Annotated in this window: 52 protein-coding genes and 1 tRNA gene (1 of these 53 running past the window's edge); 29 read left to right on the forward strand and 24 right to left on the reverse strand. The window is 59.2% G+C overall.

Features of this window, described 5'->3' with window-relative positions:
• Nucleotides 1-164: 164 nt before the first annotated feature.
• Entirely contained in the window at nucleotides 165-1364 is a 1200-nt protein-coding gene (tyrS, locus tag IE038_RS17385) for a tyrosine--tRNA ligase (protein ID WP_189396003.1), read from the reverse strand.
• Nucleotides 1365-1573: 209 nt separating this feature from the next.
• On the opposite strand from tyrS, the gene IE038_RS17390 reads away from it, so the two are divergent.
• Both IE038_RS17390 and IE038_RS17395 read left to right on the forward strand, forming a co-directional pair.
• Nucleotides 1574-2983 carry a peptidoglycan DD-metalloendopeptidase family protein gene (locus IE038_RS17390; RefSeq protein WP_189396004.1) on the forward strand — a complete coding sequence of 470 codons (1410 nt, stop codon included), beginning with the start codon at nucleotides 1574-1576 and terminating at the stop codon, nucleotides 2981-2983.
• A 3-nt stretch (nucleotides 2984-2986) separates the two neighbouring features.
• Entirely contained in the window at nucleotides 2987-4078 is a 1092-nt protein-coding gene (locus IE038_RS17395) for an anhydro-N-acetylmuramic acid kinase (protein WP_163937890.1), read from the forward strand.
• A gap of 54 nt (nucleotides 4079-4132) precedes the next feature.
• On the opposite strand, the gene erpA is transcribed toward IE038_RS17395, so the two are convergent.
• Nucleotides 4133-4483, reverse strand: coding sequence for an iron-sulfur cluster insertion protein ErpA (gene erpA, locus IE038_RS17400; RefSeq protein ID WP_065759005.1), 351 nt, complete (start codon nucleotides 4481-4483; stop codon nucleotides 4133-4135).
• A gap of 156 nt (nucleotides 4484-4639) precedes the next feature.
• On the reverse strand, nucleotides 4640-5674 hold the full coding sequence (gene argC, locus IE038_RS17405; protein WP_163937887.1) for an N-acetyl-gamma-glutamyl-phosphate reductase: 1035 nt from the start codon (nucleotides 5672-5674) through the stop codon (nucleotides 4640-4642).
• A 149-nt stretch (nucleotides 5675-5823) separates the two neighbouring features.
• Here argC and hemJ point away from each other — a divergent pair, with 149 nt between their 5' ends.
• From hemJ to IE038_RS17430, 5 genes are all read left to right on the forward strand, one after another.
• Nucleotides 5824-6249 carry a protoporphyrinogen oxidase HemJ gene (gene hemJ / locus IE038_RS17410; protein WP_163937883.1) on the forward strand — a complete coding sequence of 142 codons (426 nt, stop codon included), beginning with the start codon at nucleotides 5824-5826 and terminating at the stop codon, nucleotides 6247-6249.
• Nucleotides 6250-6387: 138 nt separating this feature from the next.
• Entirely contained in the window at nucleotides 6388-7170 is a 783-nt protein-coding gene (locus tag IE038_RS17415) for an SDR family NAD(P)-dependent oxidoreductase (protein ID WP_163937879.1), read from the forward strand.
• 64 nt (nucleotides 7171-7234) lie between these two features.
• A complete protein-coding gene (locus IE038_RS17420) occupies nucleotides 7235-7573 on the forward strand; it encodes a histidine triad nucleotide-binding protein (protein ID WP_163937876.1) in 339 nt (112 codons plus the stop codon).
• A gap of 65 nt (nucleotides 7574-7638) precedes the next feature.
• Nucleotides 7639-8286 carry a 2-polyprenyl-3-methyl-6-methoxy-1,4-benzoquinone monooxygenase gene (gene coq7, locus IE038_RS17425; protein WP_163937874.1) on the forward strand — a complete coding sequence of 216 codons (648 nt, stop codon included), beginning with the start codon at nucleotides 7639-7641 and terminating at the stop codon, nucleotides 8284-8286.
• 5 nt (nucleotides 8287-8291) lie between these two features.
• Nucleotides 8292-9332 carry a DUF2157 domain-containing protein gene (locus tag IE038_RS17430; RefSeq protein WP_163937870.1) on the forward strand — a complete coding sequence of 347 codons (1041 nt, stop codon included), beginning with the start codon at nucleotides 8292-8294 and terminating at the stop codon, nucleotides 9330-9332.
• 80 nt (nucleotides 9333-9412) lie between these two features.
• Here the strand turns inward: IE038_RS17430 and speD are convergent, their stop codons facing one another.
• Nucleotides 9413-10207 (reverse strand): adenosylmethionine decarboxylase, encoded by a 795-nt coding sequence (gene speD, locus IE038_RS17435; protein ID WP_163937867.1) that lies wholly within the window; start codon nucleotides 10205-10207, stop codon nucleotides 9413-9415.
• 232 nt (nucleotides 10208-10439) lie between these two features.
• Nucleotides 10440-10862 (reverse strand): OsmC family protein, encoded by a 423-nt coding sequence (locus IE038_RS17440; protein WP_065759011.1) that lies wholly within the window; start codon nucleotides 10860-10862, stop codon nucleotides 10440-10442.
• Nucleotides 10863-11049: 187 nt separating this feature from the next.
• Here IE038_RS17440 and crp point away from each other — a divergent pair, with 187 nt between their 5' ends.
• Nucleotides 11050-11694, forward strand: coding sequence for a cAMP-activated global transcriptional regulator CRP (gene crp, locus IE038_RS17445; RefSeq protein WP_163937864.1), 645 nt, complete (start codon nucleotides 11050-11052; stop codon nucleotides 11692-11694).
• Here crp and IE038_RS17450 read toward each other — a convergent pair.
• The 13 genes from IE038_RS17450 to IE038_RS17510 form a co-directional block, all read right to left on the reverse strand.
• Nucleotides 11691-12395 carry a lipoate--protein ligase family protein gene (locus tag IE038_RS17450; RefSeq protein WP_189396005.1) on the reverse strand — a complete coding sequence of 235 codons (705 nt, stop codon included), beginning with the start codon at nucleotides 12393-12395 and terminating at the stop codon, nucleotides 11691-11693. The two genes, crp and IE038_RS17450, sit on opposite strands and share 4 nt — an antisense overlap.
• A 52-nt stretch (nucleotides 12396-12447) precedes the next feature.
• Nucleotides 12448-13284, reverse strand: a complete 837-nt coding sequence (gene trpC / locus IE038_RS17455) for an indole-3-glycerol phosphate synthase TrpC (protein WP_189396006.1) — start codon at nucleotides 13282-13284, stop codon at nucleotides 12448-12450.
• Nucleotides 13281-14330: an anthranilate phosphoribosyltransferase gene (gene trpD / locus IE038_RS17460; protein WP_189396007.1), complete on the reverse strand. Its 1050-nt coding sequence runs from the start codon at nucleotides 14328-14330 to the stop codon at nucleotides 13281-13283. Before trpD ends, trpC begins: the two co-directional genes overlap by 4 nt.
• 9 nt (nucleotides 14331-14339) lie before the next feature.
• Nucleotides 14340-14933 carry an aminodeoxychorismate/anthranilate synthase component II gene (locus tag IE038_RS17465; RefSeq protein ID WP_163937861.1) on the reverse strand — a complete coding sequence of 198 codons (594 nt, stop codon included), beginning with the start codon at nucleotides 14931-14933 and terminating at the stop codon, nucleotides 14340-14342.
• A 61-nt stretch (nucleotides 14934-14994) separates the two neighbouring features.
• Nucleotides 14995-16476: an anthranilate synthase component I gene (trpE, locus tag IE038_RS17470; protein ID WP_163937858.1), complete on the reverse strand. Its 1482-nt coding sequence runs from the start codon at nucleotides 16474-16476 to the stop codon at nucleotides 14995-14997.
• Nucleotides 16477-16545: 69 nt separating this feature from the next.
• Nucleotides 16546-17361 (reverse strand): phosphoglycolate phosphatase, encoded by an 816-nt coding sequence (locus tag IE038_RS17475; protein WP_189396008.1) that lies wholly within the window; start codon nucleotides 17359-17361, stop codon nucleotides 16546-16548.
• Nucleotides 17358-18032 carry a ribulose-phosphate 3-epimerase gene (gene rpe / locus IE038_RS17480; protein ID WP_163937856.1) on the reverse strand — a complete coding sequence of 225 codons (675 nt, stop codon included), beginning with the start codon at nucleotides 18030-18032 and terminating at the stop codon, nucleotides 17358-17360. Before rpe ends, IE038_RS17475 begins: the two co-directional genes overlap by 4 nt.
• A 157-nt stretch (nucleotides 18033-18189) precedes the next feature.
• Nucleotides 18190-19017: an ABC transporter permease gene (locus IE038_RS17485; protein ID WP_189396009.1), complete on the reverse strand. Its 828-nt coding sequence runs from the start codon at nucleotides 19015-19017 to the stop codon at nucleotides 18190-18192.
• A gap of 11 nt (nucleotides 19018-19028) precedes the next feature.
• Complete coding sequence (locus tag IE038_RS17490; RefSeq protein WP_163937853.1) at nucleotides 19029-20276, reverse strand: ABC transporter permease; 1248 nt, start codon at nucleotides 20274-20276, stop codon at nucleotides 19029-19031.
• A 65-nt stretch (nucleotides 20277-20341) separates the two neighbouring features.
• A complete protein-coding gene (locus IE038_RS17495) occupies nucleotides 20342-21376 on the reverse strand; it encodes an ABC transporter substrate-binding protein (RefSeq protein ID WP_163937850.1) in 1035 nt (344 codons plus the stop codon).
• Between the two features lie 39 nt (nucleotides 21377-21415).
• On the reverse strand, nucleotides 21416-22540 hold the full coding sequence (locus IE038_RS17500; protein ID WP_163937847.1) for an ABC transporter ATP-binding protein: 1125 nt from the start codon (nucleotides 22538-22540) through the stop codon (nucleotides 21416-21418).
• Between the two features lie 245 nt (nucleotides 22541-22785).
• Nucleotides 22786-23415 carry a response regulator gene (locus tag IE038_RS17505; RefSeq protein ID WP_163937844.1) on the reverse strand — a complete coding sequence of 210 codons (630 nt, stop codon included), beginning with the start codon at nucleotides 23413-23415 and terminating at the stop codon, nucleotides 22786-22788.
• Nucleotides 23416-23430: 15 nt separating this feature from the next.
• Entirely contained in the window at nucleotides 23431-25821 is a 2391-nt protein-coding gene (locus IE038_RS17510; RefSeq protein ID WP_189396010.1) for a PAS domain-containing sensor histidine kinase, read from the reverse strand.
• A gap of 94 nt (nucleotides 25822-25915) precedes the next feature.
• On the opposite strand from IE038_RS17510, the gene IE038_RS17515 reads away from it, so the two are divergent.
• The gene (locus IE038_RS17515; protein WP_163937841.1) at nucleotides 25916-26917 is read left to right on the forward strand and encodes an alpha/beta hydrolase family protein; all 1002 of its coding nucleotides are present in this window, start codon (nucleotides 25916-25918) and stop codon (nucleotides 26915-26917) included.
• On the opposite strand, the gene IE038_RS17520 is transcribed toward IE038_RS17515, so the two are convergent.
• From IE038_RS17520 to IE038_RS17530, 3 genes are read right to left on the reverse strand one after another with little or no spacing between them, the layout of a single operon-like run.
• Entirely contained in the window at nucleotides 26914-27678 is a 765-nt protein-coding gene (locus IE038_RS17520) for a TerB family tellurite resistance protein (RefSeq protein ID WP_163937896.1), read from the reverse strand. The genes IE038_RS17515 and IE038_RS17520 overlap by 4 nt on opposite strands.
• 1 nt (nucleotide 27679) lies before the next feature.
• On the reverse strand, nucleotides 27680-28351 hold the full coding sequence (murU, locus tag IE038_RS17525) for an N-acetylmuramate alpha-1-phosphate uridylyltransferase MurU (RefSeq protein WP_163937839.1): 672 nt from the start codon (nucleotides 28349-28351) through the stop codon (nucleotides 27680-27682).
• Nucleotides 28348-29373: an aminoglycoside phosphotransferase family protein gene (locus IE038_RS17530; RefSeq protein ID WP_163937836.1), complete on the reverse strand. Its 1026-nt coding sequence runs from the start codon at nucleotides 29371-29373 to the stop codon at nucleotides 28348-28350. Before IE038_RS17530 ends, murU begins: the two co-directional genes overlap by 4 nt.
• Before the next feature lie 130 nt (nucleotides 29374-29503).
• On the opposite strand from IE038_RS17530, the gene IE038_RS17535 reads away from it, so the two are divergent.
• The 11 genes from IE038_RS17535 (at nucleotide 29504) to IE038_RS17585 (ending at nucleotide 43585) form a co-directional block, all read left to right on the forward strand.
• The gene (locus tag IE038_RS17535) at nucleotides 29504-32281 is read left to right on the forward strand and encodes an LPS-assembly protein LptD (RefSeq protein WP_189396011.1); all 2778 of its coding nucleotides are present in this window, start codon (nucleotides 29504-29506) and stop codon (nucleotides 32279-32281) included.
• Nucleotides 32262-33578 carry a peptidylprolyl isomerase SurA gene (surA, locus tag IE038_RS17540; RefSeq protein WP_163936280.1) on the forward strand — a complete coding sequence of 439 codons (1317 nt, stop codon included), beginning with the start codon at nucleotides 32262-32264 and terminating at the stop codon, nucleotides 33576-33578. The genes IE038_RS17535 and surA overlap by 20 nt, the downstream gene beginning before the upstream one ends.
• The gene (pdxA, locus tag IE038_RS17545; protein ID WP_163936277.1) at nucleotides 33575-34564 is read left to right on the forward strand and encodes a 4-hydroxythreonine-4-phosphate dehydrogenase PdxA; all 990 of its coding nucleotides are present in this window, start codon (nucleotides 33575-33577) and stop codon (nucleotides 34562-34564) included. The genes surA and pdxA overlap by 4 nt, the downstream gene beginning before the upstream one ends.
• Nucleotides 34561-35367, forward strand: coding sequence for a 16S rRNA (adenine(1518)-N(6)/adenine(1519)-N(6))-dimethyltransferase RsmA (rsmA, locus tag IE038_RS17550; RefSeq protein ID WP_065759032.1), 807 nt, complete (start codon nucleotides 34561-34563; stop codon nucleotides 35365-35367). Before pdxA ends, rsmA begins: the two co-directional genes overlap by 4 nt.
• Before the next feature lie 101 nt (nucleotides 35368-35468).
• Nucleotides 35469-35849, forward strand: a complete 381-nt coding sequence (gene apaG, locus IE038_RS17555) for a Co2+/Mg2+ efflux facilitator ApaG/CorD (RefSeq protein ID WP_099775990.1) — start codon at nucleotides 35469-35471, stop codon at nucleotides 35847-35849.
• Nucleotides 35849-36724, forward strand: coding sequence for a symmetrical bis(5'-nucleosyl)-tetraphosphatase (locus tag IE038_RS17560; protein ID WP_163936272.1), 876 nt, complete (start codon nucleotides 35849-35851; stop codon nucleotides 36722-36724). Before apaG ends, IE038_RS17560 begins: the two co-directional genes overlap by 1 nt.
• 10 nt (nucleotides 36725-36734) lie before the next feature.
• The gene (gene glpE / locus IE038_RS17565) at nucleotides 36735-37064 is read left to right on the forward strand and encodes a thiosulfate sulfurtransferase GlpE (RefSeq protein ID WP_163936269.1); all 330 of its coding nucleotides are present in this window, start codon (nucleotides 36735-36737) and stop codon (nucleotides 37062-37064) included.
• Between the two features lie 281 nt (nucleotides 37065-37345).
• Nucleotides 37346-39268, forward strand: a complete 1923-nt coding sequence (locus tag IE038_RS17570) for a PrkA family serine protein kinase (protein WP_189396012.1) — start codon at nucleotides 37346-37348, stop codon at nucleotides 39266-39268.
• Nucleotides 39269-39464: 196 nt separating this feature from the next.
• Nucleotides 39465-40736, forward strand: a complete 1272-nt coding sequence (locus IE038_RS17575; protein WP_163939822.1) for a YeaH/YhbH family protein — start codon at nucleotides 39465-39467, stop codon at nucleotides 40734-40736.
• On the forward strand, nucleotides 40733-42295 hold the full coding sequence (locus tag IE038_RS17580) for a SpoVR family protein (protein WP_189396013.1): 1563 nt from the start codon (nucleotides 40733-40735) through the stop codon (nucleotides 42293-42295). The genes IE038_RS17575 and IE038_RS17580 overlap by 4 nt, the downstream gene beginning before the upstream one ends.
• A gap of 60 nt (nucleotides 42296-42355) precedes the next feature.
• On the forward strand, nucleotides 42356-43585 hold the full coding sequence (locus tag IE038_RS17585; RefSeq protein ID WP_189396014.1) for a multifunctional CCA addition/repair protein: 1230 nt from the start codon (nucleotides 42356-42358) through the stop codon (nucleotides 43583-43585).
• Between the two features lie 57 nt (nucleotides 43586-43642).
• On the opposite strand, the gene folK is transcribed toward IE038_RS17585, so the two are convergent.
• Both folK and folB read right to left on the reverse strand, forming a co-directional pair.
• Nucleotides 43643-44149 carry a 2-amino-4-hydroxy-6-hydroxymethyldihydropteridine diphosphokinase gene (gene folK / locus IE038_RS17590; protein WP_163939451.1) on the reverse strand — a complete coding sequence of 169 codons (507 nt, stop codon included), beginning with the start codon at nucleotides 44147-44149 and terminating at the stop codon, nucleotides 43643-43645.
• Nucleotides 44140-44493: a dihydroneopterin aldolase gene (folB, locus tag IE038_RS17595; RefSeq protein ID WP_065759041.1), complete on the reverse strand. Its 354-nt coding sequence runs from the start codon at nucleotides 44491-44493 to the stop codon at nucleotides 44140-44142. The genes folK and folB overlap by 10 nt, the downstream gene beginning before the upstream one ends.
• A gap of 74 nt (nucleotides 44494-44567) precedes the next feature.
• Between folB and plsY the strand changes: the two genes are divergently transcribed.
• Nucleotides 44568-45137, forward strand: coding sequence for a glycerol-3-phosphate 1-O-acyltransferase PlsY (plsY, locus tag IE038_RS17600; protein WP_163939449.1), 570 nt, complete (start codon nucleotides 44568-44570; stop codon nucleotides 45135-45137).
• A gap of 26 nt (nucleotides 45138-45163) precedes the next feature.
• Here the strand turns inward: plsY and tsaD are convergent, their stop codons facing one another.
• Complete coding sequence (gene tsaD, locus IE038_RS17605; RefSeq protein ID WP_163939447.1) at nucleotides 45164-46189, reverse strand: tRNA (adenosine(37)-N6)-threonylcarbamoyltransferase complex transferase subunit TsaD; 1026 nt, start codon at nucleotides 46187-46189, stop codon at nucleotides 45164-45166.
• Nucleotides 46190-46389: 200 nt separating this feature from the next.
• On the opposite strand from tsaD, the gene rpsU reads away from it, so the two are divergent.
• From rpsU to IE038_RS17645, 8 genes are all read left to right on the forward strand, one after another.
• Entirely contained in the window at nucleotides 46390-46605 is a 216-nt protein-coding gene (gene rpsU / locus IE038_RS17610) for a 30S ribosomal protein S21 (RefSeq protein WP_002551877.1), read from the forward strand.
• A gap of 301 nt (nucleotides 46606-46906) precedes the next feature.
• Entirely contained in the window at nucleotides 46907-48880 is a 1974-nt protein-coding gene (gene dnaG / locus IE038_RS17615; protein WP_189396015.1) for a DNA primase, read from the forward strand.
• 68 nt (nucleotides 48881-48948) lie between these two features.
• Complete coding sequence (gene rpoD, locus IE038_RS17620; protein ID WP_189396016.1) at nucleotides 48949-50799, forward strand: RNA polymerase sigma factor RpoD; 1851 nt, start codon at nucleotides 48949-48951, stop codon at nucleotides 50797-50799.
• Nucleotides 50800-50927: 128 nt separating this feature from the next.
• Nucleotides 50928-54671 (forward strand): bifunctional diguanylate cyclase/phosphodiesterase, encoded by a 3744-nt coding sequence (locus IE038_RS17625; RefSeq protein WP_189396017.1) that lies wholly within the window; start codon nucleotides 50928-50930, stop codon nucleotides 54669-54671.
• A 14-nt stretch (nucleotides 54672-54685) separates the two neighbouring features.
• Nucleotides 54686-54762: transfer RNA gene (locus IE038_RS17630), tRNA-Ile, on the forward strand.
• 351 nt (nucleotides 54763-55113) lie between these two features.
• Nucleotides 55114-55575 carry an Lrp/AsnC family transcriptional regulator gene (locus tag IE038_RS17635; protein WP_163939570.1) on the forward strand — a complete coding sequence of 154 codons (462 nt, stop codon included), beginning with the start codon at nucleotides 55114-55116 and terminating at the stop codon, nucleotides 55573-55575.
• A 202-nt stretch (nucleotides 55576-55777) separates the two neighbouring features.
• The gene (locus IE038_RS17640) at nucleotides 55778-57460 is read left to right on the forward strand and encodes a flavin monoamine oxidase family protein (RefSeq protein WP_163939568.1); all 1683 of its coding nucleotides are present in this window, start codon (nucleotides 55778-55780) and stop codon (nucleotides 57458-57460) included.
• A 13-nt stretch (nucleotides 57461-57473) separates the two neighbouring features.
• Nucleotides 57474-57671, forward strand: partial view of a carbon-nitrogen hydrolase family protein gene (locus tag IE038_RS17645; protein ID WP_163939572.1) — the 5' end (the start) only. Its footprint extends 603 nt past the window's final position; the window shows 198 of its 801 coding nt (coding positions 1-198); the start codon lies at nucleotides 57474-57476; its stop codon lies beyond the right edge, outside the window.

Here is a 57671-nt window from a genome sequence, read left to right on the forward strand (position 1 = left end):
CAACCACCTTTTTCACCGCTGCCGATCTAATCGACCGAAGCACTTCCTGCACCTTCTAGAAACATCTAACTCGTTGATTACCAAGGAGTTTTCCGTTTCGACTGCGCCGGAAGTGGGGCGAATTATATACAGATACAATTCGCCGTCAAGCCCTATTTCAGTCCTTACTCAGCCTTCAACGAAATACGCGCGAATGCCTTCTTGCCGGCTTGGCAAACATGGGTAGCACCCAAGGCAAAGACAAAACCACGATCCACAACTTCGCCATCGATGCGCACGCTGCCTGCAGCCAGAAGATCACGAGCCGCAGCAGCGTTCTTTACCAACCCTGCCTTATTAAGAACAGCCGCGATCGGCATCGCTTCACCTGCAAGCACCTCAACCTCCGGCAGGTCTTCAGGCAGCTCGCCCTCTTTCATGCGATTACCCGCAGCACGGTGTGCATTAATAGCCGCCTCTTCGCCATGGAAGCGCGCGACAATTTCCTCTGCCAGCTTGATCTTGATGTCCCGCGGATTGGCACCCGCCTCCACATCAGATCGGAATGCACTGATCTCCTCCATGGAGCGGAAGCTCAGCAACTCGAAATAACGCCACATCAAAGTATCCGGAATGGATACAAGCTTGCTGTACATCACGCCCGGCGCTTCCTGGATACCGACATAGTTCCCCAGGGACTTGGACATCTTCTTGACACCATCCAGCCCCTCGAGCAGCGGCATGGTGACGATATTCTGCGGCTCTTGACCATAACCACGCTGAAGCTCACGCCCCATGAGCAGGTTGAACTTCTGGTCAGTACCCCCCAGTTCCACGTCAGCCTTCAGCGCCACCGAGTCATAACCCTGCACCAGCGGGTAGAGAAACTCGTGGATCGCGATCGGCTGATTGGTGGTATAGCGCTTATGGAAGTCATCGCGCTCCAACATACGCGCAACGGTGTACTGAGATGCCAGGCGAATAAAGTCAGCCGGCGTCAGTGCATCCATCCAGGTCGAGTTGAATGCAACTTCAGTCTTGGCCGGATCAAGGATCTTGAAGACCTGCTGCTTATAGGTCTCGGCATTCTCCAGCACCTGCTCCCGGGTCAGCGGCGGACGCGTTGCACTCTTGCCACTCGGATCGCCAATCATCCCGGTGAAGTCACCGATCAGGAAGATCACCTGGTGACCCAACTCCTGAAACTGCCGAAGCTTATTAATAAGGACGGTGTGCCCCAAGTGCAGGTCAGGGGCCGTAGGGTCAAAACCCGCCTTGATCCGCAGCGGCTGACCGCGCTTGAGCTTCTCGACCAGTTCGGACTCGACCAGCACTTCTTCCGCACCACGTTTGATCAGCTCTAGCTGCTCTTCAACCGACTTCATAACAGACCCGTAAGGCTCAGATTAAAAGGCCCCAACCATACAAGATCAGCCGTCAATTACAAGTTTTTGGCCTGAATGTGACCCGACACCCGACTGATGACGTCTGCTCGCTTGCTTTGAAAGGGATTTGGTTATATTTTATACAGTTATTTCATCTTCATCATGTCATTCATCTTTTCCATTTCATCTTTTTCAAAGTCAACTTACCCATGAGCAACGAACCGCCTAAAGCGCCTCCGCTTTATCCGAAGAGCCATCTGTTGGCTGCGAGCGGCATTGCCGCCTTACTCAGCCTGGCTTTGCTGGTATTTCCGTCCAGCGAAGTCGAAGCCAAGAAAACAACCCTGAATCTTGAGCTGGAAAGCCCGGTCGAGCAGCTTGAACAACAAGCAACGCCACCGCTTGCCAACGAAGAAGCCGCGCCGCCGCCTTTCGCACAGATCGACACCGCCGACGAAAAAACCGAACAAACAGCCAAGACGGAACCCGCGCCAGCCGCAGAAGCAGCTAAAGCACCTAACCATCGCGAAGTTACCGTAGGTCGTGGTGATACGCTGTCGACCCTCTTCGGCAAAGTCGGCCTGCCCGCAAACGCTGTGCATGAGGTGCTGGCCAGTAACAAGCAAGCCAAGCAGTTCAGCCAGCTCAAGCATGGCCAGGTTCTGGAAATTGAATTGGACAAGGACGGCCAACTGGCCAGCCTGCACAGCAAGGTCAGCGACCTGGAGACTATCCGCCTGACCAAAAGTGGCAACGGTTATGCGTTCAATCGCGAGATCAGCAAACCAACGGTGCGCTCCGCCTATGTACACGGGGTTATCAAGAGCTCGCTGTCCGCATCGGCACAACGCGCCGGCCTGTCTCACAGCCTGACCATGGATATGGCCGGCATCTTCGGCTATGACATCGACTTCGCTCAGGATATTCGCCAGGGTGACGAGTTCGACGTGATTTATGAGCAGAAGGTCGTCAACGGCAAGGTCGTAGGTACCGGCAATATACTTTCCGCCCGCTTCAGCAATCGCGGCAAGAGCTACAGTGCCGTTCGCTATACCAACAAGCAGGGCAACACCAGTTACTACACGGCCGACGGCAACAGCATGCGCAAGGCATTCATCCGTACTCCGGTTGACTTCGCCCGTATCAGCTCGCGCTTTTCCGCCGGGCGCAAGCACCCGATCCTGAACAAGATTCGCGCCCACAAGGGTGTCGACTATGCCGCACCACGCGGCACTCCGATCAAGGCTGCCGGTGACGGCAAGGTGCTACTGGCCGGGCGTCGAGGCGGCTATGGCAACACCGTCATTATCCAGCACGGCAACCGCTATCAGACGCTCTATGGCCATATGCAGGGCTTTGCTAAAGGCGTGAAGACCGGCGGCTCGGTCAAGCAGGGCCAAGTGATTGGCTATATCGGCACCACCGGCCTCTCCACCGGCCCACACCTGCACTATGAGTTCCAGGTCAACGGCGTGCATGTCGACCCACTGGGCCAGAAGCTGCCCATGGCAGACCCTATCGCCAAGGCCGAACGCCAGCGTTTCATGCAGCAGAGCCAACCACTGATCGCACGCATGGATCAAGAAAAGGCCACCATGCTGGCCTCGAGCAAGCGCTAAGCAATGCCTCTCTATCTGGGGGTGATGTCCGGGACCAGCCTTGACGGACTGGACATCGCATTGATTGAGCAAGAGCAACAGCTCAAGCTGCTTGCCACTCATTACATCCCTATGCCGGCCGAACTCCGTCAGTCGCTGCTGGCGTTGTGCGCCAGCGGTCCAGACGAAATCGCCCGGGCCGCACTTGCCGAGAATGCCTGGGTAGCACTGGCAGCTGCCGGAATACATCAATTGCTGACTGCTCAGCAGCTGCAGCCCAGCGCTATTCGCGCTATTGGCAGCCATGGCCAGACCATTCGGCATGAGCCCGCACGCGGCTTCACTGTGCAGATCGGCAACCCTGCCCTGCTGGCCGAGCTCACGGGTATCAGTGTCATCAGCGACTTCCGGCGCCGCGATGTCGCTGCCGGCGGCCAAGGCGCCCCTCTGGTACCCGCCTTCCACGAATCGCTCTTCGAGAGCCAAGGCGAGCGCCTGGCAGTGCTCAATATTGGCGGCTTCAGCAACCTGAGCCTTATCGAGCGAGGCACACCGGTCAGGGGCTTTGACTGCGGCCCCGGCAACGTACTACTCGATGCCTGGATTCACGACCGCCAAGGCCAGAGCTACGATGCCGGCGGCGCGTGGGCGGCCAGCGGCAAGGTTCTGCCTAACCTGCTGTCAGCCCTGCTGAGTGACCCGTTTTTTGCGGGCACCGGCCCCAAGAGCACTGGCCGGGAAGTGTTCAACCTTCCTTGGCTCAAGCACCATCTCAGCTCACAGCCCGCCTGTTCCGATGCCGATGTACAGGCCACATTGCTGGAGTTGACCGCACAAAGCATCATCAGCTCACTGCAGACTGCCCAACAGGGTACTCAGGCACTGCTGGTATGCGGTGGGGGTGCGCACAATAGCGTGCTCATGCAGCGCTTGGCCGCCCTGCTACCCAATGCGCGGGTCAGCAGCACTGATGTTTGCGGCGTCGACCCAGACTGGGTCGAGGCAATGGCCTTCGCCTGGCTGGCTCATTGCTGCCTGGAGGGCGTCGCAGGCAATAGGCCCAGCGTGACCGGCGCCCGCGGCCTTCGGGTACTCGGCGCTGTTTATCCAGCCTGACGCGCCTAGCAAAACGCCGCGCAAGTGCGCGGCGTTAGCAGTAAAAACCCTACCTCAGATCGAGAACGAAGAACCGCAACCACAGGTAGTGGTGGCATTAGGGTTCTTGATCACGAAACGCGAGCCTTCCAAACCTTCCTGGTAATCCACTTCAGCACCTGCCAGGTACTGGAAGCTCATCGGATCGACAACCAACGCAACGCCTTCGCGCTCCACGACGGTATCGTCTTCAGCAACGTCTTCATCAAAGGTGAAACCATACTGAAAGCCGGAGCAACCACCGCCCGTTACGAACACTCGCAACTTCAGACGATCATTACCCTCTTCATCGACCAGGGTCTTCACCTTGTGCGCGGCACCCTGCGTGAATTGCAAAGCCGTAGGGGTGAAGGATTCGACGCTCATGCTGACTATCTCCCGGCGCTGTGCCGCCATAATGCGTGATGACAGGCATTATCCGCTTTCCCGAGAAAATTGGTCAAGAATAGAAGCAGAAGCGAGCCACACATGGAATAGCGCAAGATGCGCCCGCCACGTGTGGCTCAACACGCCTACAGGCGGTTAAGGCAACAGGCCTGCATGGGACAGACCCATGCGCTCGTCCAGACCAAACAGGATGTTAAGGTTCTGTACTGCCTGACCCGATGCGCCTTTAACCAGGTTATCGATAACCGAGAGCACAACGACCAGATCGCCACCTTGTGGCCGATGGACGGCAATGCGGCAAACGTTGGCGCCCCGCACACTGCGGGTTTCCGGGTGACTGCCAGCCGGCATGACATCGACAAACGGCTCGTCCGCATAACGCTTCTCGAACAGTGCTTGCAGGTCAACCGAGGTATCGGCAACGGTGGCATACAGTGTCGAATGGATACCCCGGATCATTGGCGTCAGATGCGGCACAAAGGTCAGACCGACATCGCCACCGGCAGCACGACGCAAACCTTGGCAGATTTCCGGCAGATGGCGATGCCCTTTGACCGCATACGCCTTCATGCTTTCACCGGCTTCGCAGAACAGCGAGCCTACGCTCGCGCCACGGCCAGCACCGCTGACACCGGACTTGCAGTCGGCGATCAGACGCGATGTGTCCGCGATGCCAGCCTCAAGCAGTGGCAGGAACCCCAACTGGGTTGCGGTCGGGTAGCAACCTGGGACGGCAATCAGGCGCGCCTGGCGAATCTGCTCACGGTTGACTTCAGGCAAGCCATAGACCGCATCCTTGAGCAATTCTGGCGCACCGTGTGGCTGTCCGTACCACTTGGCCCACTCGTCAGCGTCCTGCAAACGGAAGTCCGCAGAGAGGTCGATCACTTTGGTACCGGCTGCCAGCAGTTCCCCAGCCAGCGCATGCGCAACCCCATGGGGAGTCGCGAAGAAGACTACATCGCAGGCTGCCAGGGCCTTGCTGTCTGGCACACTGAAAGCCAGGCCGTCGTAGTGACCACGCAGGTTGGGGTACATGTCAGCCACGGCCAGCCCTGCTTCAGATCGCGATGTAATCACCGCTACCTCTGCCTGTGGATGCTGTGCCAACAGACGCAGCAGTTCGACACCGGTGTAACCCGTGCCGCCGACGATACCGACCTTGACCATAACGCGTGCCCCTTCTGAACGAACCGACTGTAGAGTGTAAAGGCACCGATAATATGGGGCCGTCGCGCTGGTAACAACAGTTGAGATGACGGGTGCTACCCACAGCCACTACTATCCGACCACCGTGAACCCTGAAGGAACCGCAAAACATGCTTTATCTATGGATCAAGGCCCTGCACATCGTCAGTGTGGTCTGCTGGTTTGCCGGGCTGTTCTATCTGCCCCGGCTTTTCGTCTACCACGCCCAGAGCCAGGACAGCATCAGCCATGAGCGCTTCGTGACCATGGAGCGCAAGCTCTACCGCGGCATCATGGGGCCGGCGATGATCGCAACCTTCATCTTTGGTATCTGGCTGCTTAGTTTGAACCCTGGCTTCATGAGCCAAGGCTGGATGCATGCCAAACTGACACTTATCGTACTGCTGACCGGCTACCATCACATGTGCGGCGCCCAGCTGAAACGCTTTGCCCGCGGCGAAAACACCCGCAGCCATGTCTACTACCGCTGGTTCAACGAAGTGCCCGTCCTGATTCTGCTGGGTATCGTCATTTTGGTAGTGGTAAAACCCTTCTAAGCGTGCCCCCACATCCGCAGCCCCTTCCCGCCATTACCCGCACTGCAGGAGCAATGCCTGTGCGTGCTGGTAGTGGCTGTGCCGACCCCAACCTGTAAACTACGCGCCTTGAACACCGCCCCCTGATTGGAGAACTGCATGACCCGTTACGCCATGATCACCGGTGCCTCCAGCGGCCTCGGCCTGGCACTGGCCGAAGCACTGGCCAGGCGGGGGCGCAATCTGATTCTGGTGGCGCGACAACGCGACCTCCTTGAGCCTGTCGCCATCGAGCTGACCCAACGTTTTGGTGTTGAAGTCCTGTTCCGCGCCTGCGACCTCGGCGAGCCGTTGCGTCTATCTGGCTTTCTGCTTGAGCTCGAAGAAGGCGAACGGCAAATCGATCTACTGGTGAACTGTGCAGGTATCCGCTCCTATGGTCCCTTCCTCGCCCAGGAATGGGCAGATGAGCAAGACCTGATCGAAGTGAACATTCTCGCCCTTACCCGCCTTTGTCACGCGCTGGGTAACGCCATGGCGGTTCAAGGGGGGGGACAGATTCTCAACGTTGCCTCTCTCTCGGCATTCGCCCCGGGCCCCTGGATGAGCAGCTATGCCGCAAGCAAGGCGTATGTCCTGCACTTCTCCGAAGGGCTACGCGAAGAGCTCAAGCGCACCGGTATCAAGGTATCAGTCCTCTGCCCCGGCCCGGTGCGCTCGTCCAGACGTCGCATCCCACGCCTGGACAACAGCAAACGCTGCCTGAGTGCCGAAGAAGTGGCGCTGTACACCGTGCGAGCACTGGAAAAAAACCGTGCACTGATCCTCCCTGGCCGACGAAACCGCTGGCTGGCATTCAGCCCGCGAATCCTCTCGCGCTGGCTGACCCGCAAGCTGGCGGGTGCCATAAATCAGCGCTATCGCCCAACCGGAATCGAATAGAGGCTGTGCGACAGGTCGCGCGCTGAGTACACTCAGGCCAGACCACCACCATGGAGCAAGCGTTGTGGAGACTCTCTTCACCAAGATCATCAACCGGGACATCCCGGCCAAGATCATCTACGAGGACGACCAGGTTCTGGCCTTCCACGATATCGCACCACAGGCACCCGTACACTTTCTGGTTATCCCGAAAAAGCCTATCCGCACCCTCAATGACCTGACCGAAGAAGATAAAGGCCTGGCTGGCCATATTCTCTTCACCGCTCAGCGCCTGGCCAAAGAGCTGGGCTGCGAAGACGGGTTCCGCGTGGTCATGAACTGTAACGAGCTGGGCGGGCAGACCGTCTACCACATCCATATGCACGTGCTCGGTCAACGTCAGATGCACTGGCCACCGGGCTGATCCAACGCAAGCCCTGTCATCTGGATTGGGGTAAACTGTCGGGCACATTCTTGCGGAGGTGCCCGATGGCTACCGAACGTCACTACTCGCCGCTCGACCGCTTGTTGCTGCAGGCCGACACAGCCATGCGCACCTTGCTGCCCTTCAGCGGCCAACCTTCCCGCCCCTCTCCGGCGATCATCCAGCCCGACAGCGACATGGACGACGAACAGACGCGTCATGTGGCGGGCCTGATGCGCATCAACCATACCGGCGAAGTCTGTGCACAAGCGCTCTATCAAGGCCAGGCACTGACAGCAAAGCTGCCGCAGGTGCGCAAGGCAATGGAACATGCCGCCGAAGAAGAGATCGATCACCTGGCGTGGTGCGAACAGCGCATTCGCCAACTGGGTAGCCACCCGAGCGTCCTCAATCCGTTGTTCTATGGCATGTCGTTTGGCATCGGTGCGGTGGCCGGGCTGATCAGCGACAAAGTCAGCCTGGGTTTCGTCGCGGCTACCGAGCATCAGGTATGTAAACACCTGGATGAGCACCTGGAGCAAATTCCAGCGGAAGACGAGAAGTCCCGGGCCATCCTCGAGCAGATGCGCATCGACGAAGAACACCACGCCGAGTCCGCACTGGACGCCGGGGGCTTCCGCTTTCCTGCGCCGATCAAGTTCGGGATGAGCCTTATGGCAAAGGTCATGACTAAAAGCACCTACCGCATGTGACCATCATGGCTGATCGTTTCGACGCTCAAGATCTTGCCCGCGCTGTAACAGCGGGGGTTCTCCAGCCTGGCCAGGATCAGGCCCTGCTGGATTTTCTCAGGCAGCAACCGCCAGAGCGCGCCAGCTTCCAACTGGCGCATGTTGCCTATTACTTCGGCGCGCTGCTGATCATGGGTGCCATGGGCTGGCTGTTGACCGAAGCCTGGATGAGTATCGGCGACAGCGCCTTGCTGCTGGTTGCACTGAGCTACATCGGCCTGCTCACCCTGGTCGGCAAGGCAATGCACCGCAGCGGTCACATCATCCCGGGCGGCCTGCTCGCTGCCGTGGCGGTGAGTATCGTGCCGCTGGCCGTGTTCGCACTCGAACGCCTGACGGGCTTCTGGCCCATGGATGATAGCCAGGGCGACTACCAGAACTACTACCGTTATGTACAAGGCGGGTGGTTGTTGATGGAAGTTGCAGCAGTGGTTGCTGGCCTGCTGATGCTGCGCCTGGTCCCTTTCCCGTTTATCGTGATGCCAATGGCAATTGCCCTCTGGTTCATGTCGATGGACTTGACCGAGTGGGTTTACGGTGATGGATTCAGCTGGGACCAGCGTCGGGAGGTCTCGCTGTGGTTTGGCCTTGGCCTGCTGCTGGTATGTGTCTGGATCGATGGGCGCAGCCGCCACGACTATGCTTTCTGGGGGTATCTGGCTGGGCTCGCAGCCTTCTGGGGTGGCTTGACCTTGATGGACAGTGGCAGCGAATGGGGCAAGGCAATGTACTGCCTGATCAACCTGGGGCTGATGACTGTCGCTCTTCTGCTTCGCCGCCCCGTATTCATGGTATTCGGCGCACTTGGCGTGGCGGCGTACCTCGGTTACCTGTCTTATGAGGTGTTCGAGGACTCATTGCTGTTTCCACTGGTTGTAAGCCTGATCGGCATCGCGATCATTGCCCTCGGATTGTTCTACCAGAAACACCGTGAGCGCTTGAGTCACGCGCTACGCACCCTGCTACCTGCTGCCATGGTGGAGTTTTTGCCCGGACTGCGTCGCTGAACACCCTCGACAGTTGGATACGACTGACAAAAGTGCATAAAAAAGGGCCCTCGCTGGGGCCCTTTTTTTTGCCTGAAAATTTACGCCGGCATGTTGCGAGCGTAGAAAATTTCCAGCATTTCGTGTTTTACACGCTCAGTCACCTGTGCGCGCTGTTCAGCAGACAAGTTGTTGGTCGCGTCGCCGAACAGGTAGTTGTCCAGTTCGAAGTCCTTGAGCAACATTTTGGTGTGGAACAGGTTCTCCTGATACACGTTGACGTCCGTCATTTGGTAAGCGGACTTCGTATCTTCAGAGAGGTAGTTCTGAATCGAGTTGATCTCGTGATCGATGAAGTGCTTCTTGCCTTCGATGTCACGGGTGAAACCGCGCACACGATAATCCACAGTCACGATGTCCGAATCGAACTGATGAATCAGGTAATTGAGCGCCTTGAGCGGTGAAATAACCCCGCAGGTCGACACATCGATATCCACACGGAAGGTGGCGATGCCATCTACCGGATGGATTTCCGGATAGGTGTGGACAGTGATGTGGCTCTTGTCGAGGTGGGCCAGAATGGTATCTGGCAATGGGCCCGGCGACTCTTCGATCTGGCTCTCGGTCGGGGTGACCGGTTGCTCAGAGATCAAAATGGTCACGCTGGCGCCTTGTGGCTCGTAATCCTGACGGGCAATGTTCAGGATATTGGCACCAATGATATCAACCACATCGGTGAGAATCTGCGTCAGGCGTTCGGCGTCGTACTCCTGATTGATGTACTCGACGTAGGCCTGCAGGTCCTGAGGGGACTCTGCATAGCAGATATCATAGATGTTGAAGCTCAAGGTCTTTGTCAGGTTATTGAACCCGTGGAGCTTGAGTTTGCTTTTCACCGTTGAAAACTCTCTATATGTGTGCGGCCCGGCCGCGTGATCAAGCATGCCCGTCAGATGCGAACGACGCACCTGCGTAGGACGGTTAACACCTCTTCGCGATGGCGATTTTGGTTGTCTGGTCGGAGCAGGTCCGAGACAGGGCCAATGCCCTGAAAAAGGGGCGCATTATGCAGACCTGAAGCCCGGTCTGCCAGAGTGTGCGCCGCTTTTATGATAGTTGAATGTCGAGTCAGCCCAACTCTACAATTTCATAGGCGTGGGTGATCTCGACACCGGCACGACCCAACATGATCGAAGCCGAGCAATACTTTTCAGCGGACAGCTCAACCGCACGTTTGACCTGGGCCTCTTTCAGGCCACGGCCCTTGACCACGAAGCGCAAGTGGATCTTGGTAAACACCTTCGGGTCTTCGCTCGCACGCTCCGCCTCAAGGAAGGCCTCACAGCTTTCCACCGCCTGGCGAGACTTCTTCAGAATGCTGACCACGTCGAAGTTGCTGCAACCGCCCAGACCGAGCAACAGCATCTCCATCGGCCGAACACCCAGGTTACGTCCGCCACTTTCCGGCGGACCATCCATGACCACCACATGGCCACTGCCTGACTCGCCGAGAAACATGGCTTCGCCAGCCCACTGGATACGCGCCTTCATACCAGGACTCCATTAAACGTGAAAAAGGTTGCCAGCTTAGACCCTGCGAGCACAGCGGAAAAGCTAAGCGTTCAATGAAATGTGCCGATACACGATAGGCGTCTGATAAGCTGACGCCAAATCACTGGCGCACAAGCCAGGCTACTTATAAAAGTGTCCACGTGTCGCTTCTTTCCAGGATTCAGCCATGGTTGCCTTAAACCTTCCAACCAAGATCAAGAACATCGACAAGTTGCTTGCTCATTGTCAGCGTCGGCATTTTTCAGCCAAGAGCAATATTATTTGCGCGGGCGACCAAGCTCATACCCTGTGGTACATCGTAAAGGGTTCGGTGACCATCCTGATCGAGGATGATGAAGGCCATGAGATGATCATCGCCTACCTCAACAGTGGCGACTTCTTTGGTGAACTTGGGCTATTTGAACCCGAGGGTAAAGAGCAGCAGCGCAGTGCCTGGGTACGCGCGAAAAGCGAATGTGAAGTTGCCGAAATTACCTACGAAAAATTCCGCGAGCTGGCCCGCCAGGATCCGGACATTCTCTATGCCCTTGGCAGCCAAATGGCACAGCGCCTGCGCAACACAACACGCAAAGTTGGCGACCTGGCGTTTTTCGACGTCACCGGACGCGTAGCCCGCTGCTTGCTGGAACTGTGCAAACAACCAGACGCCATGACCCACCCGGATGGAATGCAGATCAAGATCACCCGCCAGGAGATTGGTCGGATCGTCGGTTGCTCGCGAGAAATGGTCGGCCGCGTGCTCAAGGATCTTGAAGAACGCAGCCTGGTTCAGGTCAAGGGCAAGACCATGGTGGTCTATGGCACGCGCTAGTCTTTTGCAATACCGTTGAGCACCGCGCCATAAGCGCTTGCCAGCCGCGTAAACAACGGCGCCTCGGGCACGACCTCGTGCAGGGCGATATGGCTGTCGGCCAGGCAGCGTTGCTCCAGCTCGCAACACTCATTGAAGCGGTTCACGGCGGCAACCATCGTTTCTCGCTCGTTGTCCAACAAGAGCGCGCCATGCACCAGCACGACCGGTCGTTTGCCGCCCAGGCCCTGGCGCCAACGCTGAGCGGTGCCGACCAGTTTGCGGCCATTCAGGTTGACATTGTACCGACCATCGCAGAATGCCCCCTCGATTTCACCGACGGACGCGACCCCACCCCATTCGCGCAGCACGTCACACAAAGGCAGGCAAAGCCGCTCATAAGCACTCTCTATACGCCCATGATCACCCTCGCTGCGCGGCGCGACATAGATCAACGCAATATTGATGACCGCGGGTGATTGCGGCACCGGCTCACCGCCGGTCTCACGCAACAATACCGGCCATCCGGCAACCGCCAGCTCCGCACACGCCGCCTCGAACCCCTCCAGACGACTCATGCGCCGAGGCATGACCAGAGCGCGATCAGTCGGACGCCAGAACAGCAAGCCATGATCTTGCTCCCCGCGACATACAGCGGCCAGCAAATCCTGCTCGGCACGCAGGCCAGCTTCGACAGTTACGGCAACAGGTTGATCGTTCATCGCATTAACCTTGTCGATAAAAAAAGCCGGCATCGCCGGCTTCAGGGGTTGATCAGTCCAGACCTGGAACCAGGTTCTGTGGCACACGCTCAGGGAAGAACAAACGCTGCAATTCATAACCCGGGTTATCCGCACGCATGAACGCCTCACCAACCAGGAAAGAGTAGACCTCGTTGGTTTCCATCAGCTCGACGTCGGCACGGCTGAGAATGCCGCTCTCGGTAATGGCCAGACGATCACGTGGAATGCGCGGCAACAGGTCGAGCGTCGTTTCCAAGCTCACCTCAAAGGTGTGCAAGTTACGGTTGTTGACGCCAACCAGCGGGGTATCGAGGACTTTCAATGCCCGGTCCAGCTCATCACCGTCGTGCACTTCAACCAATACATCAAGCCCTACACCCTTTGCAGTGGCTGCAAGCTCAGCCATCTTCACGTCATCCAGCGCGGAAACGATCAGCAGTACGCAGTCCGCCCCCAACGCACGCGCCTCGACGATCTGGTAAGGATCGATCATGAAGTCCTTGCGGATAACAGGCAGGGCACAGGCTGCTCGGGCCTGCTGCAAATACACGTCAGCGCCCTGGAAGTAGTCGACGTCGGTCAGTACCGACAGGCAAGTTGCTCCGCCCTTCTGGTAACTGACCGCGATATCGGCCGGAACGAAGTGTTCGCGAATGACACCCTTACTCGGTGAGGCCTTCTTGATTTCAGCAATAACCGCTGGCTGCTTGCGTGCCGCCTGCTCAATCAGCGCCTTGGCAAAACCACGCGGTGCATCGGCGCTGGCCGCCAGACGTTCAAGTTCGGCCAGGCTCACCCGTGCACTGCGCTCGGCGACCTCTTCGACTTTGCGCGCGAGGATTTTTTCCAGAACCGTCGGCACACTCATCCTTCATTCTCCTGCTTGAATACAGCGGTAAAAGCACCCAGCTCCTCGAGCTTCTCGCGGGCAAGGCCGGTGTGCAGCGCATCATGTGCCAACGCGACGCCCTCTTTGAGCGAAGAGGCGTGGTCTGCGGCGTACAGTGCAGCGCCCGCATTAAGCACGATCATTTCTGCAGCCTTCTGACCGTTTTCAGTCTTGCGTCGGCCCAAGGCATCGCGAATCAGCTCCAACGAAGCCGCCGGGCTTTCAACCGACAGCCCATGCAGGCTCTGGCTTTTCATGCCGAGGTCTTCAGGCTCGACCCAATACTCCGTGATCTGGTCATTCTTCAATTCCGCCACAAAGGTCGGCGCCGCCAGGCTGAACTCGTCCAAACCATCTTTTGAATGCACTACCAACACGTGCTTGCTGCCCAAGCGTTGCAGTACCTCGGCCAACGGCCGGCACAGCGCTTGAGTAAAGACACCGACCACCTGGTGCTTCACACCTGCAGGATTCGTCAGCGGGCCAATCATGTTGAACAGGGTCCGCAACCCCAGATCGCGACGTGGGCCGGCCGCGTGCTTCATTGCCCCATGATGCGATTGGGCGAACATGAAGCCGATACCAACGCTGTCAATGCAGCGGGCCACCTGAACTGGCGTCAGGTTCAAGTAGATACCGGCGGCCTCAAGCAGGTCTGCACTACCACTTTTGCCCGAAACGGCACGGTTACCGTGCTTGGCAACCGTGCAACCCGCCGCTGCCACCACAAATGACGAGGCAGTGGAGACGTTAAAGATGTTAGCGCCATCGCCGCCAGTGCCGACTACGTCGACAACACCGGCAAGGGTGTTGAGTTCGACTTTGTCCGCCAGCTCGCGCATCGCCGAGACGGCACCGACGATCTCGTCGATGCTCTCACTCTTCATGCGCAGCCCCATCATGAAAGCGCCGATCTGCGCTTCGGTGCACTGCCCGGTCATGATCTGGCGCATGACATCGCGCATTTCATCGGTGGAAAGGTCCAACTGACTGACGATACGGGCCAGCGCGCTCTTGATATCCATGTTCGATCCTTAGCGGTGGCCGCCGCTCTGCTTGAGGAAATTGGCGAACAGCTCGTGGCCCTGTTCAGTGAGGATCGACTCGGGGTGGAACTGAACCCCCTCGATGTTCAGCGTCTTGTGCCGCAGGCCCATGATCTCATCGACCGAGCCATCTTCCAGCGCAGTCCAGGCAGTGACCTCTAGGCAATCCGGCAGGGTTTCACGCTTGACCACAAGCGAGTGATAGCGGGTTACAGTCAGCGGATTGTTCAGGCCGGCGAACACGCCGAGGTCGCGGTGGAACACCGGGCTGGTCTTGCCATGCATCACCTGACGGGCGCGTACCACATCCCCGCCAAAGGCCTGGCCGATGGACTGGTGGCCCAGGCACACACCGAGAATGGGTAGTTTGCCCGCGAAATACTTGATTGCCTCCAGGGACACACCGGCTTCCGTCGGGGTGCAAGGGCCTGGGGACACAACGATACGTTCAGGCTTGAGCGCCTCGATCTGGGCGATGGTCAGTTCGTCATTGCGAATGACCTTGACCTCTGCACCCAGCTCGCCGAGGTACTGCACGACGTTGTAGGTGAAGGAGTCATAGTTGTCGATCATCAGTAACATCTGGTCAACCTCTTGAGTCTGCTGACTCTGAATACCTGTCTTGCGCCGAAAGGCGCCATCTTCAGTTGCGTGGCGTCTGTTCGGCCAGAGCTACGGCGCGGAACATCGCACGGCGCTTGTTGATGGTTTCTTCCCATTCCAGCGCGGGCACCGAGTCGGCGACGATGCCGCCTCCGGCCTGTACATGCAGCTCGCCATCCTTGATCACTGCCGTGCGGATCGCGATGGCGGTGTCCATGTTGCCGTTCCAGGCGAGGTAACCGACAGCGCCACCATAGACGCCGCGTTTTACCGGTTCCAACTCGTCGATGATTTCCATCGCACGGATTTTTGGTGCACCCGACAACGTGCCAGCAGGGAGAATCGCGCGCAGCGCATCCATTGCCGAAAGGCCTTCTTTAAGTTGGCCCGTAACGTTGGAGACAATATGCATCACGTTGGAATAGCGCTCGATCACCATTTTCTCGGTGACCTTGACCGAGCCGGTCTCGGACACCCGGCCCGTGTCATTGCGGCCCAGGTCGATCAGCATCAGGTGCTCGGCAATTTCCTTGTCATCGGACAGCAGGTCTTCTTCCAGCGCACGGTCGGCTTCTTCGGTTGCACCGCGTGGACGGGTGCCGGCGATCGGACGCACGGTAACCAGGTTGTCCTCGACGCGCACCAGCACTTCCGGCGAACTGCCGACGACGTGGAAGTCGCCAAAATTGAAGAAGTACATGTACGGCGTCGGGTTGAAGCAGCGCAACGCACGGTACAGGTCAATAGGTGCGGCACTGAAATCGATGGACATACGCTGCGACGGCACAACCTGCATGCAGTCACCCGCCAGGATGTATTCCTTGATGGTATCGACGGCGCGCTCGTAGTCGTCCTGCGTAAAACTGGAGCGGAACGCCGGTTCGGCAGCCTGCAGCCCCTTGAAGTCGAGACCGCGTCGCGGCGTGATTGGCTGGCGCAGTTGCTCAAGCAATTGCTCGAGGCGCGCCTGGCCTTCTTCATAGGCGTTTTCTTGCGCAGGGTCGACCAGCACAATCGCGTGAATCTTGCTTGCCAGGTTATCGAACACCACGACGGCATCGGAGACCATCAACAGGATATCCGGCACACCCAGTGGGTCTGGATTCGGGCATTTACCCAGGCGCTTTTCAACATAGCGCACGCAGTCATAGCCAAAGTAACCTACCAGGCCACCATCGAAACGCGGCAGGCCTGCAATGGTCGGTACCTTGTAGCGGTCTTTGAACGACTCGACGAACGCCAGAGGATCGTCGACATCGTGCTGCTCGACCTCCACGCCATCATGGCTGATGCGGACCTGATAGTCATGGACACGCAACACCGTGCGGCATGGCAAACCGATGATCGAGTAACGTCCCCACTTCTCCCCGCCTTGCACCGACTCAAGCAGATAGGAATTGGGCTGGTCGGCCAGCTTCAGGTAGATGGACAGCGGCGTGTCGAAGTCAGCCAGCGTTTCGCAGGCAAGAGGAATGCGGTTGTAACCGGCTGCGGCCAGGCGCAGGAATTCTTCGCGGGTCATGATAGCCTCGTGGCAAGGAGCTATGGGTCGGGCAAGCAAACGTGCCGGGTCAAGCCGGCCAGATAGAAGTCAGGCGCGCCAACGCCAACGGGCCAGTGCCTTGATGACTTTCATCCAGAGTTTGCAGGTGACCACCACGATGGAATCTCTATCAGGGGGGGATTGAACGTCCGACATTAGCTCAGTGTCTGCTTCTAAGCAACCAGGCAAGAGCGCCCGAAGGTCATCAATCACCAATGTGGGTGACTCCTCGGCGATCGGACGACCATGGTTATAGCCGTAGCTAAGCGCAACACACTGGACGCCCGCAGCTTTCGCGGCCAGTACATCGCTGCGCGAATCACCTACGAACAGCGCGTTTTCTGGCAGCACGTTAGCCATTTTCATGACAAACACCAGGGCTGCAGGGTCAGGCTTCTGCTGTGGCAAGGTATCGCCACCGATAATCCAGCGGAAGTAACGGCCGATTTTCATCTGGTCCAGTAACGGGCCGACAAAACGCTCTGGCTTGTTGGTAATCAGGGCCATTTCCACGCCCTGCTTGCGCAACCAGCGCAGCGTATCCTTCACACCGGGGTAAACCACCGACAGCGCATGGCTTTCGGCATAGGCCTGCATGAAAATCTCCAGGCCCTTCTCCGCTTCGTCTTCATCGACGGCGCTAAAATCCAGGCCGCCCGCCAAGGCGCGCCGAACCAGTACCGCCGCGCCGTTTCCAACCCATTGGCGTACTGCCTCCAGGCCAGCCGGAGCGCGGCCCATTTCGAGCAGCATCTGGTCTACTGCGGCCGCCAGGTCCGGTACCGAGTCGATCAGCGTGCCATCCAGATCGAACATCACCAGCCTGGGCAGGCTGCCCGAAAAGAGCTGCTCGAAGCCACTCATGATCGTGCCAGAGCCAGTTCGGCATGCATCTTGGCAATGACCTCGCGGTAGTCCGGTGCATTGAAAATGGCCGAGCCCGCAACAAACGTGTCGGCGCCAGCGGCAGCAATCTCGCGGATGTTGTTGACGTTGACGCCACCATCGATTTCCAGACGGATGTCGCGACCGCTCGCCTTGATCAGCGCACGGGCTTCACGCAGCTTGTCGAGGGTGCCCGGGATGAACTTCTGACCGCCGAAACCTGGGTTGACGCTCATCAACAGGATCATGTCGACCTTGTCCATGACGTACTTCAACGCATCGAGCGATGTCGCCGGGTTGAACACCAGGCCAGCCTTGCAGCCACCATCACGGATCAACTGCAGCGAGCGGTCGATATGCTGGGAGGCTTCCGGGTGGAAGGTGATGTAGGTCGCACCGGCCTCGATGAAATCGCCAATGATGCGATCTACCGGGCTGACCATCAGGTGCACGTCGATCGGCGCGGTGACGCCGTACTTGCGCAGCGCACTGCAGACCATCGGGCCGATGGTCAGGTTGGGGACGTAGTGGTTATCCATGACATCGAAGTGAACGATGTCGGCTCCGGCCTCCAGTACATTGTCGACTTCCTCGCCCAGGCGAGCGAAATCGGCGGAGAGAATGGAGGGGGCAATAGCGTACGGCTGCATGGCGCACCTGTAGGGCAGAAATCACAGTGGTGCGCATTGTAGCTCAAGCGACCGGCCAGGGGCTGACCGGTATCAATCACGGCGACAAACTGGTGCTACGACCTGCTCCGGTCGCAGGCAAACCTGCCCCCAAGGCTTGAGCCTGGGGGCGCGGGTATCAAGCAGGCTGCTGGGTGCGCAGTTTCTCGCTACGCCCACGCAACCATTCCAGGGTCAGCAGCAGGACTACCGAGAAGGCAATCAGCAAGGTCGCCGCCGCTGCGATGGTCGGGCTCAGGTTCTCACGAATGCCGCTGAACATTTGCCGTGGCAGGGTCGCTTGCTGAGGGCCGGCGAGGAACAGGGTTACCACCACTTCATCGAACGAGGTCGCAAAGGCGAACAAGGCTCCGGAAATGACGCCAGGTGCAATCAATGGCAGGGTCACACGGCGGAACGCTGTCACTGGCGATGCACCCAGGCTGGCCGCCGCACGCACCAGGTTGTGATTGAAGCCCTGCAAGGTTGCCGAAACCGTGATGATCACAAACGGCACACCCAGCACGGCGTGCACCAGGATCAGCGAAATGAAACTGTTCCCCATGCCCAGCGGCGCGAAAAACAGGTAGCTGGCCACACCGATGATCACTACCGGCACTACCATCGGTGAAATCACCAATGCCATCACCAGCGATTTACCGGGGAAATCACCACGGGTCAGGCCTATCGAGGCCAACGTACCGAAGACCATTGCCAGCACCATGGCCGCCGGGGCAACGATGATGCTGTTCTTCAGTGCGCGCATCCACTCCGCCGAAGCGAAGAAGTCCTGGTACCAGTGCAGCGAGAAGCCCTGCAGTGGGTAGACCAGAAAACTGCCCGTGTTGAACGACAGGGGAATGATTACCAGCACCGGCAGCACCAGGAACAACAGGATCAGCCCGCAGAGGATACGCAAGCTGTAGAACCAGACCCGCTCGATAGGCGACATGTAAGGACTCAACATGGAAAGGCTCCTCAGCTCAGACGACGGCGGCTTGTACCGACCAGCCAGCTATAGATCAAGTACAGCAACACGGTGGCAAGCAACAGCAAACCGCCCAGTGCCGTGGCCATACCCCAGTTGATACTGGTGTTGGTGTAGAAGGCGACGAAGTAGCTGACCATCTGGTCGTTCGGGCTACCCAGCAACGCCGGGGTGATGTAGTAACCGATCGCCAGGATGAACACCAACAGGCAGCCAGCGCCAACGCCCGCATAGGTTTGTGGGAAGTACACCCGCCAGAAGCTGGCGAACGGATGGCAACCCAGCGAGATCGCTGCACGCATGTAGGTCGGCGAAATGCCCTTCATCACGCTGTAAATCGGCAAGATCATGAACGGAAGCAGGATATGCACCATGGAGATGTACACACCAGTACGGTTGAACACCAGCTCCAGCGGCTTGTCGATGACGCCCATCGCCATCAGTGCGCTATTGATCAAACCACCCGACTGCAACAGCACGATCCAGGCGGCGACACGCACCAGGATCGAGGTCCAGAACGGCAGCAGCACCAGGATCATCAGCAGGTTGCTCTGACGAGTCGGCAGGTTGGCCAGCAAATACGCCAACGGATAGGCCAGCAGCAGGCAGATGCCGGTGATTACAAAGCCCATCAACAGGGTGCGGGCGAAAATGTCCAGGTAGATCGCCTGGTCCGGCGTGGCCGGGGCCAGCTCACCCAGATCGTCGATACGATGGTCCAGGGAAGCCAACAGATAGAACGGGGTGATGCTACTGGTGTTACGGCGGATCGCCTGCCAGTAGGCGGGATCGCCCCAACGCTCGTCCAGCTCCTGCAGAGCTTCTTTATAAGAAGCCGGCTCGGCCTTGAACGGAAGGGCACGGGCAGTCTTGGCCAACAGGCTACGGTAGCCAGCCAACTCCATGTTCAAACGCTTGGACAGGTCGCCCAGGGTCTGGTTCTTGCGCGACTCGGCGAGATCATCGGCCAATGCCTTGTACACCGGCTCGCCCGGCAGGCTCTTGCCATCCCACTCGCTGACCGCAACGACGGTACGCGGCAAGCCGCTGACCACCTCGGGGTTACCAACACTCTTGTACAACAGCGCAGCGATAGGCACCAAAAATACCAGCAGCAGAAACACCGCCAGAGGTGCGATCAATGCCTGCGCCTTCCAGCGGTTGACCCGCTCGGCACGCGCCAGGCGACGCTTGAGGGAAGGACCGGTGCCTTCGTTCAGGGGCACTGCGATGGCCATAGCGAACTCCGAAAAACTTGATCAAAAGGCGCGTCACCGGAAGGGTGACGCGCCATCAGCACGGCTTACTTGGCTGCCCACGCGTTGAAGCGTTGCTCCAGTTGCTCGCTATTGTCGGCCCAGAACGCCACGTCGATTTGCACCTGATTGGCGATGTTCTCCGGGGTGGTCGGCATGTCTTTCTTGACGCTGTCAGACAACAGGGAGACCGCTTTCGAATTCGCCGGACCGTAGGCGATGTTTTCAGAGTAAGTCTTCTGCTGCTCAGGCTTGACCGAGTAGGCGATGAACTTCTTCGCCTCTTCAACGTTCTTGGCACCTTTTGGAATGGCCCAGGCGTCGAAGTCGTAGATACCGCCGTTCCATACCACCTTCAGGTTGCTTTCTTTCTGAACTGCAGCGATACGGCCGTTGTAGGCCGAACTCATGACCACGTCACCCGAGGCCAGGTACTGTGGTGGCTGAGCACCGGCTTCCCACCACTGGATGCTTGGCTTGAGCTCATCCAATTTTTTGAAGGCACGGTCTTGGCCTTCCTTGGTCGCCAGCACTTTGTAGACTTCCTTCGGTGCGACACCGTCGGCCATCAAGGCGAATTCCAGGGTGTACTTGGCCCCCTTGCGCAGGCCACGCTTGCCCGGGAATTTCTTGGTGTCCCAGAAATCAGCCCAGCTGGTTGGCGCAGACTTCAGCTTATCGGCGTTATAGGCCATCACTGTGGACCACACGAAGAAGCCCACACCGCACGGCTGAATGGCACCGGGGACGTAGTCGGACTCATTACCAAACAGCGCTGGATCGAGCTCCTCGAACATGCCTTCGTCGCAACCACGCGCCAATTCTGGCGACTCAACTTCTACCAGGTTCCAGGACACGCTTTTGGTGTCGACCATGGCTTTGACCTTGGCCATTTCACCGTTGTATTCACCCGCAACAATCTTGCCGTTACCGGCCTTTTCCCAAGGCTCGTAAAACGCCTTGGTCTGGGCCGCCTTATTCGCGCCACCAAAGGAAATCACAGTCAGATCGGCCGCCGCCATGGCCTGGGTTGCCGCGAACAGGCCCAAAGAAAGGGCGGTCAACTTCAAGTGCTTGAGCATTATTATTCTCTCCACAGTGCAGGGTTGGTGAAGCAAACCTCAATGGGCTTCCAGGATCGGATCGAGCGCGCGACCGTGCTCGACCTCCCAGCCCAGCGGTACCACATCGCCCACAGCCAGGGCCGGGTCGAGTTCGGCAATCGGCTGCTTCACGAAGAAATCGGCCTTGCCGCAGACTTCCAGGCGCACCCTTACGTGGTCACCCAGGTAGACGAATTCGGCCACTCGGCCAGAGAAACGGTTGACGCAATGCTCGCTATGGCCGTTAAGGCGCACGCGTTCAGGGCGAATCGAAAGGGTTACCGGCTCGCCCGGCTGACCGACGTTGACCGCCAGCGCCTCAACCTTCTCGCCACGCGCCAGCTGTACCTGGCAACGGTCACCACTCTGGCTGAGCAAACGACCATTGATACGGTTGTTCTCGCCGATAAAGTTGGCAACGAAGGTGTTCTTCGGCTCTTCATAGAGGGTGCGCGGGTCAGCGATCTGCTGAATCTCGCCTTGATGGAATACCGCCACCCGATCCGACATGGTCAAGGCTTCACCTTGGTCGTGGGTCACATACACCACCGTCACGCCGAGGCGTTGGTGCAGGTGTTTGATTTCCATCTGCATGTGTTCACGCAACTGCTTGTCCAGCGCGCCGAGCGGTTCATCCATCAGTACCAGTTGTGGCTCGAACACCAGCGCCCGGGCCAAGGCCACGCGCTGCTGCTGGCCGCCGGAGAGCTGGCCTGGATAACGCTGGGCGAAGGCATCGAGCTGAACCATGTTCAGCACGCGCTTGACTCGCTCACTGATGTCCGTCTTGCTCAGGCCGCGCACGGTCAGCGGGAACGCCAGGTTCTCGGCAACGGTCATGTGCGGGAACAGGGCATAGTTCTGGAACACCATGCCGATGTCACGTTTATGCGGCGGTACATTATTGATAGAGCGCCCCGCCAGTTGGATCTCGCCAGCGGTCGGGGTCTCAAAGCCAGCCAACATCATCAGGCTGGTAGTCTTGCCCGAGCCCGAAGGCCCCAACAAGGTGAGAAACTCGCCTTTGCGAATGTCCAGATTGAGGTCTTTGACGATCAGCGTCTCGCCATCGTAGCTCTTCTGCACACCACGGAAGCTGACCAGCACCTCGCCGGTTGCAGCGCTCGAATTCACCTCACTCATACCCGTACCTTTTTGTTGGATGACTGCCGTGACACAAGCCTAGTGAAGGCGCAGGGCAGCGCAAATCGGGGGTGGAGAGAGATTGGCATCAGCCGGGTGGAAGGGTTGCTGTAGGGATTGCCCTACACGGATGGCGTTTTTAGATATCCGTCGACGTTGCTAGAGGCGCCCCGCCCATGCCGGGCCCGGCTGGACGGCATGGGAGGAGTCCAATGGGCCGACGCAGGGCGTCGCATTCAGAACAGTCAGAGCAGTTTGTGCTCCATGGCGTACTTCACCAGTTCAGCCAGCGAGTTGACGTTGAGCTTCTGCATCAGCCGCGCCTTGTGCGTGCTGATGGTCTTGTTGCTCAAGGCAAGTTGCTGGGCAATATCGTTGACGTTGGCGCCGTGGGCCAAGCGCTCGAAGACCGAAAACTCTCGCTCGGACAGCAATGAATGCAGGGGACGGGCGTCCGTCAGGCCTACCTCGAAGACCATCCGGTCTGCCAGATCGGGATCAATGTAACGCCCGCCTGAAGAGACCCGGCGAATCGCCGTCAGCAACAATGCGGGGTCACTGTCCTTGGTCGCATAGCCGGCGGCGCCAATTTTCAGTGCCCGTGCAGCCATCTGTGCCTCGTCATGCATGGACAACACCAGGATCGACGGCGGGTTGTTCAGCGCCCGGATACGCGGAATAGCCTCAAGCCCATTGACCCCGGGCATCGAGATGTCCAGCAACACCACTTCGCACTCGGTGTGCCGCAATGTATCAAGTAGCTGCTCGCCATTGGCGGCCTCGCCCACTACCTGCATGTCCTTGGCCAGGCCGATCAGTTGTTTGATGCCTTCGCGCACAATGGTGTGGTCTTCAGCAACCAGTACTCGTATCACGGCCCTGCTCCTGTGTTAATCCAAGGGAATCCGTACGCTCAGGCTCGTGCCCTCACCCGGTTCACTGTCGAGTGTCATAGTGCCGCCCAGCATCAGCACCCGCTCGCGCATACCCACCAGCCCGAAGGAACTTGGGCGACTATCGTGCATGGCGAAACCAATACCGTCATCACTGATGGTCAGGCACAACTGCCGCTCATCTTCGGTCAAACTTATTTCTACAGTATGCGCCTGGGCATGACGCATCACATTGGTCAACGCCTCCTGCAGGATACGGAATAACCCCGTGGCTTTGGCGTCGCTCAACGGCGGCAGGTTTTCAGGCACTTCAACCAGGCAGGGAATCTGCGTACGCGCTTCAAAGCGACGTGCCTGCCATTCGATCGCCGAGGCAATACCCGCATCAAGGATCGGTGGGCGCAACGCCGTCGCCACATCGCGCACCAACTGAAAGAGCTGGGCAATCAGGCGTTTCATGCTCGCCAAGCGCTCATTCAAGCCGGGGTCGAGGTCGGCGTAAGCCAGCTCGCACATCGACGTTTCCAGCTTCAGTACCGTGAGCATTTGCCCCAGTTCGTCATGCACCTCACGGGCGATACGGGCCTTCTCTTCCTCCCGGACGCTTTCCAGGTGCGCCGACAGCTCACGCAACTGCTCCTGCGAGCGCGCCAATTCCAGTTCGATCACCTTGCTCTGGGTGATGTCCCACACGATACCGTCCCAGACGACGCGACCGTCGCCCAATGCCCGCGCGGTTGCCTTGATGTCGGCCCAGCGGATATCCCCCTGACGTGTAACGATTCGCCCTTGCCAGGCCCAGTCGCTGTCGGTTTCAAGCGCCCGGTCCTGGACCTGATGATAATGGGCACGATCATCCGGATGAACCAGGCTGCGTAACCCCATATGCGGACGCTGGATTTCAGCAGGCGTATACCCAACGAGCGCCTCACTGCCCTCACTGATGTACGGAAACTCCAGGAGGCCGACAGGTGGGTCTCGCTCCAGCCGAAACACCAGGCCAGGGACGTTGGCAGCAATCCCCTTGAGCCGCGCCTCGCTTTCCTGCTGTGCCGCCAACGCACGACGACGCTCCGTGACATCAGTCAAGAACACCACCAGGTACTCAGCATCACGAAATCGCAGAAAGCTCAGCGAAACATCCACGGGTAACAGCCGACCATCAGCCCGTAGGCACTGGGTTTCAAAGCGTTGCGCCGCTTCGTCGCAGGAGCGCGCACGTTTCCAAAGCGTCAACCAGCGGTCCATGTGCAAATTGGGCTCAAAGTCGATCAGCGGACGTTCGAGAACCTGCCCCGGCGCATAACCAAGCATCGCTTCGGCGGCGCGGTTGGCATAGCGCACATGGCTGTCCCAGTTGACCCACAGAATACCGACGGTACTTTGATCAATCGAAAACTGGCTCAGACGTAGCGCCTGCTCTCGCGCCAGACGCTGGGCAATATTGTCGCGAGCAGCGAGCAGGCTATGTTCCAGCGCATGCTGCTGACGTCGCTGCCAGAGCACGATGGCCATGGCGCTCAGCAACAACGCAAGCAGTAGCAGGCTCAGATTTTGCCAGAACCCCGGAGACTCACTCAGGCGGGGGTACTTGGGCTGCAGCCAGCGGGTATGCAATGCTTCCAGGTCCTTGGGTGGAATCGCCTGTAACCCTCGTTCGAGGATATCCGCCAGCTGCGGCCAGTCACGCCGCGAGCCAATACGCAGTAACTGCGGCAAGCCAATATCACCGACCACTGCCAGCTCGCTGAATTCGTTCTCGCGTGACAGGCGGCTGAGCTGGGCCTCATCCACCACCGCGTAGAGTGCCTGTTCAGTGAGCAACAGCTGCAGGGCCTGGCGCTCCAGCGGCACACCTTGCACGTTCAAATTGGGGTAGGTACTGCGCAGGTAATCAGCCACCGCACTGGGCATGCGCACAGCCACCCGGTCCGTACTGCTGAGTTTCTCCAGATCCACCGCTACGGCACCGTTACGCGGGCCGACAATCAGTTGCGGCACACGCATGTACGGGTCGCTGAACAACCACAAGCGCAACCCTGCAGGCGTCTGGGTCAGGCCGGGCGCCATATCGATTTCGCCTCCGAGCAACGCATGCTCAAGCGCCGATTGGTCAGGATAGTTACGCCATGTCAGGTCCAGCCCCAAGCGCTTGCCGAGCCAGTTCATCAGCTCGACATTGGCACCGGAAAGCTGCTGAAGCCTGCGGTCGAACTGGGCGTAGGGGGCTTGCAGAACCAAGCCGACACGCAGGCTGCGGTGATCATCCAGCCATTGCTGTTGGGCCGGGTCCAGTTGCAGCGGCGGCGTTGTCGATGCCGGTGCAGCCCACACGATAAAGGGCAGCCAAAAACAGCCGATAACCCACAAGCAGCGCAAACGCTTCATCTTGAATCTCGTCATAGAACGGACGGCCTCAGAGCATGGCCGTCACGGACAAATACCTTTAGGCTGCCGGTAATAATCTGGCCTGGATAGATCCATGTTCCCACTGAATCGCAAAACGCTTCCTGCGTTATGCCTGTCCTTGATACTACCTTGTACCCTACACGCCGCAGATGGCGAAACGCCAGAGCCAGCGAAAGAGACGCAGCCCGCGCCCGTGCAACGCCAAGCCCTGAACGAGCGCAGCCTTGACGATGCCCTGGCACTTGAACGCCAAGTTCCAAAAGAAGAGCAACAAACCCTGCAGGCCGGTAGCGAGAGCTTCCTGGCCCTCTGGAAACCCGCCAACAGCGGCGACCCGGAAGGGGCATTGATCATTCTTCCCGGTGCGGGCGAAACCGCTGACTGGCCAAAGGCTGTCGGCCCCTTGCGACGCAAATTTCCCGATACCGGTTGGCACAGCCTGAGCCTGAGCCTGCCCGACCTGCAGGCTGATAGCCCGCAACCGCGAGTCGAAACACCGGCCAAGCCCGCCGAAGCTGCTACAGAGGGGCAACAGGCACCCGCCAAGGACACACCAGCAGATGCCAATGCCAGTGTTGAGCAAGCCACCGCCGCAGAAGGCGAAAGCGTCGATAACGGTGGGCAGGCAAAAACACCAGAAGCTAAAAGCAACGCCGATGCCGAACGGATTTTTGCACGTCTGGACGCTGCCGTTGCTTACGCACAGCAACAGAATGCCCGCAGCGTTGTACTGCTCGGTCACGGCACGGGTGCCTACTGGGCCGCTCGCTACCTGAATGAGCGCCAACCGGCGCAGGTACAAAAGCTGGTCATGGTCGAAGCACAAACACCAGCGACGGCGGAACAAGGCCTGGCAACCCTGGCGCCAGGGCTAAAGCTGCCGACCGCAGATTTCTACTACAACCAGCCACTCGCCAGAAAAGCCGCCGAACAGCGGCTTCAAGCCAGCAAGCGGCTTAAAGGCAGTAACTACCACCAGGTTGCACTCACTGCCATGCCCGGTAACCGCAGCGCCGAACAGGAAAACCTGTATCGCCGGGTGCGTGGCTGGTTGAGCCCCAGCCAGGACGACTAAAACCCCTGTCGCGTACGAATGACCGAGTAAGCCTGATGAAGATCACGGGTAAACTCGGTCGCTTCGTGCACCCGCTCAGGGCTTGCGCCACTGCCGACCAATTTGTCGGGGTGATGACGACTCAACAAGCGCCGGTAAGCCCGCTTGATCTGCTCCGGCGCTGCGCCCGCCTCAACACCCAGCAACTTCAACGCATCCGGATACGCCAGGGTGGCACTGCCCAACGCGTGCTTCTGGGGCTCATAGTCCTGCGTCAATGCCTTCACCTTGGCGGCTGACCAACCCAAGGCCTGCCCCCATTGCACAATCAACTCGCGCTCCTGGCGACTGACGCGGCCATCGGCACAGGCCATCCGCAAGCACGCACGCAGAACCCCTTCGGCAGCATGCGGCTGCTGCTTGAGACGACGCAGGTAACGACCGAGCCGCTCCCGCCCGTTCTTGCCTCGGTTAAATGCTGCGATCGCGCGGCGTCGGGCCGGGTCGCTCATTTCCAGGCGCTGCATTTCCTGCCGCGCTTGCTGGATATGCCCTTCCACCACTCGACCGTCACTCTTGGCCAACCGCCCCAACAGCACGAACAACACCTCATCGTCACGTAACACGGGGCGACCGCCCAAGCGTTCACGCAAGTGCCCCCAACTGTGCAACTGCAGACGGCGGTCCATCGCCTGACCAAGTAACGCCCCTAGCAAGGCACCAGGAATACTGGCAATGGCGAAACCCGCCCCAGCACCAATCACTGTGCTCGGCCACAACATCTCAGCGACGCTCGTCAATGATACGTTCGACATCGGCAAGACGCTCAAGCGTGCCGACATCCACCCAATGGCCAGAAAAGTGCTCGCCGCTCACCTGCCCTGTCGCCATCGCTTGACGCAACAACGGCGCCAACTTGAAGGCACCCGGCTGGCAGTCGGCAAAGAGCCCTGGATCAAGCACGGCAATACCACTGTAGGTCAGGGTGTCATGCCCCTGTTCGGCATCGAATACCTGGCCATCGACCAAACGGAAATCACCCTTGCCGTGATGCCCGGGGTTATCCACCAGTACCAGATGTGCCAAACCCGCCAAAGGTTGGCGCAAACGGGCAAAATCAAACTCGGTCCAGATATCGCCATTAACCAGTGCGAACGGCGCATCACCCAGCAATGGCAATGCCTTGTAGATACCCCCGCCGGTTTCCAGCGGCTCACCTTCTGCCGAATACTGAATGCTCAGCCCCCAGCGCCCACCGTCCCCCAGGAAGTCCTCGATCTGCTGACCCAGCCAGGCATGATTGATCACGATGTCCTTGAACCCGGCAGCAGCCAGTGCCCTGAGGTGGTATTCGATCAGCGGCACGCCAGCTACCGGCACCAATGGCTTCGGGGTATGCAGCGTCAGTGGACGCATACGCTCGCCTTTTCCCGCGGCCAGGATCATTGCCTTCATGAACGCACTCCGGTGGCCCGCTGCAACTGCGCAATCAACTGGCCAAGCTCGGCCAGTTCCGGACGACGGGCAACCACTGCCTCTATATAGGCAAAGAAGCGCGGGACATCACCCAGGTAACGCGGCTTGCCATCGCGGTGACAGATCCGCGCAAAAATGCCGATCACCTTCAGGTGACGCTGCACGCCCATCAGGTCACTGGCGCGGTGGAAGCTGTCAAAGTCCTCTTGCACATGGAGGCCCTGCGCCTTCGCGCGCTGCCAATAATCGTGCAGCCAAGCAGCCACTCGGGCCTCCGGCCAGCTGAGGAACGCGTCTTTGAACAGGCAGGTGATGTCATAGGTAACAGGACCGTACACCGCATCCTGGAAGTCCAGCACCCCAGGGTTGGGGGTACTGAGCATCAGGTTGCGCGGCATGTAGTCACGATGTACCAGCACCTTCGGCTGATCCAGCGCACTGTCAATCAATATGCCGCTGACCCGCTGCCAGGCTGCTTGTTGCGACTCGCTGAAGGCAAGCCCCAACTCCCGCCCCACATACCACTCAGGAAACAACTCAAGCTCGCGACGCAGCAACGCGACGTCATAGCTGGGCAGCGGCGCCTCCATGGGCAACTGCTGGAACGCCAGCAACGCATTGACTGCATCGTTGAACAAGCTGTCGGCATTGTCGGCATCAATGACATCCAGGTAGGTCTGACTGCCTAGATCACTGAGCAGCAGAAAACCGCGCTGCAGATCCTGCGCATAAATGTTCGGGACATGAATGCCAGCACTGGCGAGCAAATGATCGATATCCACGAAGGGCTTGCAGTTTTCCTGGGGTGGTGGTGCATCCATGACGATAAAACTGCGGCCATCGGCCTGCCAGCGGAAGTAACGGCGGAAGCTGGCATCGCTGCTGGCAGCGGTCAGGCTGCCTTGCGGCACCTCGCCCCAGCCCTGGGCTTGGAACAGATTTGCCAGTTGTTCATCGAGCCAGACGTTCAAGTGTTGCAGACGTACATCGTGATCGGGCATTACAAGGGTCTCCGACGGCCCTAGCCGTCAAGCGGGTCATGCTTTATTATCCAGCATCTTTTTCAGACCATCGAGAGGCGTGCGGCCCCACACGCGGGCAGATGGCACGCAGGAAGCCCGGACTAATAAGATGGCATTGAAATCCCCCGCGTTTCGTAAAAAATTCCCGTTGCTGGTTACCGGCGGCTTGCTGGCCATGCAACCTCTGGCGACGTCGTACGTGGTCGCTGCAGAACAGTTCGACTGTCAAGTGTCTGCTGCCGGTGGTTGGGACTGCAAGCCCAAGACCAATACTGCCAACTTGCCTCCTCGTCCAGTGCACCCAGGCGCTGCCGTCAGCTCGACCGACGAAACCTCGGCAGCCACTGCCGACGCATCCGAAGAGCCGGGCAAAGGCGCAACGCTCGTTACTGAAAGCAAAGGCCGTGTACTGAAATCGCGTAGCGCCGATTACAGCCATCTCGACTGGGTACCCCGCGACAAGCTGACCCCTGCACAGCTGGCCGAAACCGGCCCGTACTGCGGCGGCGCCTATGTCGAGCCGAAACGTCCCGGCATGAACGACAGCACCCCGAAAGACGAGGCGCCGACCTTCATCGGCGCCAAAGTATCGCGGTATGAGCAGGAGCAGCAGATCGCTCAGCTCGCAGGTGACGTGGTGATGCGCCAAGGCAGCATGCAGGTCGAGGCCGATGAAGCCAACCTGTACCAGGCTGAGAACCGTGGCGAGCTCAAAGGCAACGTGAAGATTCGCGACAACGGTTCGCTGGTCGTCGGCGATCACGCCGACATTCAGCTCGACACCGGCGAAGCCAAGGTCGACAACGCCGAATACGTCATGCACAAGTCGCACATCCGCGGCAACGCCCTCTATGCCAAGCGTGCTGAAAACGCCATCATTCGGCTGAAAGACGGTACGTACACGACCTGTGAGCCGAACAGCAACGCCTGGCAGCTCAAGGGCAACAACATCACCCTGAACCCGGCCACCGGCTTCGGCACCGCGACCAACGTCACCCTGCGGGTCAAGGATTTCCCGGTGTTCTATACACCGTACATCTACTTCCCGATCGACGACCGTCGCCAGTCCGGCTTCCTGCCTCCGTCGTTCAGCACCAGCAGCAAAACCGGTTTCGCGCTGGTCACCCCGTACTACTTCAACCTGGCGCCTAACTACGACGCCACGTTGTACCCACGCTACATGGCCAAGCGTGGCCTGTTGATGGAAGGCGAGTTCCGCTACCTGACCGAGTCCAGCGAAGGCCAGTTCGGCGGCGCCTGGCTGAACGACAAGGACGACGAACGCAAGCTGCAGTCCGACTACAAGGACCAGCGCTGGATGATCAACTGGCAGCACAAGGGCGGCCTTGACTCGCGCCTGATGACTGAAGTCGACTACACCGACATCAGCGACCCGTACTACTTCCAGGACCTGGAAACCGACCAGATCGGCGTTCAAAGTCGCGACTACGTCAACCAGCAGGGTGCGCTGACCTACCGGGCCGAGGACTATACGGCGCGATTGAATGTGCAGGCATACGAGCTGGCGACAATTAGCCAGATCACGCCGTACGACCGGCTGCCGCAGATTACCTTCAACGGGAAGCTGCCGTACCACCCTAGCGGGCTGGACCTGTCCTACAAAACCGAATTTGCCCGCTTTGAGCGCGACCTGCGCACAGGCGACTTTGTCGATGAAAATGGAATAGCCAGCCCTTGGTATGACACCAGAGTCGCCGGTTTGGCTCGTGCCAACGGCGACCGTATCAACCTTGCGCCGAGGATCAGCCTGCCACTGGAAACAGTTTATGGCTACCTGAAGCCATCGCTGACCTATGTGTACACGGACTACAGTCTTGACCTGGATCAGCAAGGGAAAAATACGCTGGCCGATGGAGAGACGTTCAAAAGCTCGCAAAATCGCGACGTGCCGATCTTCAGTGTGGATAGCGGCCTGTTTTTCGACCGAAATACACAATGGTTCGGCAAGAACTACCGCCAGACCCTGGAACCGCGACTGTTCTACCTGTATGTCCCTTACAAAGACCAGACAGATATCCCGGTCTTTGACACCGGTGAAAGCACCTTCAACTACTCCTCACTCTTCCGTGAGAATCGCTTCAGTGGCTCTGACCGTATCGGCGACGAGAACAAGCTATCGCTTGGCGTGACAAACCGCTGGATCGAAGAGAACGGTTTCGAACGTCAACGCTTCAGCATTGGCCAGGCAGTGTACTTCAAGGACCGCAAAGTCCAACTGCCGCGTATTGACTGGCGTGATCGTGAAGATGCAAAGGCCAATGTGTCGCCTTATGCTCTGGAACACCAGTACCGGTTCAATCGCGACTGGCGCCTGACTTCCGACTTCAACTGGGACCCGGACAGCCGCAGCACCCGTTCGGGCAGCTCAATGTTCCACTACCAGCCTGAAGACGACGTGAACAAGGTCGTCAACCTGGGCTACCGCTACCGTAACGATGCCATCCGCTATGACCAGACCACTGGTAAATGGCAGGTGGGTGGAGGCGACTATGGCACACCTGGAACACCGGGTTACGTCAAGGACTACTACAAGATCCAGCAGCATGACTTCTCCGTCATCTGGCCGGTCGTTCCGCAGTGGAATGCCATTGCTCGCTGGCAGCACGACTACAACCGCAACCGTACCCTGGAAGCCTTCGGTGGTTTCGAGTACGACAACTGCTGCTGGAAACTGCGTCTGATCAACCGTTACTGGGTCAACTATGACGAGTTCAGCCAGGACGCACCAAGCAACGAAAAAGGCGACCACGGCATCTTCCTGCAGATCGTACTCAAGGGTCTCGGTGGCGTAGTGGGCAACAAGGTCGAGACGTTCCTCGACGAAGGCATTCAAGGTTATCGTACACGTGAAGACCAAGCTTATTGATTGTCTGCGCCCGCTGATGCTGGGCGCTGTATTGCTGAGTTCCGCAGTGCATGCCGCGGTACAGGAACTGGACCGCGTGGTGGCCATCGTCGATAACGACGTGGTCATGCAAAGCCAGCTGGACCAACGTGTGCACGAGGTGCAGCAGACCATCGCCAAGCGCGGCTCCGGCGTTCCGCCTGCCAGCGCCTTGGAGCCGCAGGTACTGGAACGCCTGATCGTCGAGAACCTGCAATTGCAGATCGGCGACCGATCCGGCATCCGCATCACCGATGAAGAACTGAACCAGGCCATTGGCACCATTGCCCAGCGCAATGGCATGAGCATCGATCAATTCCGCGCAGCCCTGGCGCGCGACGGCCTCTCCTATGAGGACGCCCGCGAGCAGGTTCGCCGCGAGATGATCATCAGCCGCGTGCGTCAACGCCGTGTAGCCGAGCGCATTCAGGTGACGGAGCAGGAAGTGAAGAACTTCCTTGCCTCGGACCTGGGCAAGATGCAGCTCTCTGAAGAGTTCCGCCTGGCCAACATCCTGATCCCAACCCCGGAAAGCGCGAACTCGGCCACCATCCAGGCTGCAGCCAAGCAAGCCGGCGAGGTGTACCAGCAACTCAAGCAGGGCGCCGACTTCGGCCAACTGGCTATCGCCCGCTCGGCCAGCGAAACGGCTCTGGAAGGCGGCGAGATGGGCTGGCGTAAAGCCGCTCAACTGCCGCCACCGTTCGACCGCCTGCTGAGCTCGTTGTCGGTCGGTGAGGTTACCGAGCCGGTACGTACGCCGGGTGGTTTCATCATTCTCAAGCTGCTGGACAAGCGTGGTGGCCAGTCTCAGGTACGTGACGAAGTGCATGTTCGCCACATCCTGATCAAACCAAGCGAAATTCGCAGCGAAGCAGCAACCAAGCAGTTGGCGGAGAAACTCTACGACCGGATCAAGGCCGGGGAAGACTTCGCTGATCTGGCAAAAAGCTTCTCGGAAGACCCGGGCTCGGCGCTCAATGGCGGCGACCTGAACTGGATCGACCCGAATGCACTGGTTCCAGAGTTCCGCGAAGTCATGGCGCGCAGCCCGCAAGGTGAAGTGTCCAAGCCGTTCAAGACCCAATACGGCTGGCACGTACTGGAAGTGCTGGGGCGCCGCGCCACTGACAGCACGGCTCAGGCCCGCGAACAGCAGGCGATGACCGTACTGCGTAACCGCAAGTACGACGAGGAGCTGCAGACTTGGCTGCGTCAGATCCGTGACGAAGCCTACGTTGAAATCAAGCTCCCCGGCGCGGCCCAGGCCGCCCAGTGAAGCGCCAACGTTTCGCCCTGACGCCCGGCGAGCCGGCCGGCATAGGTCCAGACCTGTGCCTGCTGCTCGCCGCACACGCCCAGCCTTACCCCCTGATCGCCATCACCAACCGTGACCTGCTCGCCGAGCGGGCCGCGCAGTTGGGTGTGGCGGTCACACTGCTGCCAGTGTCTGCCGAGGCATTCCCGGATGTTCCGGCCGACGCCGGTAGCCTGTATGTGTGGGATACCCCTCTGCAAGCCACGGTGGTGCCCGGGCAACTGGACAAGGCCAATGCGGCCTTTGTTCTGGACACCCTCACCCGCGCGGGCCAAGGCTGCCTGGACGGTCATTTCGCCGGCATGATCACCGCGCCAGTGCACAAAGGCGTGATCAACGAGAGCGGTATCGCCTTCTCCGGCCACACCGAATTTCTTGCTGACCTCACCCACACCGAGCAGGTGGTGATGATGCTCGCGACACGCGGCTTGCGTGTTGCCTTGGTGACCACTCACCTGCCCTTGCGCGATGTAGCCGATGCCATTACTGAAGAACGCCTGGAGCGCGTCACGCGCATCCTGCACGCCGATCTGGTGAGCAAATTTGGCATCGCCAACCCGCGCATCCTGGTTTGCGGCTTGAACCCGCATGCGGGCGAAGGCGGCCATCTTGGCCGCGAAGAAATCGACATTATCGAACCGACATTGGCGCGCCTGCGCAGCGAAGGCATGGACCTGCGCGGCCCATTGCCCGCCGATACCCTGTTTACCCCCAAATATCTGGAGCACTGCGACGCAGTGCTGGCGATGTACCACGACCAAGGCCTGCCCGTACTCAAGTACAAAGGGTTTGGCGCTGCAGTGAACGTGACCCTGGGCCTGCCGATCATCCGAACCTCGGTCGATCATGGCACCGCCCTGGACCTTGCCGGAACGGGCAAGATCGACACCGGGAGCCTGCAGGTCGCCTTGGAAACCGCCTACCAGATGGCCGAGACCCGTTTATGAGCGAGCAATACCAACACCGGGCGCGCAAGCGCTTCGGCCAGAACTTCCTGCATGATGCAGGCGTGATCGACCGTATCCTGCGTGCCATTCACGCCCGTCCGGGCGAGCGCATGCTGGAAATCGGCCCAGGCCAGGGTGCACTGACCGCTGGCCTGCTGGGCAGTGGCGCAGAACTGGACGTGGTGGAGCTGGACAAGGACCTGATCCCGATCCTCAACCATCAGTTCGCCGGCCGAGACAATTTCCGCCTGCACCAGGGCGACGCCCTGAAGTTCGACTTCACCAGCCTGGGTGCCTCCCCACACAGCCTGCGCGTGGTCGGCAACCTGCCGTACAACATTTCCACCCCGCTGATTTTCCACCTGCTGGATAACGCCGGGCTGATCCGCGACATGCACTTCATGCTGCAGAAAGAAGTGGTCGAACGCCTGGCCGCAGGGCCTGGTGGCGGTGACTGGGGGCGTCTGTCGATCATGGTCCAGTACCATTGCAAGGTCGAGCACCTGTTCAACGTCGGGCCTGGCGCCTTCAACCCGCCGCCCAAGGTTGATTCAGCCATTGTCCGCCTGGTGCCTCACGAAACCCTGCCGCACCCGGCCAAAGACCACCGGCTGCTTGAACGCATTGTTCGTGAAGCCTTCAACCAGCGCCGCAAGACCTTGCGCAACACCCTCAAGGCACTGCTCAGCAGCGAGGCCATCGAGGCTGCCAATGTCGATGGCAGCCTGCGCCCTGAGCAACTCGACCTCGCCGCCTTCGTCCGCCTGGCCGACAAACTGGCCGAGCAGAACGGCGCCGAATAAGCCTACCGCCGGTCAACCGTGAATTCACGGCTGGCCGGCCGCCCCGCCTATGGCCTAGACTGACGCAATTGCAGCATTCGCGTTTGCTTAAGGCCCTTTGCATGTCTGATCCTCGCTACCAGATCGACGTCAGCGTCGTCACCCGATTCCTTCCCGAGCAGTCCCAACCCGACAACGACCGTTATGCCTTTGCCTACACCATCACGGTGCAGAACAATGGCCAACTGCCAGCCAAGTTGATGTCCCGGCATTGGCTGATCACCAACGGTGATGGCGAGGTCGAAGAAGTGCGTGGGGCCGGCGTGGTTGGCCAGCAACCGCTGATCGAACCCGGTGCCAGTCATACCTACAGCAGCGGCGCAGTCATCAGCACGCGTGTCGGGACCATGCAGGGCACCTATCAGATGTTTGCCGAAGACGGCAAACGCTTCGATGCGATCATCGCTCCGTTCAGGCTTGCAGTGCCTGGGGCCCTGCACTGATGGCGGTTTATGCCGTCGGCGACCTGCAAGGCTGCCTGCAACCACTCAAATGCCTGCTGGAACGCGTACGGTTCAATCCTGCAGTGGATACGCTGTGGCTGGTCGGAGACCTGGTCAACCGCGGCCCGGAGTCACTGGAAACCCTGCGCTTCCTCTATGGCATGCGTGACTCACTGGTGTGTGTGCTGGGCAACCATGACCTGCACCTTCTGGCGGCCGGGCATAATATCGAGCGGTTGAAGAAGAGCGACACCCTACGCGAAATCATCGAAGCCCCTGATGCCAGCGATCTGCTCGACTGGCTACGCCAGCAAAAGCTTCTGCACTACGACGAACAACGTAAAACCGTTCTGGTGCATGCCGGCATCCCGCCACAGTGGAGCCTGAACAAGGCTCGGCGCCTGGCTGCCGAAGTCGAGGAAGTGCTGCGCGATGACACCCGCCTGAAACCCTACCTGGACGGCATGTACGGCAATGAACCGAACAAGTGGGACAAGGGCCTCCAAGGGGTGACACGCTTGCGGGTCATCACCAACTACTTTACCCGCATGCGCTTCTGCACCAGTGACGGCAAGCTCGATCTCAAAGGCAAGGAAGGGGTCGATACAGCGCTCCCTGGCTACGCCCCCTGGTTCAGTCACAAGGAACGGCGCACGCACGGCCTGAAGATCATCTTCGGCCATTGGGCTGCGCTAGAAGGCCGTTGTGACGTACCCGGCCTTTACGCACTGGACACCGGCTGTGTCTGGGGCGGTTCAATGACCCTGATGAACGTCGACACAGGTGAGCGCTTCGAGTGCGAATGCAGCAACGAAGGCAGCCTGCGCCCACAACCGACCATGCCTGCGGCATCCCGCATGGCCGATCACTCCTGAAGGAACCCCCATGAGCGAATTCAAACGCATCCCTCCCGAGCAAGCCCAAGCGCTGCGTGAGCAAGGTGCGGTCGTGGTCGACATTCGCGACCCACAGACCTACGCCGCCAGCCACATCACCGGTGCCCAGCACCTGGACAACCAGTCGGTTGCCGACTTCATCCGCAACGCCGACCTTGATGCGCCGCTGGTGGTGGTCTGCTACCACGGCAACTCCAGCCAGAGCGCCGCTGCCTATCTGGCCAGCCAGGGCTTTTCCGACGTCTACAGCCTTGATGGTGGGTTCGAATTGTGGCGCAGCCTCTACCCCGAGCAAACCGCTCAAGGCGACGTCGAATAATTTTTTTATGGTCCTGCAGCCCACGTCCCCTGTGGGCTGGCGCCAGATCTGACGAACGGTCGTGACGAACTTATCGCTCAACCGACCTTGACCTCCCCGATTCCGAACTATTCTTAGGCTCAGGCCATCCAAAAAGGGGAGAGCCGGTACACCGGCGTGCGGGTCATCGGTAGCGATTTCACAGGTGTTCTGGGGGGTATGAAGCAATCGGGCATCCGGTTGTTTGCCAGCATCAGCTGACTGATCCGGCGTCGGCTCCACGTATCGAGCGAGGTGACGTCATGAGTATTTTTAGCCACTTCCAACAACGTTTCGAGTCCACCCGTCAGGAAGAGCTTTCGCTGCAAGAGTATCTGGAACTCTGCAAGAAAGATCGCAGTGCCTATGCTTCGGCGGCCGAACGCCTGCTGATGGCTATTGGCGAACCCGAGCTGATCGACACTTCGCACAACTCGAGGTTGTCGCGGATCTTTTCCAATAAGGTCATACGGCGCTACCCGGCCTTTGAAGACTTCCATGGCATGGAAGAATGCATCGACCAGATCGTTTCCTATTTCCGTCATGCCGCACAGGGCCTGGAGGAGAAGAAACAGATTCTCTACCTGCTCGGCCCGGTCGGGGGTGGCAAGTCGTCGCTGGCTGAAAAGCTGAAACAGTTGATGGAGAAAGTGCCCTTCTACGCAATCAAGGGCTCGCCCGTTTTCGAGTCACCTCTGGGGCTGTTCAATGCCGCAGAAGACGGCAATATCCTTGAAGAAGAGTACGGTATTCCACGGCGCTACCTGAACACCATCATGTCGCCTTGGGCTACCAAGCGCCTGTCGGAATTCGGCGGCGACATCAGCAAGTTCAAGGTGGTCAAGCTCTACCCCTCGATCCTCAACCAGATCGCGATCGCCAAGACCGAACCCGGCGATGAGAACAACCAGGACATCTCTGCACTGGTCGGCAAGGTCGACATTCGCAAGCTGGAAGAGTACCCACAGAACGACGCCGATGCCTACAGCTACTCGGGTGCCTTGTGCCGGGCCAACCAGGGCCTGATGGAATTCGTCGAGATGTTCAAGGCGCCAATCAAGGTCCTGCACCCTCTGCTGACTGCAACCCAGGAAGGCAACTACAACAGTACCGAAGGGTTGGGCGCGATCCCCTACTCCGGGATCCTGTTGGCCCACTCCAACGAGTCGGAATGGCACAGCTTCCGCAACAACAAGAACAATGAGGCGTTCATCGACCGGATCTACATCGTCAAGGTACCGTACTGCCTGCGCGTCAGTGATGAGATCAAGATCTACGACAAACTCCTGTTCAACAGCTCTCTGGCCAAGGCCCATTGCGCGCCCGACACCCTGAAGATGCTCGCCCAGTTCACCGTGCTGTCGCGTCTCAAGGAGCCTGAAAACTCCAACATCTACTCGAAGATGCGCGTGTATGACGGCGAAAACCTCAAGGACACCGATCCAAAGGCCAAGTCGATCCAGGAATACCGCGATGCAGCCGGGGTCGATGAGGGCATGAACGGTCTTTCGACTCGCTTTGCCTTCAAGATCCTGTCCAAGGTCTTCAACTTCGATCCACACGAAATCGCCGCCAACCCGGTGCACCTGTTGTATGTACTGGAGCAGCAAATCGAACAGGAACAGTTCCCCGCAGAAGTGCGCGAACGCTACCTGCGCTACCTGAAAGAATACCTGGCCCCCCGTTACATCGAGTTCATCGGCAAGGAAATCCAGACCGCCTACCTGGAGTCCTACAGCGAGTACGGTCAGAACATCTTCGACCGCTACGTGCTCTACGCCGACTTCTGGATTCAGGATCAGGAGTACCGCGACCCGGAAACCGGAGAAATCCTCAACCGTATCGCCCTCAACGAAGAGCTGGAAAAGATCGAGAAACCGGCCGGCATCAGCAATCCGAAGGATTTCCGCAACGAGATCGTCAACTTCGTGTTGCGCGCCCGCGCCAACAACAATGGCAAGAACCCGACCTGGCTCAGCTACGAGAAGCTGCGCGTGGTTATCGAGAAGAAAATGTTCTCCAACACCGAGGACCTGCTGCCTGTCATCAGCTTCAACGCCAAAGCCAGCAAAGAGGACCAACAAAAGCACAACGACTTCGTCACACGGATGGTGGAACGCGGTTATACCGACAAGCAAGTCCGGCTGCTCTCCGAGTGGTACCTGCGGGTCAGAAAGTCACAATAACCCGCAACCGGAGCACCGGTTGTCGTTAGCCCAGAGCCTGTGTCAGCAATATCTGCTACACAGGCTTGAGGGAAGTTGTCGGAAAGCTGGCGGCGTGGTTCAGTCACACTCAGTGCGCACCCGAACAGTCCGATTCGGATGTTCTGGCCGATTGACCCGCCTACGGTTTTCCAAGACGGCTTCATAAGGAGCAGTCATGAGCTATGTGATCGACCGACGTCTGAACGGCAAGAACAAGAGCACGGTTAACCGCCAGCGCTTCCTGCGGCGCTACCGCGACCATATCAAGAAAGCCGTCGAGGAGGCCGTAAGCCGCCGCTCCATTACCGACATGGAGCACGGCGAGCAGATCAGTATTCCCGGGCGGGATATAGACGAGCCGGTGCTGCACCATGGGCGCGGCGGCAAGCAGACCGTCGTCCACCCCGGCAATAAGGAGTTTACCGCCGGTGAACATATCGCCCGCCCTCAAGGCGGCGGTGGCGGCGGAGGACGCGGCAAGGCCGGCAACTCTGGCGAAGGCATGGACGAGTTCGTCTTCCAGATCACCCAGGAAGAGTTTCTCGAATTCATGTTCGAGGACCTTGAACTGCCCAACCTAGTCAAGCGTCACCTGGCCGGTACCGACACGTTCAAAACCGTACGCGCCGGTATCAGTAACGAAGGCAACCCGTCGCGCATCAACATCATTCGCACACTGCGTTCCGCTCACGCACGGCGCATTGCCCTGTCTGGCAGCAGCCGCGCCAAACTGCGCGAGGCCCAGGAAGAACTGGCCCGCCTGAAGCAGGATGAACCGGACAACTTCGGCGATATTCAAGCAATCGAAGCGGAAATAGAGCGGTTAAGTGCACGTATTCATCGCGTGCCTTTCCTGGACACCTTCGACCTCAAGTACAACCTGCTGGTCAAGCAGCCCAACCCAAGCTCGAAAGCCGTGATGTTCTGCCTGATGGACGTTTCCGGGTCGATGACCCAGGCGACCAAGGACATCGCCAAACGCTTTTTCATTCTCCTGTACCTGTTCCTCAAGCGTAACTACGACAAAATCGAAGTCGTGTTCATTCGCCACCACACCAGTGCCCGTGAAGTAGACGAAGAAGAGTTTTTCTATTCCCGGGAGACAGGCGGCACCATCGTCTCCAGCGCCCTGAAAATGATGCAGGAGATCATGGCCGAACGTTACCCGGCCAACGAGTGGAACATCTATGCCGCCCAGGCCTCCGATGGCGACAACTGGAACGATGACTCGCCGGTCTGCCGGGAGATCCTCAGCAAGCAGATCATGCCATTCGTGCAGTACTACACTTACGTTGAGATTACCCCACGCGAACATCAGGCCCTGTGGTTCGAGTACGAACGCATCGGCGAGTCCTTCCCCGACACATTCGCCCAGCAGCAGCTGGTATCGGCCGGCGATATCTATCCGGTCTTCCGTGAACTCTTCCAGCGCAGGTTAGTGACATGACCGCCAGAGAACAGAAGCGCCAACCCATTTCCACCGGGTCCGAATGGACGTTCGAACTCATCCAGGCCTATGACCGTGAGATCAGCCGCCTGGCAGAGCGCTATGCCCTGGACACTTACCCTAACCAGATCGAGGTGATCACCGCCGAGCAGATGATGGATGCCTATGCCTCGGTCGGCATGCCGCTGGGCTACCATCACTGGTCGTACGGCAAACACTTTCTCAGTACCGAGAAATCCTACAGCCGCGGCCAGATGGGCCTGGCGTACGAAATCGTGATCAACTCCGACCCCTGCATCGCCTACCTGATGGAAGAAAACACCATCTGTATGCAGGCGCTGGTCGTGGCCCATGCCTGCTATGGCCACAACAGCTTCTTCAAAGGCAACTACCTGTTCCGCACCTGGACCGATGCCAGCTCGATCATCGACTACCTGGTGTTCGCCAAGCAGTACATCACCCAATGCGAAGAGCGCCATGGCATTGATGCCGTAGAGGACCTGCTCGACTCCTGCCATGCCCTGATGAACTATGGCGTAGACCGCTACAAACGCCCGTACCCGATCTCAGCCGAAGAAGAACGGCGTCGGCAAAAGGACCGCGAAGAACACCTGCAGAAACAGATCAACGACCTGTGGCGCACCATACCCAAGAGCAGTGACAAGAACAGCGACAGGGACAACGCACGCTTCCCGGCCGAGCCTCAGGAGAACATCCTGTATTTCATCGAGAAGCATGCCCCGCTATTGGAGCCCTGGCAGCGTGAAGTCGTGCGTATCGTGCGCAAGATCGCCCAGTACTTCTACCCGCAACGGCAAACCCAGGTCATGAACGAAGGCTGGGCCACGTTCTGGCACTACACCTTGATGAATGACCTGTACGACGAAGGGCTGGTCACTGAAGGCTTCATGATGGAGTTCCTGCAGTCGCACACCAGCGTAGTGTTCCAGCCAGGCTTCGACAGCCCTTACTACAGCGGCATCAACCCCTATGCCTTGGGCTTTGCCATGTACCGCGATATTCGCCGCATGTGCGAAAACCCCACGGAAGAAGACCGTCGCTGGTTCCCCGATATTGCTGGCGGAGACTGGCTTTCCACCATCAAGTTCGCCATGAGCAGCTTCAAGGACGAGAGCTTCATCCTGCAGTACCTGTCACCCAAGGTCATCCGCGATCTCAAGCTGTTCAGCATCCTCGACGACGACCAGCGTGACGACCTGCTGGTGCCTGCCATTCACGATGAAGCCGGCTACCGGACCATTCGTGAAACCCTGGCCGCCCAGTACAACCTGGGTAACCGTGAGCCCAACGTGCAGATCTGGAGCATTGACCGCCGTGGCGACCGCTCGCTGACCCTGCGCCATCAACAGCACGACCGCAAACCACTGGGCGACTCCACCGACGAAGTACTCAAGCACCTGCATCGTCTCTGGGGTTTCGATATCCACCTGGAAACCCTGCAGGGCGACCAGATCGTCAAAACTCACCATGTGCCGCCCAAAGGCGAGCACTCGGAAGGCGATTACGGCCGCCTGGACCTGGCTGTCGTACACCTCTAGCGAAGCCAGCCTCCGTTGCTGCCGGACAGGGTATCCTGTGGCATCAACGGAGGTTTTTTAATGCAAATCTACAAGGTCGGCGGCGCGGTACGTGACCGCCTGCTCAACAGGCCCGTGACAGATATCGACTGGGTGGTGGTGGGCGCGACAGTCGAGCAGATGCAAGCCTTGGGCTATCGCCCGGTCGGTGCCGACTTCCCCGTCTTTCTGCACCCACGAAGCGGCGAGGAATATGCGCTGGCACGCACTGAGCGCAAGAGCGGACGCGGCTATGGCGGGTTCACCTTTCACGCCAGTCCCGAGGTTACCCTTGAAGAAGACCTCATCCGCCGCGACCTGACCATCAATGCCATCGCCGAAGACGAACACGGCCAGGTGTTTGACCCCTACAACGGCATCCGTGATCTCGAAGCACGCATTTTACGCCATGTTTCCCCCGCGTTCGCCGAAGATCCCCTGCGCGTATTGCGTGTAGCCCGCTTCGCTGCGCGGTACGCCTACCTGGGTTTCAAGGTGGCACCGGAAACCCTTGAACTGATGCGCCAACTCAGCGCATCCGGGGAGCTTCAAGCGCTTACGGCTGAGCGCAGCTGGAAAGAAATTTCACGCGCACTGATGGAAGACCAGCCTCAGGTTTTCATCGAAGTGCTGCGCGCCTGTGGCGCACTGAAGGAACTGCTGCCCGAAGTCGATGTGTTGTTCGGCATACCGCAACCGCCAGTACACCACCCGGAAATCGACACCGGCCTGCATACCCTCTCAGTACTGGAGCAGGCAGCCGTGCACCAGCAGCCCCTCAGCGTACGCTGGGCCTGCCTGCTGCACGACCTGGGCAAAGGTCTGACCCCTGAAGATGAATGGCCGCAACACATTGCCCATGAGCATCGCGGGTGCCGCTTGATCAAGGCTGTCAATCAACGCTTCAAGGCACCGCGAGACTGCCAGGAGTTGGCGGTGCTGGTCGGCGAATACCATACGCACAGCCATCGCGCCCTGGAACTCAAGGCGTCGACCCTGCTGGAACTGCTGCAGCGCTTCGACGTGTATCGCCGCCCACAACGTTTCGAGGAGTTCATAGCGGCGTGCGAAATGGACGCCCGTGGGCGCCTTGGGCTGGAACAGCGGAGCTACCCACAGGCTGACTACCTGCGCGGGGCGGCTGCGGCTGCACGCGCGGTCGCAGTGCAGCCGCTGGTGCAGCAGGGCCTGACAGGGCAAGCCTTGGGGGATGCGCTCAAATCAGAGCGCTTGAAGGCGCTGAAAGCCTACAAGGACCAAGCAGCGCGCTAAGACACGCGCATGCTCCCTGGCGGCGATGGCATCGCTACCATCGCCGCCAGGCCTGCCCTAATGCGTCAGTTGCTGACCGCGCCACTGGAACGGTACAGGCGCCAACACCTGTTCGATCTGCGCCTCGGCCCACAGTTGAGCCATGGTCTTGCCCACGCCCACATGCACCAGGTCCGGTGCAATCAACGACAATGGCCACAATACGAAGGCATTTTTAAGGATTTCGGCACGCGGCAGCACCAGGCCATCGAAATTGCCAGCCAGATCGCCGTACATCAGCACGTCGATATCCAGTGGCAAGCCCTTGCGTTCGGGTGCATAACGGCCGTTGTCCGCTTCAATGAACTTCAACCGACGATCCAGCTCGGTCAGCGGCAAATCCGTCTTCGCCACCACCACCAGATTGAAGAACGGGCCGCTCTTGATGCCCACCGCCTCGCTCTCGAACACCGCCGAGCAGCGCATATCCACCAGGAACAATGCCAGCGCATCGAGCCCTGCGGTCAAATGCCGTTCCCGCTCGATATTGCTACCAAGCCCAAGGTAAACCGTGGTCAGAGACATCCGCGCTCAATCTCCACACCCACCCCGCTGGCTTCCGGTACAGCGCCGGGCTTGGTCAGCTTGAGGTGCAGCCAGGGAATCTGAAATTCGTCCATCAGTACCTTGGCCAACCGTTCGGCAAAGGTTTCAACCAACTGGAACTGCGCCTGCTCGGCAAAGGCCTGGATGCGCGCCGACACACTGGCGTAATCGAGGGCCAGCGTCAGGTCATCACCCGCGGCTGCCGGACGGTTATCCCAGGCAAACCGCAGGTCCAGCCGCAAGCACTGGCGAATACCGCGCTCCCAATCGTAAGCGCCGATGACGGTATCGACTTCCAGCCCTTCGATGAACACTCTGTCCAAGCACTTTTCTCCGCTGCACGACAAGGGCGCCTTGCGCCGTTAGAATCAGGGCGTCCTCGCCCGGAATAGTTAGCATGTTTTGGTTACTGGCATTGCTCGCCTACCTGCTCGGCTCGCTGTCCTTTGCCATCCTACTCAGCCGTCTGAACGGCTGCCCTGACCCGCGCATGAGCGGTTCAGGCAACGCCGGCGCCACCAACATGCTGCGCCTGGCGGGAAAAAAACTCGCCATCCTGACCCTGCTCGGCGATCTCTGCAAAGGCCTGCTGCCCGTGCTGATCGCCCAGATGCTGGGCCTTGGCCTGCAGCAACAAGCCTGGATCGGCCTGTACGCCGTCATCGGCCATCTGTTCCCCGTGTACTTTCGCTTTCGCGGCGGCAAGGGCGTTGCCACTGCTGCCGGCATGCTACTGGGCCTCTACCCGCCGGCCGCACTGCTGGCCATCAGTACCTGGCTGCTCACCTTCCGCCTCACCCGCACCAGTTCCCTGGCCGCGTTGATCGCCACCCCGCTCACCCTGCCCTTGCTGGCCTGGCGCGAACCCGAGGCACTGCTGCCGATGAGCGTACTGACCATCCTGATCGTCTGGCGTCATCGGGGCAATCTACGCGACCTTTTTGCAGGACGCGAACGACACTTCTGAACCTGCTGCATGAGCGAACTTCAGCTTCAGAGCGCTGGCAATTGCTCCATTGGCCAGCGCGCCTGCACGGTAATGGCCAGGCTTTCGCGCTGCCCGGCGGCCAAACGCTGGCAGCCGGCATAGGCAATCATTGCTCCGTTATCGGTACAGAACGCAGGACGGGCGTAGTACACATTGCCTTTGAGCCCGGCCAGCATGTCTTCCAGCGACGCGCGCAAGGCCTTGTTTGCACTTACCCCACCGGCAATGACCAACCGCTTGAGGCCTGTTTGCTTCAGGGCGCGTCGGCACTTGATGGTCAAAGTCTCCACCACTGCCTGCTGGAAGGCCAGCGAGATGTCGCAACGGGTTTGCTCACCGTCGTCCCCAGCGCGCTGGCACTGCTGCCAGGTGTTAAGCGCGAAGGTTTTCAAGCCGCTGAAGCTGAAGTCCAGGCCCGGACGATCGGTCATCGGTCGCGGAAACACGAAACGCCCCGGCACCCCTTGGGTCGCCAGGCGTGCAATTTCAGGCCCGCCAGGGTAATTCAGGCCGATCAGCTTGGCTGTCTTGTCGAACGCTTCACCTGCCGCGTCATCCAGGCTTTCACCCAGCAACTCGTAACGACCGATGCCATCAACCCTGACCAGTTGGGTGTGACCACCGGAAACCAGCAGGGCGATGAACGGGAACTCGGGGGGCTCTGCTTCAAGCATCGGCGCCAGCAGATGACCTTCCATATGGTGCACGCCCAGCGCCGGGATACCCCAGGCAAACGCCAGGGCCTGGGCGCAGGAGGCGCCAACCAGCAATGCGCCGACCAGCCCGGGGCCTGCCGTATACGCGATGGCATCAATTTCGGTTGCGACACAACCCGCCTCGGCCAGCACCTGGCGGATCAACGGCAGCATGCGCTTGACGTGATCACGCGAAGCAAGCTCGGGCACCACCCCGCCGTAGACGCGGTGAAGGTCGATCTGGCTGAACAGTGCATCGGCCAACAAGCCGCGCTCACTGTCATATAATGCGACGCCGGTTTCGTCGCAGGATGTTTCCAATCCCAGTACTAGCATGGGTCTATGCCTTGTATAGGCTGAATTCGAAGGCGCGCATAATAGTCCCCGCACCCGATGCCGACCAGCGGTTTTCGATCAGAGGCTTTGCATTCCGAGCGGCTAAGGGTTAACATCCGCAACCCTTAAAAACCGACGTTCTCCAGCGCACATTTTTGCCACGAGTACGTTGCCCCGGTACTAAATGAAGGTAGCTCTGGATGCCAGCCGTCAAAGTTAAAGAGAATGAACCCTTCGACGTAGCTCTGCGTCGTTTCAAGCGCTCCTGCGAAAAAGCCGGTGTACTGGCTGAAGTTCGTAGCCGCGAATTTTACGAGAAGCCGACTTCCGAGCGTAAGCGCAAGGCTGCTGCTGCAGTTAAGCGTCATGCCAAGAAAGTCCAGCGCGAGCAGCGCCGCGCCGTTCGCCTGTACTAATACAGACGATCGACCAAGCTTCTGCCTAACCCGGCCTAAACGCCGGGTTGCTGGCAGATGCTGCTTTACTCAGGTCTCAACACCTGAGCTGCTGATACCGCTCGTCGGTTGATGCAAGCCTTCCAATCGTCAGAACTGGCATCACGCCAGACGTGCACGTCAACACTGACGAGTCCTCACGGGCTGCAGGCGAGCACACTCTTCCACACTTGTGTTATGAACATTCGACCACGCTCGAATGCGCAGCCGTTCCCGCAGCATTAGCGATTACACTGGTTTATCGCCTGATGATGAGAGTGCCATGGCCGGGCTGATACCCCAAAGTTTCATTGACGACCTACTCAACCGCACCGATATCGTCGATGTGGTGAGCTCACGCGTCCAATTGAAAAAAGCCGGCAAGAACCTCACCGCCTGCTGCCCGTTCCACAAAGAGAAGACCCCTTCGTTCAGCGTCAGCCCCGACAAGCAGTTCTACTACTGCTTTGGCTGCGGCGCTGGCGGCAACGCCCTGGGCTTCATCATGGACCACGACAACCTGGACTTCCCCCAGGCGGTCGAGGAACTGGCCAAAGCAGCCGGCATGGAAGTACCACGCGAAGAAGGTCAGCGCGGGCACAAGCCTCGGCAACCGACTGACTCGCCGCTCTACCCGCTGCTGGAAGCCGCTGCCGAATACTACCGCCAGGCATTGAAAAGCCACCCGACACGCAAATCCGCAGTCGATTACCTCAAGGGTCGCGGCCTGTCCGGTGAAATCGCCCGGGATTTCGGCCTGGGCTTCGCCCCGCCTGGCTGGGACAACCTGTTCAAGCACCTGAGCAGCGACACACTGCAGCAAAAGGCCATGATCGACGCCGGGCTGCTGATCGAGAATGCCGAAACCGGCAAACGCTATGACCGCTTCCGCGACCGCGTCATGTTCCCGATCCGCGACAGCCGCGGCCGCGTCATCGCCTTCGGCGGCCGAGTACTGGGGGACGACAAGCCCAAGTACCTGAACTCCCCGGAAACCCCCGTATTTCACAAGGGCCAGGAGCTCTACGGGCTTTACGAAGCACGCAAGTTCAACCGCAATCTCGATGAAATCATCGTCGTGGAAGGCTACATGGACGTTATCGCACTGGCCCAGCAAGGCCTGCGCAATGCCGTAGCCACCCTGGGCACAGCCACCAGTGAGGAACACCTCAAGCGCCTGTTCCGCGTGGTACCCAGCGTATTGTTCTGCTTCGACGGTGACCAAGCCGGCCGTAACGCTGCCTGGCGCGCCCTGGAAGCCGCCCTGCCGAGCTTGCAGGATGGCCGCAAGGCACGCTTTCTGTTCCTGCCCGAAGGTGAAGACCCGGACACGCTGGTTCGCGCCGAAGGCACAGACGCCTTCCGCGCACGGATCAACCAGCATGCCCAGCCGCTGGCTGATTATTTTTTCCAGCAACTGACCGAAGAAGCCGACCCGCGTTCGCTCGAAGGCAAGGCCCACATGGCCACCCTCGCCGCACCGCTGATCGATAAAGTGCCCGGCGCGAACCTGCGCGCATTGATGCGCAATCGGCTGAAGGAAATTACAGGCCTTAACAGCGAGCAGGTCGAACAGCTGTCACATAGCGCGCCCATCGAGGCACCACCCAGCTACGATCCGGGCATCGACTACGGTGCAATGCCCGATTACACACCTGATTACAATGATTTTCATCAGCCCGAGTACGCGCCACCGCAACAGCAGTGGACACCGAACAAGGGCGGCCAGAAAAAGAAGTGGGACGGCAAGCCGTGGGACAAGAAAGGTAAGCCATGGGAGCGCAACGGTCGCAACCAGGAGGCGCCGCCAAGGGTGCCGACGGCCGTCGAGCCGCCAACGCTGAGCGCTCTGCGTACGCTGCTACACCACCCGCGACTGGCCAGGAAAGTCGAAGACGCCAGCCACTTCGCCGCCGAAGAGCATCATTACGCTCAACTGCTGGTGGCGCTGCTTGAGGCCTTGCAGAAAAATCCTGAGCTACGCTCATTACAGTTGATTGCACGCTGGCACGGCACCGAACAAGGCCGCTTGCTACGCGCACTGGCAGAAAAGGAATGGTTGATCGATGCCGACAACCTTGAACAACAGTTTTTCGACACTATAACTAGCTTGTCCGCTCGCCAACGCGAGCGCAGCCTGGAACATTTGCTCAGGAAAGCACGTCAAAGTGAACTGAGCGCAGAGGAAAAAAATCAGCTGCGCGACCTGTTAAGCCGGAATGTTCCCGCACAAACCCCGACCTCAACTGGCGCGTGAGGTCCATGCTCGGGTATAATCCTCGGCTTGTTTTTTTGCCCGCCAAGACCTTCAGTGGATAGGGTGTTATGTCCGGAAAAGCGCAACAGCAGTCTCGCATCAAAGAGTTGATCACCCGCGGTCGTGAGCAGGGCTACCTGACTTACGCGGAGGTCAACGACCACCTGCCAGAGGATATTTCAGATCCGGAGCAGGTGGAAGACATCATCCGCATGATCAACGACATGGGGATCAACGTATTCGAGAGTGCTCCGGATGCGGATGCCCTTTTGTTGGCCGAAGCCGATACCGACGAAGCCGCCGCCGAGGAAGCGGCCGCAGCGTTGGCGGCAGTGGAAACCGACATTGGTCGCACTACCGACCCAGTGCGCATGTACATGCGCGAAATGGGCACGGTCGAGCTACTGACCCGTGAAGGCGAAATCGAAATCGCCAAGCGCATCGAGGAAGGCATCCGTGAAGTCATGGGTGCGATTGCCCACTTCCCCGGCACTGTCGACTACATCCTCAGCGAGTACGATCGCGTAACCGCCGAAGGCGGCCGCCTGTCCGACGTTCTCAGTGGTTACATCGACCCGGATGACGGCATTGCCGCGCCGGCCGAAATGCCACCGCCAGTCGACACCAAAGCCGCACCGGCTGCGGTCGGCGATGACGACGAGGAAGAGGCTGCCGAAGCCTCCGACGACGAGGAAGAGACCGAAAGCGGTCCGGACCCGGAAGTGGCTCGCCAGCGTTTCGGCGCCGTGGCCGACCAGCTCGAAGCAACCGTCAAAGTGCTGAAAAAGCACGGTCGGAACAGCAAGCAAGGCATCGCCGAGCTGCTGCAACTGGCCGAGCTGTTCATGCCGATCAAGCTGGTTCCAAAGCAGTTTGAGGTCCTGGTAGAGCGTGTACGTAGCGCCCTGGAACGCCTGCGGGCCCAGGAACGCGCCATCATGCAGCTGTGCGTACGTGATGCACGTATGCCACGCGCTGACTTCCTGCGCATGTTCCCAAGCAACGAAGTCGACCTGACCTGGAGCGGCGATCTTGCCAAGCGCAGCACCAAGTGGGCTGAAGCATTGGGCCGCCTGGACGCCGACATCGTGCGTTGCCAGCAGAAGCTGGTAGACCTGGAAGCGGAAACTGGCCTGACGATTGCCGAAATCAAGGACATCAACCGTCGCATGTCGATCGGCGAGGCCAAGGCCCGCCGCGCGAAAAAGGAAATGGTCGAGGCCAACCTGCGTCTGGTGATCTCCATTGCCAAGAAATACACCAACCGTGGCCTGCAGTTCCTCGATCTGATCCAGGAAGGCAACATTGGTCTGATGAAGGCGGTGGACAAGTTCGAATACCGTCGCGGCTACAAGTTCTCGACCTACGCCACCTGGTGGATCCGTCAGGCGATTACCCGTTCTATCGCTGACCAGGCGCGCACCATCCGTATTCCGGTTCACATGATCGAAACGATCAACAAGCTCAACCGTATTTCCCGGCAGATGCTGCAGGAAATGGGGCGCGAGCCGACACCGGAAGAACTGGGCGAGCGCATGGAAATGCCTGAGGACAAGATCCGCAAGGTATTGAAGATCGCCAAAGAGCCGATCTCCATGGAAACCCCGATCGGTGACGACGAAGATTCGCATCTGGGCGACTTCATCGAGGACTCGACCATGCAGTCGCCAATTGATGTGGCCACTGTCGAAAGCCTCAAGGAAGCAACCCGTGATGTGCTCTCCGGCCTGACCGCCCGCGAAGCCAAAGTGCTGCGCATGCGTTTCGGTATCGACATGAACACCGATCACACCCTCGAAGAGGTCGGCAAACAGTTCGACGTGACCCGTGAGCGGATCCGTCAGATTGAAGCCAAGGCACTGCGCAAGCTGCGCCACCCGACGCGAAGCGAGCATCTACGCTCCTTCCTCGACGAGTGATGACAAACCCCGGCCTTCGCGCCGGGGTTTTTCTTTTCGTGGCACACGTATTTAAGACTTTCGCTACTAGCCCCTAGGCAAAAGCGCCGTCTACACTCGAATCAAATTACCTGTGTAACGAGGCCGCTATGCTCAGATTGCCGGCCATCCTGTTGCTGCTCTCGCTTCTATGGAGTGCAACGGCCGGCGCCTTGACCCTGACTGACGAAGAAAAAGCCTGGCTCAGTGCACATCCGCAACTGCGCTTGGGCGTAGATGCTTCCTGGCCGCCCTTTGAATACCGGGATCAGGAAGGTCGCTACCAGGGACTGGCCGCCGACTACATCACCTTGCTCGAGGAGCGTCTGGGGGTCGCATTCGAACCGATCGAACCGATCAGTTGGACTGCCGTACTGGAACAAGCCCGACACGGCGAACTGGACCTGCTGCCAGGCATCATGTCTACGCCAGAACGACAGCGCTACCTGGCCTTTACCCGCCCCTACCTGGATTTCCCGATCGTCATTCTTGCCCATCAGGGCGGAGCACAGCCTCATGGCCTGGAAGACCTCTATGGCCTGAAAGTCGCCGTGGTTGAGAACTACGCGCCCCATGAACTGTTGCGCACCCACCACCCCGACCTCAATCTGGTGGCCTTGCCCAACGTCAGCTCAGCCTTGCAGGCCTTGGCAACAGACCAGGTCGACGCAGTAGTCGGCGACCTGGCCTCCAGTATCTGGAGCCTGCGCCAGCAAAAGCTTGAAGGTTTGTATGTCAGCGGCGAAACCCCTTACCGCTACCAACTGGCAATGGCCGTCCCTCGCGAACAGAAACTGCTGGTCTCAATCCTCGACAAAGTCCTGGCCGACATGAGTCCTGGCGAAATCAGCAATATTCAGGAGCGCTGGGTCGGCAAGGTGCTGGATCGCCGCACCGGCTGGTATGACCTGTTGATCTATGGCTTGCCGGGCGTCCTGGTGCTAGTCGCCGTTCTGGCAACGGTCATCCGGATCAACCGCCGACTCAGCTCGGAAATTTCCAGACGCATTGCCCTTGAACAGGAGCTGCGCAGCAGTGAGTACCATTACCGTGGTCTAATCGAGAGCCTGTCGGCTATCGCCTGGGAAGCCGATACGGAAGATTTCACCTACAGCTATGTCTCGCCTCATGCCGAAAACCTGCTGGGCTATCCACTCAGCGACTGGCTCAAGCCCGGCTTCTGGCGCAGCATCCTGCACCCCGACGACGCACTTTGGGCGCAAGCCTATTGCGACAGCGAAACCGCCGCCGGACGCGATCACAGCCTCGACTACCGGGTGATCACTGCCGATGGCCGCAACCTTTGGGTGCGCGATATCGTCAGCCTGATCGAACACGGGCAAAAGCCGGTCATGCGCGGCTTGATGATCGACATCAGTGAAACCAAGAATACCGAACTGGCCCTGCGCCTCTCCGAGCAGAAGTTCGCCTCGGTATTCCAGCAATGCCCGGACATCCTGGTCATTGCCCGACTCAGTGACGGCTGCCTGCTTGAAGTCAACGAAGCATTCGAGGAGCAGCTTGGCCTCAGCCCGGGACATGTCATCGGCAAGACCGCTACCGAGCTGAACATCTGGGGTATCGAAGGCATAGGCCCCAAACTACTGCGGCGCCTGCAAGCTGGAAACGTACGTAACCTTGAAATGCTGTTCAAGCGCAGCAATGGCCAGGTATTCACCGGGCTGACCTCTGTCGAGACCTTCCAGCTGGATAGCACCCCTGCCCTGGTGGTGGCTGTACGGGACATCAGCCAACTCAAGGAAACCCAAGAACAACTGCAAACATCCGAAGAGAAGTTCGCCAAGGCTTTCCATGCATCACCCGACGGGCTGCTTCTGTCGCGCCAGCAGGACGGCAAGCTCATTGAGGTCAACGAAGGTTTCTGCCGCCTGACAGGTTATGACCTGAGCATGACGCTGGACCGCACGTCGATTGACCTGGGCATCTGGGTTGACCTCAATGAACGCAAACACCTGCTGGAGCTGCTGGAAAGAGACGGTTTCGTGCGCGACTACACCTGCCACATCCGCCGCAGCGACGGGCAGATTCGCCTGTGTGAACTCTCGGCACGGCCACTGCCCATCGCGGGCGAAGAGTGCATGCTGACCATCGCGCGCGATATTACCGAACGCCACCTCATGCAGGAAAAACTGCAACTGGCTGCCACCGTATTCGAGAACACGGCTGAGGGCGTGTTGATCACCGATACCGAGCAGCGCATCAGTGCGGTCAATCGTGCTTTCAGCGAGATCACTGGCTACAGCGAGTTCGAGGCACTGGGCCAGACACCGCGCCTGCTTTCTTCGGGGCTGCACGACAGCGCCTTCTACGCAGCCATGTGGCACCAACTGACTGCCGAGGGCCACTGGCAAGGCGAAATTCAGAACCGCCGCAAGAACGGCGAAGTGTATCCCGGCTGGTTGACCATCAGCGCCGTGCGTAACAGCGGACGGGAGACTACCCACTTCGTGGCGGTATTCGCCGACATTTCCAGCATCAAACACGTCCAGGCCAAACTCGACTATCAGGCACACCATGATCCACTGACTGGGCTGCCCAACCGCACCCTGTTTGAAAACCGGCTACAGGCCGCACTGAGCTGCGCACAGACATCCAAGGCTCAAGGCGCGGTACTGTTCCTCGACCTGGACCGCTTCAAGCACATCAACGACAGCCTTGGCCATCCAGTTGGCGACCTGCTGCTCAAGGGCATTGCCCATCGCCTGAAGGAGCAAGTGCGTGATATCGACACCGTTGCCCGGCTGGGCGGTGATGAATTCATCATCCTGCTTCCAGGCCTGCACCAACCCAGCGACGCCGAACACATCGCCGCCAAGCTCCTGAACTGCTTCAGTGCGCCATTCCAGGCAGGCGAACATGAGTTCTTCACCAGCGCCAGCATCGGTACCAGCCTTTATCCACAAGACGGCACTGACGTTGCCTCATTGATCCGAAACGCTGATGCGGCGATGTACCGATCCAAGGCCAAAGGCCGCAACCGGGTCGAATCCTACACCCGCGACCTGACCGCGCAGGCCAGCGCACGCGTCGCCCTGGAGCATGAACTGCGCCGGGCCATTGAGCGCGACGAACTGAGCCTGTACTACCAGCCCAAATTCAGCCTGAAAACCCAAAGCCTGATTGGTGCCGAAGCCCTGATTCGCTGGACCAACCCTACCTTTGGTGAAGTACCGCCCGAACACTTCATTGCGCTGGCCGAAGAGAACGGCATGATTCTGCAGTTGGGCGACTGGGTGCTGGAGCATGCCTGCCAACAAATGCACGAATGGAAAGAGGCCTACCTCGGCTTCGGCCCTCTGTCGATCAACCTGGCGGGCGCGCAGTTACGCCAGCCAAGCCTGGTCAAGCGGATCGAACAACTGCTGAAAACCTACCACCTCAGCGCTGGCGACCTGCAACTGGAGATCACCGAGAACTTCATCATGAGCCAGGCCGAAGAAGCCCTGGCGATTCTGCACCAACTCAAACGCCTGGGCGTACAGCTGGCTATCGACGACTTCGGTACCGGTTACTCCTCGCTCAGTTACCTCAAGCGCCTGCCGCTAGACATCCTGAAAATCGATCAATCGTTCATCCGCGGCCTGCCGGACGATCCTCACGACGCAGCGATTGCCCGCGCCATTATCGCCCTCGGCCGCAGCATGCAGCTGACCATCATTGCCGAGGGCGTAGAGAACCTGGCCCAGCAACACTTCCTGGCCGTGGAGGGCTGTGAACAGATACAGGGCTACATCGTCAGCCTGCCGTTACCACCCGAAGAGTTTGCAGCGACCTTTCTTCGTATAGCAGTTTCAGATCTTTCGGATGGCACAGCCTGGAAACCCTCGTTATAATCCGCGACCACTGGGGGCCTATAGCTCAGTTGGTTAGAGCAGGGGACTCATAATCCCTTGGTCGCAGGTTCGAGTCCTGCTGGGCCCACCACCTTCAAAGCCGCGCACTGCGCGGCTTTTTCGTGTCGGCCATAAAAATCTCACGTCGTGCCGGTCCGAAAACAGCACGGCCTCGGTGTTGGACAGTGAGCCGAATAGCCGACACAATCGGCTCACACCATGAGCCGAATAAGCTCAGTAATCGGCTCACCGTGTGGGAGCACGGCTTGCCTGCGATGCAGGCACCGCGTACGTACACGCACCCTGCCGAGTCTATCGCAGGCAAGCCCGCATCCCATGGAGGATGCAAAAACGGCGGCATCGGCGGTGTCCTTAAACTTGGCACCAAGGCCTTTCAGCCAGCCCAATAGCCCTACCCCCGGGCCCGCACCTGAGATACCCCATGCCTGAAACACGCCCCGCAGCCCTCGACGAAATCGACCGGCAACTCATCGCCCTGCTGCAGATCAACGCCCGTGAAAGCGTGGCCACGCTGGCCCGGCAGCTGGGCATCGCTCGTACTACCGTCACCTCACGGTTGGCTCGCCTGGAGAAAACCAAGGTGATTACAGGCTACGGCGTGCGCCTAGGACAACGAGTCATTGATGGCGGCCTGCAGGCGTATGTCGGGATTACCGTACAGCCCCGTTCCGGCAAGGACGTGGTGCGTCGGCTCAGTGCCATGGGCCAGATTCAGCAGTTGTGTGCGGTGAGTGGCGAGTTCGACTATGTGGCCTGGCTGCGCAGCGACTCACCAGAGCAATTGGATCAGTTGCTCGATCAGATCGGCAGTGTCGAGGGTGTGGAAAAAACCACCACCTCGATCATTCTCAGTAGCAAGGTGGATCGTGGGCAGCCAATGTGACGGTCTCTGCAGGCATGGCGGAAACCAGCCTGCACCCACACCATTCGTCATTCTGTAGCGCTATACAGTCTAAATGACAGGTACAACAGCAGAACGACGACACTCTGCATCTTAATAACGAAATCAACGCCCTCTAAAATGACCAGCAGGCAGTTTCCTATACTCAAGCTCCGCACTCCGCGAAGCCCTGGCAAGGTCAATCATGAACAAGAACAATCGCCACCCCGCCGACGGAAAGAAACCCATCACCATTTTCGGCCCGGACTTTCCGTTCGCTTTTGACGACTGGGTCGAGCACCCCGCAGGCCTTGGTAGCATCCCGGCCGAACGGCATGGTGAAGAAGTCGCGATTGTCGGTGCCGGGATCGCCGGTCTGGTGGCGGCATACGAATTGATGAAGCTGGGCCTCAAGCCTGTCGTCTACGAAGCCTCGAGGATGGGCGGCCGCCTGCGCTCGCAAGCTTTTGAGGGCACCGACGGGATCATTGCAGAGCTGGGGGGAATGCGTTTTCCAGTGTCCTCCACGGCGTTCTATCACTATGTGGACAAGCTCGGTCTTGAGACCAAGCCTTTCCCCAACCCGCTGACCCCGGCCTCCGGCAGCACAGTGATCGATCTGGAAGGCCAGACCCACTACGCCGAAAAGCTCTCCGACTTGCCCAAGCTGTTCCAGGAAGTGGCCGATGCCTGGGCAGACGCCCTGGAGAGCGGCGCGCGCTTTGGGGATATCCAGCAAGCCATCCGTGACCGTGATGTTCCACGCCTCAAGGCGCTGTGGAACACCCTGGTACCGCTGTGGGATGACCGCACCTTTTACGACTTCGTTGCGACCTCCAAGTCGTTCGCCAAGCTCAGTTTCCTGCACCGTGAAGTCTTTGGTCAGGTAGGCTTCGGCACCGGCGGCTGGGACTCGGACTTCCCCAACTCGATGCTGGAAATCTTCCGCGTGGTGATGACCAACTGCGACGATCACCAACACTTGATCGTCGGTGGCGTCGAACAGGTACCACAGGGTATCTGGCGCCATGTACCTGAGCGTTGTGCACACTGGCCCGCAGGTACCAGCCTGAGCTCATTGCACCGGGGCGCGCCGCGGCCGGGCGTCAAACGTATTGCCCGAGCAAGCGACGGTCGCCTGGCGGTGACTGACAACTGGGGGGATACCCGCCACTACGCCGCGGTGCTGACCACCTGCCAGAGCTGGTTGCTGACGACGCAGATCGAATGCGAAGAGTCGCTGTTCTCGCAGAAGATGTGGATGGCCCTGGACCGCACGCGCTACATGCAATCGTCGAAAACCTTCGTCATGGTCGACCGCCCTTTCTGGAAGGACAAGGACCCGGAAACCGGCCGTGACCTGATGAGCATGACCCTGACCGACCGCCTCACCCGTGGCACCTACCTGTTCGACAACGGCGATGACAAGCCGGGGGTAATCTGCCTGTCCTATTCGTGGATGAGCGATGCCCTGAAAATGCTTCCTCAACCCGTGGATAAACGGGTGAAGCTGGCCCTGGATGCGCTGAAAAAGATCTACCCGAAAGTGGACATCGCCGGACACATCATCGGCGATCCGATTACGGTTTCCTGGGAAGCCGATCCGCACTTCCTGGGTGCGTTCAAGGGCGCCCTGCCCGGCCATTACCGCTACAACCAGCGGATGTATGCGCATTTCATGCAGCAGGACATGCCCGCCGAGCAGCGCGGCATGTTCATCGCCGGCGATGATGTCTCCTGGACCCCCGCCTGGGTAGAAGGGGCGGTACAGACGTCGCTCAATGCCGTGTGGGGTATCATGACCCACTTCGGTGGTCACACCCACCCGGACAACCCAGGCCCAGGCGACGTGTTCAATGAAATTGGCCCAATCGCCCTGGCCGACTGACGAGATAACCACCATGCGTATCGCCGTGTATCAGGGTGCGCCGCTGCCATTGGACGTGCCCGGCAACCTGGAACGCTTGCATCAGCAAGCCCAGGCCGCTGCGGCCCGGGGCGCCGAGCTGCTGGTGTGCCCGGAAATGTTCCTTACGGGCTATAACATCGGCGCCGAAGCGGTCGCTCGGCTGGCCGAGGCCGAGGACGGTCCCTCGGCC

The organism is Pseudomonas laurentiana, assembly GCF_014648275.1.
Lineage (GTDB): Bacteria > Pseudomonadota > Gammaproteobacteria > Pseudomonadales > Pseudomonadaceae > Aquipseudomonas > Aquipseudomonas laurentiana.

Coding starts and splice junctions, on each gene's coding strand:
- apaG (WP_099775990.1), top strand. CDS start 35,469: ATGTCTGATCCTCGCTACCAGATCGACGTCAGCGTCGTCACCCGATTC.
- IE038_RS17640 (WP_163939568.1), top strand. CDS start 55,778: ATGAACAAGAACAATCGCCACCCCGCCGACGGAAAGAAACCCATCACC.
- IE038_RS17465 (WP_163937861.1), bottom strand. CDS start 14,933: ATGTTACTGATGATCGACAACTATGACTCCTTCACCTACAACGTCGTG.
- IE038_RS17450 (WP_189396005.1), bottom strand. CDS start 12,395: ATGAACGATCAACCTGTTGCCGTAACTGTCGAAGCTGGCCTGCGTGCC.
- IE038_RS17415 (WP_163937879.1), top strand. CDS start 6,388: ATGACCCGTTACGCCATGATCACCGGTGCCTCCAGCGGCCTCGGCCTG.
- IE038_RS17580 (WP_189396013.1), top strand. CDS start 40,733: ATGACCGCCAGAGAACAGAAGCGCCAACCCATTTCCACCGGGTCCGAA.
- tsaD (WP_163939447.1), bottom strand. CDS start 46,189: ATGCTAGTACTGGGATTGGAAACATCCTGCGACGAAACCGGCGTCGCA.
- IE038_RS17625 (WP_189396017.1), top strand. CDS start 50,928: ATGCTCAGATTGCCGGCCATCCTGTTGCTGCTCTCGCTTCTATGGAGT.
- plsY (WP_163939449.1), top strand. CDS start 44,568: ATGTTTTGGTTACTGGCATTGCTCGCCTACCTGCTCGGCTCGCTGTCC.
- crp (WP_163937864.1), top strand. CDS start 11,050: ATGGTTGCCTTAAACCTTCCAACCAAGATCAAGAACATCGACAAGTTG.
- IE038_RS17635 (WP_163939570.1), top strand. CDS start 55,114: ATGCCTGAAACACGCCCCGCAGCCCTCGACGAAATCGACCGGCAACTC.
- IE038_RS17515 (WP_163937841.1), top strand. CDS start 25,916: ATGTTCCCACTGAATCGCAAAACGCTTCCTGCGTTATGCCTGTCCTTG.
- rpoD (WP_189396016.1), top strand. CDS start 48,949: ATGTCCGGAAAAGCGCAACAGCAGTCTCGCATCAAAGAGTTGATCACC.
- folK (WP_163939451.1), bottom strand. CDS start 44,149: ATGTCTCTGACCACGGTTTACCTTGGGCTTGGTAGCAATATCGAGCGG.
- IE038_RS17495 (WP_163937850.1), bottom strand. CDS start 21,376: ATGCTCAAGCACTTGAAGTTGACCGCCCTTTCTTTGGGCCTGTTCGCG.
- IE038_RS17535 (WP_189396011.1), top strand. CDS start 29,504: ATGGCATTGAAATCCCCCGCGTTTCGTAAAAAATTCCCGTTGCTGGTT.
- trpC (WP_189396006.1), bottom strand. CDS start 13,284: ATGAGTGTGCCGACGGTTCTGGAAAAAATCCTCGCGCGCAAAGTCGAA.
- IE038_RS17570 (WP_189396012.1), top strand. CDS start 37,346: ATGAGTATTTTTAGCCACTTCCAACAACGTTTCGAGTCCACCCGTCAG.
- IE038_RS17500 (WP_163937847.1), bottom strand. CDS start 22,540: ATGAGTGAGGTGAATTCGAGCGCTGCAACCGGCGAGGTGCTGGTCAGC.
- trpE (WP_163937858.1), bottom strand. CDS start 16,476: ATGACCCGCGAAGAATTCCTGCGCCTGGCCGCAGCCGGTTACAACCGC.
- IE038_RS17390 (WP_189396004.1), top strand. CDS start 1,574: ATGAGCAACGAACCGCCTAAAGCGCCTCCGCTTTATCCGAAGAGCCAT.
- rpsU (WP_002551877.1), top strand. CDS start 46,390: ATGCCAGCCGTCAAAGTTAAAGAGAATGAACCCTTCGACGTAGCTCTG.
- glpE (WP_163936269.1), top strand. CDS start 36,735: ATGAGCGAATTCAAACGCATCCCTCCCGAGCAAGCCCAAGCGCTGCGT.
- hemJ (WP_163937883.1), top strand. CDS start 5,824: ATGCTTTATCTATGGATCAAGGCCCTGCACATCGTCAGTGTGGTCTGC.
- IE038_RS17485 (WP_189396009.1), bottom strand. CDS start 19,017: ATGTTGAGTCCTTACATGTCGCCTATCGAGCGGGTCTGGTTCTACAGC.
- trpD (WP_189396007.1), bottom strand. CDS start 14,330: ATGGATATCAAGAGCGCGCTGGCCCGTATCGTCAGTCAGTTGGACCTT.
- IE038_RS17585 (WP_189396014.1), top strand. CDS start 42,356: ATGCAAATCTACAAGGTCGGCGGCGCGGTACGTGACCGCCTGCTCAAC.
- erpA (WP_065759005.1), bottom strand. CDS start 4,483: ATGAGCGTCGAATCCTTCACCCCTACGGCTTTGCAATTCACGCAGGGT.
- IE038_RS17490 (WP_163937853.1), bottom strand. CDS start 20,276: ATGGCCATCGCAGTGCCCCTGAACGAAGGCACCGGTCCTTCCCTCAAG.
- IE038_RS17575 (WP_163939822.1), top strand. CDS start 39,465: ATGAGCTATGTGATCGACCGACGTCTGAACGGCAAGAACAAGAGCACG.
- tyrS (WP_189396003.1), bottom strand. CDS start 1,364: ATGAAGTCGGTTGAAGAGCAGCTAGAGCTGATCAAACGTGGTGCGGAA.
- rsmA (WP_065759032.1), top strand. CDS start 34,561: ATGAGCGAGCAATACCAACACCGGGCGCGCAAGCGCTTCGGCCAGAAC.
- IE038_RS17475 (WP_189396008.1), bottom strand. CDS start 17,361: ATGAGTGGCTTCGAGCAGCTCTTTTCGGGCAGCCTGCCCAGGCTGGTG.
- IE038_RS17510 (WP_189396010.1), bottom strand. CDS start 25,821: ATGAAGCGTTTGCGCTGCTTGTGGGTTATCGGCTGTTTTTGGCTGCCC.
- coq7 (WP_163937874.1), top strand. CDS start 7,639: ATGGCTACCGAACGTCACTACTCGCCGCTCGACCGCTTGTTGCTGCAG.
- IE038_RS17440 (WP_065759011.1), bottom strand. CDS start 10,862: ATGAAGGCGCGTATCCAGTGGGCTGGCGAAGCCATGTTTCTCGGCGAG.
- argC (WP_163937887.1), bottom strand. CDS start 5,674: ATGGTCAAGGTCGGTATCGTCGGCGGCACGGGTTACACCGGTGTCGAA.
- IE038_RS17530 (WP_163937836.1), bottom strand. CDS start 29,373: ATGCCCGATCACGATGTACGTCTGCAACACTTGAACGTCTGGCTCGAT.
- IE038_RS17430 (WP_163937870.1), top strand. CDS start 8,292: ATGGCTGATCGTTTCGACGCTCAAGATCTTGCCCGCGCTGTAACAGCG.
- IE038_RS17520 (WP_163937896.1), bottom strand. CDS start 27,678: ATGTTGTGGCCGAGCACAGTGATTGGTGCTGGGGCGGGTTTCGCCATT.
- dnaG (WP_189396015.1), top strand. CDS start 46,907: ATGGCCGGGCTGATACCCCAAAGTTTCATTGACGACCTACTCAACCGC.
- murU (WP_163937839.1), bottom strand. CDS start 28,351: ATGAAGGCAATGATCCTGGCCGCGGGAAAAGGCGAGCGTATGCGTCCA.
- IE038_RS17395 (WP_163937890.1), top strand. CDS start 2,987: ATGCCTCTCTATCTGGGGGTGATGTCCGGGACCAGCCTTGACGGACTG.
- IE038_RS17560 (WP_163936272.1), top strand. CDS start 35,849: ATGGCGGTTTATGCCGTCGGCGACCTGCAAGGCTGCCTGCAACCACTC.
- rpe (WP_163937856.1), bottom strand. CDS start 18,032: ATGCAGCCGTACGCTATTGCCCCCTCCATTCTCTCCGCCGATTTCGCT.